Origin of the sequence: Nonomuraea sp. NPDC052129 (assembly GCF_040680095.1) — a bacterium.
GTDB lineage: Bacteria > Actinomycetota > Actinomycetes > Streptosporangiales > Streptosporangiaceae > Nonomuraea.
Genome location: NZ_JBFAVX010000033.1, coordinates 1 through 56,210 on the forward strand (window position 1 = coordinate 1; position 56,210 = coordinate 56,210).

Here is a 56,210-nt window from a genome sequence, read left to right on the forward strand (position 1 = left end):
GCAACGCCGCATCTCTGATCCGAGGGCGGGCGGTGAGGCCCTCAGGGTCGGGACCGGACGTCGTCACTGCCCCTAGCTCCTATCCATGCGTACAGCTTTCCACTTCGCTGATGAGTAAGCTACACACATGTGTAGTAACTGTCCAGCGCAGGGTCGGTCTGACGACCTTCCGTAGTGCGCGGATCATGCCTGCCAGGTCGTCGTCCATCCCATTTCGACCGGAAAGTGATTGCGCAGTCGAGGGCCGATCCTCACCGGCTGGGCGTCGCCGTCCAGATCGGCACCGTCCGGTACAAGGGGCTGTTCCTGGAGGATCCGCTGGCGGTGCCCTGGCCGGTGGTGGTAGGCGAGCGAGGAGGTCCTGCTCGATCTGGCCGGCATGACCAGGGCGCGTCGACCCGGCGAGCACGACGAAGCGCGGCGGAGTATGGTGTCGCGGTCACTCTCCTTCGACGGCTGCATGGCGTCACCACGACCCCGGAGGGCTTGGAGGTGGAGCCCGGCGTGGACGGCTTCGCCTTGCGTGAGCGCCGCACTTTCGAGCCGTCGTGGCCGAGATGGGCACCGATCCGGTCCAGGAGCTCTACGATGAGCTGCTTGGCTCGTCGACCAATCTAGGGGCCGTCGACGTGGCGGAACTGCCGGCCCGCAAGCCCAGTCGGTGGTGCGCAATGAAGCCGGTTCGTTCCAGTTGCAGCCTTTCCGGCATGTCACGATTCGATATCGCGCTCTTGACGTGCGTCGCCTCGCGGGTAACAGTCGAGCGACATCGTTGAACCGGTTCGCTCGATCGCGAAGACCGCAGGCGGACGCTCCCGTGACAGTGCCGGGTCGCGGGATGGCGCCTGCATACAAAAACCCCAGGATAAAGGCGTTCTTCGCCCGGCTATCCGGTCCTCGGCACCGGGAGCTTGCGATGTCATCGTCGAACCGCTTCGACAGCAGGAGGTGGGAATGGCGACGATCGGAGACGTGGCCCGGGAGGCCGGGGTGAGTCGCAGCACGGCGTCTTACGCGCTGTCCGGCAAGCGCCCCATCTCGGAAGCGGTCCGCCGGCGCGTGCTGACGGCGGCCGAGGCGCTCGCGTACACGCCGAACGCGGGCGCTCGCGCGCTGGCCACATCCCAGACCAAGGTCCTCGGTCTGCTCGCGCAGTTTCACGAAGACGAGTTCGCGCCCGCGATGATGCAGTACATCCTGGGCGTCACGGACACCGCCCGCGACCTGGGCTACGACACGCTGCTGGTGACCGAGGCCGACGGTGCGCGGGCGCTGCGGCGCATCACCGGCTCTCGGATGGTGGACGGCGTCGTTCTGATGAACATCGCGCAGGAGGACTCGCGGCTGCCCATCCTGCGTGCGGCGCCGCAGCCGGGCGCCCTGGTCGGCCTGCCGGGCGACTGCTCGGGGCTCGACGTGTTCGACCTCGACTTCGAGGAGGCCGGAAGGGGCATGGTGGATCACCTCCACCGGCTCGGCCACCGCGAGCTCATCCTGATCTCGCAGCCGGAACACGTTGTCGAGCGCGGCGGCGCGTACGTGTGGCGTCTGAGAGACGCCGCGCTGGAACGCGCGCGGCAGCTCGGTGTCACGCTGCACGCGGTGTACGGCGAGTCCCGGCAACCGGCCGTCGGACACCTGCTCAACGCCCTGCTCGACGCGCACCCCTCGGCGACGGGCCTGCTGATCAACAACGAGGCGGCCGCCGCCGCGCTGCCCTCCGTCACCTACGAGCGGGGACTTCGGGTGCCCGAGGACCTGTCGGTCATCGGGCGCTACTCCGCCGAGTTCGCCGCGACCTTCTCCCTGCCCTATTCGTTCATCGAGAGCGCGCCCGACCGGTTGGGCGCCATGGCGGTGCGCCAGCTCGTACGCCGGGTGGAATCGTCGGCGGCCCGAAGCGAGCCGTTTGTCGTGCGCTTCATCTCTCCCGAACTGGTGTCACGGGGAAGCACCGCACCCCCGAAAGCCCCGCCCGCCCGCTGAGCGCGGGCCGCAGCCCTTCACGACTGTCCGGCCGCGCTAAATGTTAGCGCTAACAAAGGAGAGCAACGTGCGCAAACCCTTCTTAGCCGTGATCACAGCGGCCGCGACCCTGACGACCTTCACGCCCCCGGCCGCGGCGGCGGGCGCGATGCTGACCGTCAACGTCGCCCAGCCGTTCCGGCCGGTGACCCACGTCGCCTCGGGCGGCCTGTACGGCCTCGCGGAGAACAGCAGACCGGCCGACTCCACCCTGTTACCGATCAAGGTGAACTCGCTGACCCAGCCCGCGCCCGGCGTGGGCCAGCGTCCCAACGGCCAGCCGCCCGGTGGCGACTCGCTGCTGGTGGCCCCGCAGTCCACCCGGGTCGGCGCGGGTGAGTTCGTCCGGATGCCCGACATCTACCCCGACTTCCCCTATCGGTGGGTGAGCTGGGACGACTGGCTGGCCAAGGTGAACACCATGGTCAACGCCAGGCTCTCGGCCACGGCGGTCACGAACGTGATCGGCTGGGAGCTCTGGAACGAGCCCGACTGGACCTGGAACACCGCCGCCGCGGGCGCCTTCAACGACGGCTGGGTGCGTACGTACCGGGCGGTGCGCGCGCTCGACACGCTGACGCCCGTCGTCGGCCCCAGCACCGCCACGTACAACCGGTCCTGGATGCAGTCGTTCCTGACCCGTGCCAGGGACACCGGCACGCTGCCCGACATCATCTGCTGGCACGAGCTGGTGAACCCCGACCGGATCGCCGCCGACCTCGCCGACTACCGGAACCTCGAGTCCTCGCTGGGCATCAGCCCGCGCCGCGTCTCCATCAACGAGTACGCCGCCACCAGTGAGGTGGACGTACCCGGCCGGATCGCCAGCTACGTGGCCAAGTTCGAGCGCGGCGGCGTGGAGTCCGCGCATCGGGCCTTCTGGTACGAGTACGGCACCATGAACGGCCTGGTCGTCAACAACAACCAGCCCACCGGCACCTGGTGGCTGTACAAGTGGTACGGCGACATGGCCGGCAGCATGGTCGCGACGACGCCGGGCACCCAGACCGGCCTGGACGGATTCGCCTCCTACGACGGCACCCGCAAGATCGTCAACGTGGTGTTCGGCAACGAGTCCGGCACCAACACCGTCAACCTGACCGGCATCGGCGCACTGGGCTCCAGCGTCCGCGTCACGCTGCTGTCCACCCCGTCCAGCGGCCGTTTCACCGCCGTGAGCGCACCCGCCACGATCTCCGCCACCACCCGCACGGTGAGCGGCGGCCAGCTCAGCGTGTCCGTGCCGAACATGGCCGCCACCAGCGCCTACCAGCTCATCGTCGAACCGGTCAGCGGAGTGCCCGCCTACCAGCGGCGATATGAGGCCGAGAACGCCTCGGTGTTCCGCGCCCAGCGGCTGAGCGCGGCCGGCGCGTCGGGCGGCGGCTATGTGGGGCGGATCGACAACTCGGGCACGCCGCGTACCGACAGCTACGTGGACTTCGTGGTGAACGTGCCCGCCGCTCGCGCGTACACGATGACCATCGGCTACGCCAACGGCACCGGCGCCACCGCGACACAGGGCCTGGCGTACAACGGCGGTGCCTGGAGCACGGTCAGTTATCCGCCTACTCCGGCCTGGGGCCAGTTCGGCGCCACGATCAGTACCACTGTCACGCTCGGTGCCGGATACAACGTGATCCGTCTGGCCAAGGGCTCGCCGTACTTCGCGGGCGGCACCGGATACGCCGAACTGGACTACATCGAGCTCACCTGACCGAGCGCCACAGCACGCCCCGGCCGCGGTCCGCCGCGTCGGGGCGGCGCGCGTCCAGGACAGCCTGGCCTGCTCACGGACCGCGGGCCCGGAGTGGTGTGTCATCATCGAGCCGCGGATCCGAGAGGACGCGCCTTCCGCTCCGGCCGCGGGCGCACGGCGAGGGGGCAGCGCATGAACGTACGTCGCCTGACATATTCGACCGCTCTGGTAGCCCCGATCCTGTACGCCGCGGTCAACCTGATCGCGCTCCAGCTGATCGCCCACCCGACGGGAGAGCTCAATCCCTGGTACGGAGAGTCATGGAATGACAGGTTGCTGGAACAGCTGGAGCGGGAGGTCGCGCATGCGCGGAATGTGACGCTCGGCATCACCCTGATCCTGACCGCCGAGGCGATTCTCATCGCCGTGCTCGACCGGCTGAACCATCGATCACCCTCCCGGCCTACCGTGCCGACCGGCGTCTGGTTCATCCTGTACGAACTGACTTTGGTCGTGGGTGTGCTGCTCTCTCCTCTGACCCGGTTTTGGCTGCTCAATGATGACGGCGATCTTGAGATGCTGGCTCCCGGCTGGCATTCTCCCGCGTTGATCGCCGTCCCCGTCCTGGCTCTCATAGGACTGATCGCCTGGCTGTCCGGCCCGCCGGATGCCGTGTCGGGTCCGCGGTCTGGATCAGGTCCCTTCAGCTCGGCAGTGGGCTGAATGGTGGGTTGCGAGGCAGGGTGAGGGTCAGGACGGCTCCGCCGTGGGGCGCGTTGGCCACGGTGAGGGTGCCGCCGTGCAGGCGCGCGTTCTCGGTGGCGATGGCCAGGCCCAGGCCGCTGCCGTCGGTTCGGGTACGGGCGGCGTCGGCTTTGGTGAAGCGGTCGAAGACGTGGGGCAGAAGGTCGGCGGGGATGCCGGGCCCGTCGTCGGAGACGGCGATGGTGATCTGCTCGAAACCGGCCCGCACCTGAATGAGCACCGACACCGCCGCGCCGCCGTGCCCCAGCGCGTTGCCCACGAGGTTGGCGAGGATGACATCGACGCGGCGCGGGTCGAGGCGGACGCGCAGCCCTGGGGGAACATCGGTGTGGACCCGGTCCCGCCAGTGCCGCAACGCGAGCGTCTTGGCGATGAACTCGCCCAGGTCGACCTCGTCGAGGTTCAGTACGGCGGCACCGGCGTCGAAGCGGGATACCTCGATCAGGTCCTCGACCAGGCGGGTGAGCTTGCGCGTCTCGTCGGAAACCAGGTGCAGCGCCTCGGCGGTGAGTGGCGCGAGGCGGCCGGAGTCGGCGTCGGCGTCGAGGACTTCCGTCACGGCGGCCATCGCCGCCAGCGGCGTACGCAACTCGTGGGAGACGTCGGCGGCGAACCGGCGCGCCCGCGCCTCCATGGCGCGCAGCGCGGCCGCGTCGGCCTGGAGCGTGGCCGCCATGGTGTTGAAGGTGCGGCCGAGGTCGGCGAGTTCGTCGTCGCCGGTGACGTTCACGCGGGTGTCCAGACTGCCGCCCGCCATCCGCTCGGCGGCCGTCCGCAGTTGCCGGACCGGTCGCAGCAGTCTGCGCGCGGCCAGCAGCGCGAGGACGATGGAGGCCAGGGCGACGGGCAGGGCTCCGGAGCGGGCGGCCGCCGCCAGGGTGTCCACGTCCTGCTGCTGGGAGGCCAGGGAGAAGGAGGCGAAGACGGTGAGCGGCGGGGGACTGTGCGGGCGGGCGGTGGCGACGACGGGAAGGGCCACGGCCAGCCAGGGCGTCTGGGCGTGGTGGAAGCGCTGGGCCAGCGCGGTGGTCGCCGAGGCCGCCTGGGTACGCAGTTGCGCGGGCAGCGGCGGCGCCGGCGCCCCGGCGGTGATGAGCGGGCCGCCGCGATAGGACAGGGCGGTGCGCCAGCCGCGCGTGCCCGCCGCGCGGTCCAGTTGCAGCGCCAGCGTACGCAGGTCCGCCTCGGCGGGGTCGGCGGGCAGGTCGGGCGCCCGGGCGGTGAGGTGGGCGCGGAGCTCCTGCAGGGCGTCGGCCTGGACGCGCTCCACGATCGCGGTACGGCCCTGGCGGAAAGTGAACGCGGCGGCGGTCAGCGCACTGAGCGCGGAGACCAGCAGGAACACCAGGACCAGCTGGGCTCGCAGACCTCGGGCGAGGGGCGGGCGGATCACAGCGGCGGCCCCGACCAGCAGCCGAGGCCGCGTACGGGGTGGATCACCCGGCAGCCGAAGTCGCGAACGGCGCGGATCACAGCGGCCCGAACCGGTAGCCGAAGCCGCGCACGGTCTGGATGTAGCGGGGGTCGCGCGGATCGTCCTCGATCTTGGCGCGCAACCGCATCACGCACGCGTCGACCAGCCGATAGTCGCCGTGGAAGCTGTGTTCCCACACCAGCTCCAGGAGTTGCTGGCGGCTGAAGGTCTGTTCGGGCGCGGCTGACAGGAACAGCAGCAGCTTCAGCTCTGTCGGCGCCAGCGCGAGTTGCGCGCCGCGCTTGAGCACGCGTAAGGCGACCCGGTCGACGAGCAGGTCGCCGTGGATGGTGCGGGCGGCCCGGCCGGGGGCGGCGGGCTGGGTGGTACGGCGCAGCACTGCGCGCATGCGGGCTTCGATGACCTCGCTACTGGCAGGCTTGATCACGTAGTCGTCGGCGCCGGCTTCCAGACCCACGACGACGTCCACGTCATCGTCGCGCGCGGAAAGGATCACGATGGGCACCTGGCTGAAGGCGCGGATGCGGCGGCATGTCTCCAGGCCGCTCATGCCGGGGAGCATCAGGTCGAGCAGTACGACCTCGGGAGCGCTCGCGATGAGCTCGGCCAGCCCGTCCTCGCCGGTCGCGACCAGCAGGGTTTCGTGGCCTCGGTGGCGCAGGCCGAGGCTCACGCCCCGGCGCACGGCCGGGTCGTCTTCGATCAGCAGTACGCGGGTCACGAAGGGGCTCCCTGTTTGGCCGGGATGGCCGACCCGCTCTCATCGCACCTGACCGGCCACGGGTCGCCCGCCATGCCGGGCTCGAACACCTCGACGACGGGGTCGGCGCCGATGCCTGGGGACGCGGCGGCCGTACACACCAGCTGGCTCACCGCCACCGGCCGCAGGTCGCGCACCAGCCACGGTAAATGCAGCTGCACCCGGCCCTTGGTCGTCCTGGCCCGGATCGGCTGGGTCACCGACGGCAGCCGCGTGATCAGCCCTCGGGCCCGCTCGGCCGCTGTGGGGCCGGCGAGCAGCGCGTCCATGGCCTGTCGCAACCGGTCTCCGTCCGATGCCGGCCGGGAGACCGGCCAGGTGCCCTCGGGCGTGACGAAGTACACCCGCAGCAGGCGGCTGCTGTTCTCCGTCAGGCCACCTTGGGCCGGCTGACCGGCGGGGAGTGCGCCAGTGTCGGTGATCCCGCAGCCCCCCAGCGCCGCCGCCGCGATCAGGCCAGCCGCCACGCGGCACAGCATCCCCGGCAGGCCGGTCGCCACCCGGCACAGCGCCCCCGGCATGACAGCCGTCACGCGGGAGAGCACTCCCGGCATGACAGCCGCCACCCGCCAGAGCACCCCCGGCATGTGTTCGCTCTCGTTCTTCGGCATGGTCTCTCCGGCTACGGCTGGTTCAGCATGCTCACATCGACCGTCCCGGCACCGGGTCGTGGCCGCGGTATCGCCGCCCACAGCCCCACCGCCATCACCCCCACGACGGCCAGCGCCGCCCATCCGCGCCGCCCGGTGGCCCACCGGGCGCGCAGTCGTACCGGATCCTCGACCACGGCCTTCGAGACTAGCGCGGCCAGCAGCGACAGTCCGACCGCGGCGATCGTCCAGCCCCAGCCATCGAGCCCCGCCACCGGCCGGGGCAGCAGCAGATAGACCGGCCAGTGCCACAGGTACAGGCTGTAGGACACCTCGCCCAGCCGCCGCGGTACGGCGCTGCCGACCACCCTGCCCACCAGACCGTCCGGCGTACGGGCCAGGAGCGCGATCAGCACGGCGCTGCCCAGGGAGTGCGCGAACATCCCGCCCTGGAACAGGCCCGGGGCCTCTTCCCCGCCGGTCAGCAGCCATGAGACGGACAGCCCGCACAGCAGCGGGACACAGACCGCGTCCACGGCCAGGCGCGGCAGGCCCGCCACGGCGTCTCGGACGGGCGCCGTGGCGGCGGCCGCGCCGAGCAGGAGAGAGAAGGCCCGGGTGTCGGTGCCCTCGTAGGCGCGGGTGGTGTCCACGGCCGCCCCGAGCTTGATCATGAGCAGGAGCGAGATGAGCGCACCGGCGACCGCTACGAGCGCGACTCGCCGCTGCCCGCCGAGCCCTTTCCCGGCCAATGCCACCATCAGCGGCCAGGCCAAGTAGAACTGCCATTCGACGCCGATGCTCCATAGATGGGCGAACAGGCGGGTGCCGGCGGCATCCCAGTATCCGAGCTGCTCGTGGATATAGTGCCAGTTCACGCTCTGGGCGGCCACCCATGGCGCGTCCTGGAGGGCGAACCTCAGCATGTCCGGCCTGGCGAACGCCCAGGCCAGCGGCAGCGTCACCGTGACCATGACGGTCAGCGCGGGCAGGAGACGGCGGGCCCGGCGCCCCCAGAAGGCCGTCATGTTGAGCCGGCCGCCGCTGCCGAGCTCCTCCAGCAGCAGGCCGGTGATCAGAAAGCCGGACAGGACGAAGAACAGATCGACGCCCAGGAACCCGCCGCGCATCTGCCCGGCGTGAAACAGCAGGACCGCGGCGACAGCGAGCCCGCGCAGCCCGTCAAGCGCGCCGATATGCGCGCGTCGAGGGGCTGAAACCATCAACCCCTCGCCGCGAGGAGCCGGCACCATCAGCCGCAGCCGAGTTTGGCGAAGCGCTCGTCGCCGGCCCACGGCCCAGTGGCCCAGACGCTGGGGGTGGCCGGGGTGAAGCCGGCCAGCTCGCCGAGCCGCTTGGCGAACCAGGTGGCGAAGGCCGCCGACCCCTGCTGGCAGGAGTGGATGCCGTCCTTGGCGCGCTGGGCCTTGCCGGCGGCGTAGTCGCTGCCCCACAGCTCGGCGGCGTCCAAGTAGCGTACGCGAGCGGTCCCGGCGGCCTTGGCGGCCATCGCGGGCGCGCTCTTGATCGCGTTCTCGTGCGGCTTGAAGAATTCGTCGATCTTGAACGGCGGGGCGGACACCAGCACGAGCCGGGCGCCGGCGTCCTCGGCCGTTCGGGCGAGCTTCTGGTAGGCCGACAGCTGCTGGCTGGCGGTGCCCCAGTCGTAGCTGGTGATCTGGTACGCGATCACCGTCGGCCGGAAGGAGGCGAGGTTCGCCTTCAGGGTCTTCCAGGTGTCCTTGGCCCCCATGGCCGTCACCGGATGGTCACCGGCGACGATGTTGCCGCCGCCGTCGGAAGTGGCGTTCTTGAACGCCACACCGCCGGCCTTCAGCGCCGCCTCCAGGGCCGGGGCCTGCGCGCCCGCGATGGAGTCACCCATCCATAAGACCCTGACGCCGGTCGCGGCCTGCCTGGTCTGCTGTCCATCGCTGGTGGAGGCGGTGGAGGCGCCGCAGCCCGCGAGCGTGGCCCCGACGGCGACGGCCACGGCCAGGAACGCTCCGGTACGGCCAGCGGAGAAATAGGGAGTCGCTTGCATGACCATCAGGCAAGCAGACGATTCCGGAGGTCAACCGCGTTGTCATCGTTTCATCACACAACGGGGGACCGGCTGTCACGAAGGCAGGTCGCCTGCGGCGGTTACCGACGATCAGCGGCGTCGCCGGAAGCGGCGCGCGGTCAGCCAGCGGGGAAGTCTGAGATGGAAGCCGGTGGCGTCGAGCACCGCGTCGAGCAGGGCCAGCAGGACGCCTGCTCCGCCCGCCAGTCCGGCGGCGCGGAAGTCCTCGGCTGAGGTGTCACCCGGCCCGGCCGGGCGTGAGTCGATTCGTCCGGTGGGATCCCAGAGGACCGCGATGGTGGTACCCGGCCGCGCCACGGAGGTGCGGGTCGTCATCGAGTCCGGACCGGCCTGGGGGCAGGCCAGGCGGTAGTCGTAGAAGGTCTCGCTGCGCGTGGACGTCCACGTGGTGCCGGGGTCGCCAGGTGAGGTGCCGGGCTGGTAGTGGGTGTCGGTGACGGTGCGCTGTCGCGGGGTCTCCTGTTGTACCAGGCAGTCGCTCACCTGGCCGCGCTGGGCCAGCGCCTGCCGCGCCACGGCCTCGTGGGCCAGGTTCAGGCAGTAGATCAGCGCCATGCCCATCGCGAGGCTCAGTAACACCCGGGTGCATCTGAAGAACGCCAGGCCGATCGGTGCCGCCGCCACGAAGAAACCGATGATCGCCAGGACGACCCCGACCCAGCCTGCTGGGCCGTAGGCGTCGAGATAGCCCCTTCCGAAGGCCAGCGCGATCGCCAGCACGGCCGGCCACACGCGCAGCAGAATGCCCCGCACGTCCGTGGAGCGTGTGTACCTGCCAGGCATCTGATCACCCTCGCCATCGGTGCCCGCGCCCCTCACGACGTAAACGTCATCCCGTCGAGCCGCGACTTCCCGCGGCTTCCCGAGAGGGATGGAGGTCATGGCGGCGTTCTCAGGTCAGCGACCGGCGGCGGAAGCTCACCATCCCGACGGCGGTCAGCGCCACGCAGGAGCCGGTGAGCACGGCGATCGAGATCCACGGCGCGATGTGCGGCACCTGCGGCTCCAGCGCCGCCCGTACTCCCTCGCTCGAGTACGTCATCGGATTGAGCGCCGTCAGGACCTGGAACCAGGGCAGCTTGCCGAGCGAGGGCCACGGGTATTGGGTGCCGCCGGTGAACAGCATCGGTGCGATGATGAGGGCGAACATGATGCCGACCTTGCCGGGCGGCAGCAGCGTACCGATGATCAGTCCGATCGCCCCGGCCGCCCAGCCGCCGAGCAGGACCGACAGCACCAGCAGCGGAAGGCCGTCGACCCGGAACGTCGCGTCCTGGATGATCAGCATGCCGGCGGGCAGCGTGACCGCGGCGGCGAACAGCGCGCGCAGCGCCGCCGCCAGCACCTTCTCCAGGCCGACCAGGGAGATCGAGACCGGCGCCAGCAGGCGGTCCTCGATCTCCTTCGTGTAGCCGAACTCCATCATCAGCGGGAGAGCGACGGCCTGGAGCGCCGCCACGAAGCCGCTCATCGCGACCACGCCGGGAAGCAGCACGTCGTTGTAGGAGGGGTCGACGTAGGCCAGGCGGCCGAGCACGCCGACGAAGATGAAGAGCATGACGAGTGGCTGGAGCACGACCTGGGCGAGCACCGAGATGATGTCGCGCCACGTCACGACGGCATCGCGCCACAGGATCGCGAGGACCACGCGCAACGGGCTGACGCCCCTGCGGACGGCCGTCTGGGCGGACACGCTCATCGCAGGCTCCTCCCCGTGAGGGTGATGAAGACGTCCTCCAGGCTCGGCTCGCCGATCTGGACGTTGGTGATGGGACAGTCGCGCTTGGCCAGCAGTTGCGCCACCGGTCCGAGCACGGCGGCGGGATCGTGGCTCACGTAGAGCCGGAAACGCGTCTCGCTCGTGGCGGGCCCGGCGGCGGCCCCCGCCGGGGGTGGCGGCCCGAAGGGCGGCGGACCGGGCGGCCTGAGGGGCGAAGGTCCGCCTGGACCACCGCGTACGGCGGGTGCGGACTCCACGCGTTCGACACGTTCGACGCCGTCGACACCGGCCAGGACGTCCAGCAACTCCTGGGCACCCGGCGGCTCCTGGGCACCCTGCGACGCTAGGACGTCCGGCAGCTCCCGGGCGGCCGGCCCGGGGACCTGCGCGATGGTGATGTCCAGCATGCTCTTCCCCTCCAGACCGCGCGTGAGCGCGTGGACCGTGCCGAGCGCGAGCAGCTTGCCGTGGTCGATGATGCCGACCCGGTCCGACAGGTCGGCGGCCTCGTCCATGTCGTGCGTGGTCAGGACGACCGTCACCCCCGCGGCGCGCAGCTCGCGGATCCGGTCCCACACGAAGAGCCGCGCCTGCGGGTCGAGCCCGGTTGTCGGCTCGTCGAGGAACAGCACGTGAGGGTCGTGCATCAGGGCTCGGGCGATCAGCAGACGCTGGGCCATGCCGCCCGAATAGGTGTTGACGCTGTCGCGGCCCCGCCCGGTGAGACCGAAGGACTCCATGAGCTCGGTGGCCCGGGCCTTGCGGACCGCTCGCGGTACGCCGTGGTAGGCGGCGTGGAAGACCAGGTTCTGCCAGGCGTTGAGGGAGCGGTCGAGGTTGTTGACCTGGGGCACGACGCCCAGGAGTCGGCGCGCCGCCACGGGGCGGGCCACGACGTCCACGCCCAGGATGGTGGCCGTGCCGCCGGTGGGGATGACACGGGTGGTGAGGATGCCGATCGTGGTGCTCTTGCCCGCGCCGTTGGGGCCTAACAGGCCGAAGATCTCTCCTGCTCGGACCTCGAGGAAGAGCTCGTCGACGGCGTTCGCCGGAGCCCCGGGATATCTCTTGACCAGGGCATCGATGGCGACGGCGGAGTCACCGACCTTCGCCGCTTTCTGTGTCTGCGATCCGGGCACGAGTGGCCTCCCGTTCGTCGAATTCGATCGTGTCGATGAGGAACGCGCGGATGATCGCCTCGTGCTCGGGATCCGTCAGGCTGGGAGTGAGCGGGGGCGCCTCGCTCAGGACGTTCCCTACGCGCTCGGTGATCTTCTTGCCGCGCGGCGTGAGCACCAGCAGGACCTTTCTGCGGTCCACGGTGTCCCGCAGGCGGTCCACGAGGTGATCGCGGGCGAGCGTGTCCACGATCCCGGTCAGTGTGGAGACGTGCACCCGGCAGCGCCGGGCGATCTCGGTGTGGGTGCCCGACCCGCGGCTCAGGGCCAGCAGCACGTTCATCCCCGCGACAGACACGCCGTGCTCCTGGCTCAACAGAGCGTTCCAGCGGCTGTTCAGCACGTTTCCCGCGATCGACACCAGATAGGGGAGCGGCGCCTGCTGGAGGTCGGACTCCGCTGAATGGTCAGACGTCATGTTCGTCAGGATAGCGAATTTGTTTGGAGCCATACATTACGAGCTCGTATATTTTTGCCCCATAGCTTTTGGGGTCGGCCGGGTCATTGGCCGCGACCATCAGGTGGCGTCTTGCCGATCTGCTGGAGGATGGTGTCGTCGGTGATCTTGCTGTCGTGGGCGAGGAGGAAGGCCTTGCTGAGGATGAGAGCCAGGCGGCCGTCCTCCTCGAAGGGCAGGAACAGCTTGGCGTCGCGCTTACGGGCTGTGACGATGCACAGGTAGACGTCGCTGGGGCTCATGAGGATGTTGCCGCTGCCCAGGTGGATCCGGTAGGTGCGCAGGTCGCCGCGGACGACCAGGTAGCGGTCGGTGAGCGTGCAGCGGTCGGCGATCGCCGTACGGGGGAGGATCCGGGCCAGCGCGTCGCGGCGGACCTCGGCCGACGGCGGCAGCGCGCCGAAGGCGGCCTCGCGCACGTACCCACCGAAACGCTCCTCACCCCGGTCGATCCAATCCGGGTCGGCGGCGATTGAGGTGACCGCGATGAACAGGTCCACGTCCCGCATCGCCTCGCTGAACACCAGCGGCGGAACCCGCGCCAGTGGCGTCTCCCGCCAGGCGCGCCCGTCGCGCCGGTCGAAGCGGACCTGATCGGTGGCGGCCAGGGTCACCTCGTGGTCGGCCACCGCGGCGGTCTCGTAGCGGAAGCGGACCCGCCAGGCGCCCTCCGCCAGTTCCTTCTTGGCCACGGCTTCCTGCTCACCGTGGAAGGCGCGCAGCCAGAGCGTCTGCCAGCCGCGCTCCTTGAGCAGCGCGTACAGCCGCGCGTGGTCGACGATGTGGGCGGCGAACCGATGGGAGTAGACCCCGGTGCTCTCCTCGGCGGGGGTGAGCAGGTAGACCTCCCGGAAGGCCTGCTTGTACGGCTGGCGCAGCCGTCGCCCGGTCACCGTCTCCCGCCAGGCCGCCACTTCCGCCAGCGCGGCGCGCGCGGGATGCCACAGCCGGATCTCGGCCCCGGGTGGGGCGTCGCCGGGCAGGAAGGCCGTCCCATCCGCCTCCCAGATCAGCCCGCGCGCCACCACCCCGGTGATCGGATGGTTGAGGTAGTGACGGGCCCAGTCCTCGTGCGACCAGGTCCGGTCGACGGTGAACAGCCCCTCCACGCGGGCGCGCTCGGCGGCCAGCGTCTGGCGGACCTCCTTCTGGACGGCCTTGATGGCCTTGAGCTCCTCAGCATGGGTTTCCCTCACCGCCATAGGAAGGGCACGGACCGCGGTGCCGTCGGCGGTGGTGAAGCCGAGTCGTACGGTGATCGCGTCCCGGACGGTCAGCACCACGGTGTGGTCGCCAAGGCGCCACGACCGGGTCCCGTCGGTGGCGAGTCCGTGGGTCGGCACACCTCGCTCCAGCAGCTGGGCCGGTGTGATCCCGGCGTGTCCGGCGGCCGTGGCGAGCGCGGTGTCGACCTGCTTGCGCAGCGCCCGGTGCTTGATCGAGGTCTGGAGCCGCCAGAGTGGCTGCGGGTCTTCGCCCTCGCCGAGCGCGTTGATCGCGGCACCGGCGATCACCAGATCCTGCGTGAATCGGGCGCGGTCACCACCCAGATGGACGGCCAACCAGGTCAGAGTGGTCGCCAGATCGTCGACCCGGGCCAGCGTCGCCGCCCAGATGGTCCCGCGGGCCACATCCGTGTTCGCCTCGGACACCATCCGCCGGTTGCCGTCGTCGGACACCTCGCGGATGAAGGCCGTCAGCGCGAACCGCACGAACTCACGCGCACCGGTGGGCTCCAGCAGGGTCAGGCAGCGGGCGCGCCACGTCTGGGTGGGCCGCGGCGTATGTACCTCGCACAGATGCTCGACCAGCTTGACCAGGTGGGGTGCGGGCGCGTCCCCAAGATGATCGCGTACGGACGAGGCCCAGGCGTCGGCGCGTACCAGTGCCGACAACGGCAGGGTCGTCAGGTCGCCGGGCAGGGCCAGCGCGATCCGGCGGTGCAGACGTCGTCGCTCGTCGGCAGGCAGCGGGACGTGGGCCATGGCCTCGATCAGCCGGGTGAATGGCTCGCGCAGGTGTTGCCGCTCGGCGATGTCGATTTCCAGCATCAGGTCCACGACTTGGCACACCCAGGTGACGTCCCAGTATTGAAGCTCCCGGCTGCGCACGACCGAGAGCAGCGCGGCCACGCCGGTGGGGGTCCAGTCGTCGGAGCCGGACAGGGCCAGCTCCAGCTCTTCGTAGTATTCGTCCAGCCCGGGTTGAGCCAGGTAGATCACGGCGGCCCGGCGGTCGGCGCCTTCCGTGTGACGCAGCCGTCGCACCCGCTCCTGCCGAACATTCCGGGCCTGGCGCCGCAGTTTCTCGGTACGCCGTTCGTCCCGGTCATCTGGCAAGAGCCAGGAGTATGACCGTCCCTCCAGCTCAAGCTCCTGGACGATCGCCTCCATGATCCAGCTCGCGGACGCGAAGGCGGCCGTGACCGTCTCGTCGACGGTGAGTTCGCGCATGCCTGGATCATGCCGAAGCCGTCCGACAGAATTCGCCGCAGGCCAGTTTGTCGGAGGCGGCTGGTAGTCAAGGGTCATCCCACTACCACAGGAGATCATCGATGGCTCAGGTCACCTTCCGTGATGAGAGCGCGAGTGGCCGGCCGCTGGAGGAGTTCACGCTGCCCGGTCTGCCGGACCGGATCACCGCTCGTGAGCTGCTGCGGCTGCGCGTGCGCGAGGAGGTCGCCCGGTACAACGCGGCGCCCTCGCCCAGGTTCAACGGGCTGGTCAAGCCGGACGACGCCGAGGTCGAGCTGAACGGTTACCGGATGCGCGCGGCGCGGCGGATCGACTGGGAGCGTCAGGCGGACATCGCCGAGCGGGCGTTCGTGCGCAACGGGTTCATCCTGCTGGTCGGTGATCGTCAGATCGAGGATCTGGACGAGTCGATCGACCTGACCGCGGATCCGGTGATCTCGTTCGTCAAGCTTGTCCCGCTGGTCGGAGGCTGAGACGGGTGCGGCGGCGTCCTCCAGAGACCGCCGCTGCTGGTTGGCGGCGCGGCTGTCGTCGCTGGCGCCCGCTCGCGCCGGCGCCTCCTCGGCCGCGCGAGGCCGTCACGGAGAGCGTTTATACAAGTGCGCTGAGTGATATACGGTGGTCGGGTGGCTTCCGAACCCCCCACGGGCGCGTACATCCCGAGCACCTTCGACACCGAGCCGCGCTCCGCGGCCGGTCTGCCGCTGGCGCTGATCCAGCAGTGGCGTGACACCGGTCAAAGCCACGAGGACGCGCGGCGGCTGCTGGGCCGATTCGCGGTCCGCGGTTACAGCGTGGTGTCCGACTCGGCCGGGCTGACGAAGCTCAGCCAGCGGCTGGGTCTGCTGGAGGTGCTGGCGCTCATCGACCGGCCCAAGCGGATCCTGCACGCCCGCACCAGGGCCATCGGCGGCGAGGCGGTGGGTGTGTGGGCGGCGGACAACGCCCAGATGTTCCATCCGGAATCGGCGGACGCGGGGGTGCTGCTGTCGGCCCTGCTGAAGGTCCAGGACGAGATCGAACGCTCTTGCCGCGTACGGATCGGCATCGGTGCGCACTGCGGGAGTTTCTACGGCCTGGCCGGTGGGCTGTACGGCCCGGAGGCGGACGCGATCGAGGACATCGCGGAGAACCACACCGAAGGCGGGGAGCTCGTGGTGACGGGGGCGGTCGTCGACCGGCTGCCGCCCGATCACGCCTTCGTCCTGCGACGCAAGGACGGCCCCGAGAGCCTGGTCGGCGCCGTCTATCAGGTGCTCGACGGCCCCCGTCCGGAGGATGTGCGGCCGGTCACCGAGGATCTGCGTTACCCGATTCCCTACTCCGCGGCCTTCTACGCCGACCTGCTGAGGTTGGAGCGCCGTCCCGAGGACGTCGAGCTGGCCCGGCGGCTGGCCGCCGAGCATCTCCAGGACCGGACTGTGGTCCTGGTCGAGCGGAGCGTCGCCCCGGCCGAGACGCCTGAGCTCGGGCTGCTGAGAGGGCTGGCCCTGTCGGCCGTGCTCAGGGAGACGGGGCTCCGGCTCATGCCCGCGCGGGGCGCCGTGGAGGTCAAGATCGCTGGACCTCTGGCTCTCTACCTGTTCGAGGAGGCCGCGCCGGCCGTACGCTTCGCCCAGGGCTTGCGCGCGGGCCTGGCCGAGTACGAGATCGTCTGCCGGATCGGGGTGGCCGCCGGGCCGGTGCTGGCGGGTGAGACGCCGGGTGGTGGGTGGGATATCGCGGGCGCGCCGGTGAATCTCGCCTCCAAGATGGCGCAGGATCTCGGCGGGCCCGGTCGCGTCTATCTGAGCGAGGCCGTTCATGAGCGGCTGAGCGAGGCCGGGTGCGAGGGGCTGGACGAGGCCGGGTGTGAGCGCGCCCCGCTGGACGGGTTCGCCGCCGTCCAGCGCACGGTCTCCGGAGTCCAGCTGACCTTCTTCGAGGGCTGAATTCGCTTCCGGCCGGCGGCCGCTCTTTCCCAGGGCGAGATCCTTCTTTATCCTCATGCTCAAGAGGGTCTGTGAACGTTCACAGGGGGGTGCTCAAGAGCCTCTGTGAACGTTCACAGAGGAGCCCACCCATTTCTTGAGCAAGGAGATCGGGATGGCCGTCAACCACCTGAACCGCCCCTGGAGGATCGGGGGCACGCTCCTCCTCGCACTGGCGACACTGCTCGCCGTCGCACTCGTGAACCCCGCCCCCGCCTCGGCCGCCACGCTGACCATGCGCGGCGCCGACATCTCGTCGGTCCAGCGGAGCCTGGACCTCGGGGCCAAGTACTACAACGCCGCCGGGACGGCCGCCGACCCGCTGGACATCCTCGCCGGCGTCGGCGTCAACTACGTCCGCTTACGCGTCTGGAACAACCCGGCGAGCGGCTACAACAACAAGGCGAAGGTCCTGGCCTACGCCCGGACGGTCAAGGCCAAGGGCCTCGGCCTGATGATCGACTTCCACTATTCGGACACCTGGGCCGACCCGGGCAAGCAGTTCAAACCGGCGGCGTGGGCGAGTCACGGCATCGGCCAGCTCCAGACGGACGTCTACAACTACACCTACGACGTCTGCAACAGCCTGAAGGCGCAGGGCACCACGCCCGACAGCGTGCAGATCGGCAACGAGATCAACGTCGGGATGCTCTGGAACGACGGCAAGGTGATCAACAACGACTTCACCAATCTGAGCCTGCTGCTCAAGGCCGGGTACAACGCCACCAAGGCGTGCAACGGCGGCACCCAGGTGATCATCCACACCGCCGACGCCGACAGTCTCGCCAACGCCCGCTGGTTCTACGACGGGATCAAGGCCAAGGGCGTGCCGTGGGACATCACCGCCCTGTCCTACTACTGCATGTGGCACGGCCCGCTGTCCACCCTGTCCACGGTGATCAACGACGTGAGGTCCCGGTACGGCAAGCCGGTCATCGTGGCGGAGACCGCCTACCCGTTCACCGCGGCCAACGCCGACAGCGAGGGGAACGTGGTAACCGGCTCGGCGCCGTGCTCGGGCTACCCGGCCACCTGGGCGGGGCAGGCGAACGAGTTCGCCGCGGTCCAGAACACGGCGCGCGGCGCGGGCGCGATCGGCGTCTTCTACTGGGAGCCGACCTGGTACGCCATCTCCGGCAACGGCTGGGACCCGGCCAACATCAACGGCACCGGCGACCAGTGGGACAACATGGCCACCTTCAACTGGACCGGCGGCATCAATCCCAGCATCAGATGGACCCCGTAGGTCGCAGAGCCAAGATCTCCAGGTAGTGCTCGTTGTACATCACGCCGAGGATGTTCCCGAAGGGGTCGACCACGGACGCGGTGACGAATCCCGGCCCCCGCTCGACCGGCTTGTCGTGCACGGTGGCGCCCAGGGACAGCAGCCGCTCGAAGGCGGCCTCGACGTCGTGCACGTGCCAGTAGATCACCGCGCCGCCGGCCTGGTCGGACCGGCTGTGCGGGGCGAATCGGCGGTCGACGATGCCGAGCTCGTGCTGGTAGTCGCCGAGGCGGAACTCGACGTACGCGGGCGGCCCCTCGACCGGACGCGCGAAGTACGGCTCGATGCCGAGCAGTTCGGTGTACCAGTCCCGGGCGGCCGGGACGTCGTCGGCGAAGAAGCTGACGGTGGTGAGTCCACGCAACATGGGGTGTTCCTTACGTTCGGTCGGTGTCTATGGCTATCCTCCAAGCTAAAGTGCTCACCAATTGACCACTTTCTTGGCGAAGATGGGGACATGCGCGCTGACCGGCTCGTCGCGACCCTCCTGCTCATGCAGAGCCGTGGCCGGGTGACCGCCGCCGAGCTGGCCGACGAGCTCGAGGTGTCCGTCGCCACCGCCCGCCGCGATCTGGAGGCGCTGTCCGTCGCGGGCATCCCGGTCTATCCGCAGGCGGGACGCGGCGGCGGCTGGTCGCTCGTCGGCGGCGCCCGTACCGATCTCAGTGGCCTGTCGGCGACCGAGGCGCAGGCGCTGTTCCTGCTGGTCGGACCGGCCGCGGCCGTCTCGGGTGAGGCCAAGGCGGCGCTGCGCAAGCTCGTACGGGCGCTGCCGCAGACCTTCCGGGCCGACGCCGAGGCCGCCGCCGGCGCGACGATGATCGACCCCACCCGGTGGGGCGAGCGTGATCGCCGCCGCCCCGAGCTGATCGACCTGCTGCAGGCCGCCGTGGTCCGGCGCAGGAAGGTCCGCCTGACCTACGCCAGCAGCGCCCGCGAGCGGACCGAACGGCTGATCGACCCGTGGGGCCTGGTCGACAAGGACGACATCTGGTACCTGATCGCCGGGACCGAACGAGGACAGCGAACCTTCCGGGTCGACCGGATCATCGAGGCCGAACCGACCGACCAGCCCGCCGAGCGGCCGGACGACTTCACGCTCGCCGACGCGTGGGAGCAGGTCGTGGGGGAGGTGGAGCGGCGGCGTTCGCGTACGTGGGCGACCGTGATCATCGAGGCCAGATTCGTGCCGGTGCTGCGTACCCACTTCGGACGGCACTGCCACACCGACGGTGAGCTCGGCCACGGCCGGGTCCGGGTCCGCCTCGCCGCGCCGACCCCGCTGGACATCGCCCGGAACCTGGCCGGCTGGGGCGCGATGATCGAGGTGGTCGAGCCGCGGTCGGTCCAGACGGAGCTGGCGCGGATCGGCGCCGAGCTGGCCGGCCAGTACGCCGGCGAACGTTGACCTGGCAGCGATCGGGCCTGAACTTACGTTGTACGATGTGGCGCGGAGGTTGATCTAGGTGGCCACGCGGAATGGACCAAGGACCGAGCCCCGCACCCCGTTGAGCAGAGATCGGGTGCTCCGGGCCGCGGTCAAGGTCGCCGACGAAGGCGGCATCGAGTCGCTCACGATGCGTCGTCTCGCGGAAGAGCTCGGCGCCGAGGCGATGTCGCTCTACTACCACGTGGCCAAGAAGGAAGACGTCCTGGACGGCATCGTCGGCGTCATCGCCGGCGAGATCAACGAGGCGGTCGGCCGGATCGACGTGCCCTCCAAGGGGGCCGCCTGGAAGACAGCCGTGCGGCAGCGGATCCTGACCGCCCGCCAGGTCTTCCTCCGCCACCCCTGGGCGCCGCGCGTCTTCGAGACCCGTACCGACGTGAGCCCGGCCGTCGTACAGTACTTCGATGCCCTGATCGGGCTCATGCGAGACGGTGGCTTCTCCAACGACCTGGCCCATCACGCGCTGCACGCCCTGGGGAGCCGGGCTCTGGGGTTCACCCAGGAGATGTTCGATCCGGGTGACGGGGCCGGTGACGATTCCGCGGCCATGCTCGACGCCATGGCCGAGCAGCTGCCCCACCTCGTCGGCATGCTGCGGGAGATCGCCCACGACGACCCCGACTCCACGCTGGGCTGGTGCGACGACCAGACCGAGTTCGAGTTCGGGCTGGATCTGATCCTCGACGGTCTCGACAGGATGCGCGAGACCGCCTGACCCCCCTCGTGCTCGCCGGTCGCCTCCGGCAGGCCCTTGACCACCTTACGCCGTAAGAGTACCTTACGATGTACGACTTACGTTGTACGAATCGGAGGCACCCGCGATGAAGGCGATCGTCTTACGCACGTACGGCTCACCCGACGACCTGGTCATCACCGAGATCGACAAGCCCGTGCCCGGCGACGACGAGGTACTGGTCCGGGTCCGTGCCACCTCCATACAGCCCTACGACTGGCACCACATGAGAGGTGAGCCGTACATCGCGCGCCTGATGCCCGGCAGCCTCGGGCTGCGCGGGCCGAAGATCCACATCCTGGGCGCCGACCTGGCGGGTCAGGTCGAGGCGGTCGGCAAGGACGTGACGGGGTTCAGCCCCGGCGATGAGGTCTTCGCGCAGTCCAACCAGGGCGGCTTCGCCGAATACGCGTGCGTCCGGGCGAGCGACCTGGTGCCGAAACCGAAGAACCTGTCGTTCGAGCAGGCGGCGGCGGTGCCGATGGCGGCCAACACCGCCCTGATGGGCCTGTGCGACCAGGGCCGCCTCCAGCCTGGGCAGAAGGTCCTCGTCAACGGGGCGTCGGGCGGAGTGGGGACGTTCGCCGTGCAGATCGCCCGAGCGCTCGGCGCGGAGGTCACCGCCGTCTGCGGCGCGCGGAACGTGGACCTGGTCAAGTCGCTCGGCGCCACCGAGGTCATCGACTACACCACGGAGGACTTCACCCGGAACGGACAGCGTTACGACCTGCTGCTGGACATCGCGGGAAGCCAGTCAGGAGCGGCCTGCCGCCGGGCGCTGACCCCCAAGGGCACCTACGTCGCCATCGGCGGACCGCCCGGCCGATGGCTCCAGCCCGCCGGTCACGTGTTCGCGGCACTGGCGCTCGGGCCGTTCGTGTCCCAGACGATCGTCATGACGGACGTGGTCCACTGCCCGCAGAAGCGGCAGAATCTGCTGACGCTGACCCGGCTCATCGAGGACGGCGAGATCACTCCGGTCATCGACCGCGGTTACCCGTTCGAGGAGATCCCGGCGGCCGTCCGCTACCAGGAAGAGGGTCACGTCGTGGGGAAGGTCGTCATCACGGTCTGAACGAAAGGGCCGGGGGTCGCCGACCACGGGCGCGCCGGCGACCCCCGCTGCAAAAGCAGGCCTCAGGCGCTCCGTGCCTTGGCGTACTCCGCGGCGCCGCCCGCGAAGTCGTACACCTCTACCTGCTCGTTCCCGACCACCCAGGCGTCGTGTCCGGGCGGGGCGACGAAGACCTCTCCCGGGCCGATCTCGGCTTCGGCGCCGTCGTCCATCCGGATGCGGAGCCGGCCTCGGACGACGAACCCGTTGTGATGGACCTGGCACGAATCGGTGCCGACGATCGGCTTGATGGACGCCGACCAGCGCCATCCGGGTTCGAACGTGGCCACACCGAAGCTCAGGCCCGTCAGGTTGCACACCTCGAAGTGGCCCATCGGGAAGTCCCGGCGCTCGTCGGGCTTGTCGATGCTCTTGACCTCGATCATGACGTCCCCCTTCGTCACTTTTCAGTCTCCCACCGGGCATTTCTCCGAACAAAGCCGACCAAGGGAACGAGGACGACGTGGGGTTGAGCCGTCCGTGCACCGGGTAGGCGAGCGCCATGGAGATCACCCTGCAGGTCAACGGTTCGCGGCGGACCGTGGAGGTGGACCCGCGCGTCTCGCTGCTGGATCTGCTGCGCGAGCGGCTCGGGCTGACCGGCTCCAAGAAGGGCTGCGATCACGGCCAGTGCGGCGCGTGCACCGTGCTGATCGACGGCCGGCGGGCCAACGCCTGCCTGGCGCTGGCCGTGGCGCAGGACGGATCGGACATCACCACCGTCGAGGGCCTGGCGGACGGCGACCGGCCGCACCCGCTCCAAGCGGCCTTCATCGAGCACGACGCCTTCCAATGCGGCTACTGCACCCCCGGCCAGCTCTGCTCGGCCGCCGGGATGCTGGCCGAGGGCGGTCCGAGCGCCGTCACCGAGGACCTGGCCGCCGACCCGGCGCTGACGGCCGAGGAGATCCGTGAGCGGATGAGCGGCAACCTGTGCCGGTGCGGCGCCTACCCGAACATCGTCTCCGCGATCGCGGAGGTGGCGCGATGAGACCCTTCGAGTACGCGCGAGCCGGCGACCCCGCTGACGCCGTGGCCAGGTTCCGGCCCGGCGCGATGTACCTGGGCGGCGGCACCAACCTCGTCGACCTCATGCGTCTGGGCGTGGCCGAGCCCGAGTTCCTGGTGGACGTGAGCCGGCTGCCGCTCGACCGGATCGAGCCCGACGGCGACGGGCTGCGTGTCGGCGCCGCCGTGCGCAACAGCGACCTCGGCCTCCATCCGCTGGTCCGCGAGCGCTACCCGATGCTGGCGCGGGCGGTGCTGGCCGGGGCGTCCGGGCAGATCCGCAACATGGCGACCGTGGGCGGCAACCTGCTGCAACGCACCCGCTGCCCGTACTTCCAGGACGTCTCCAAGCCGTGCAACAAGCGGCGGCCCGGATCCGGCTGCCCGGCGATCGGCGGCGACCACAGCAACCTCGCCATCCTCGGACATTCCCCCGCGTGCGTGGCCACCCATCCGTCGGACATGGCGGTGGCGCTGGCCGCACTCGACGCCCGCGTGCACGTCACCGGGCCCGGCGGCGACCGGGTGATCCCGATGCCGGGGTTGCACCGGCTGCCCGGGGACGAGCCCGAACGCGATACCGTGCTGGCGCCCGGTGAGCTGGTCACCGCCGTGCGGCTGCCCGCCCCGACGCCGGGCGCCTCCCGTTATCGCAAGGTCCGCGAGCGCGCCTCGTTCGCGTTCGCGCTGGTGTCGATCGCCGCCGTCCTCGACGTCGCGGGGGACGGGACCGTACGCGACTGCCGAATCGCGCTCGGGGGAGTGGCGCATGTGCCGTGGCGGTGCGAGCGCGCCGAGCGGGCGCTGCGCGGCGCCCCGGCGGACGAGGAGAGCTTCACCCGGGCCGCCGAGGCCGAGCTGGAGCGGGCCCGCCCGCTGCCGCGCAACGCGCACAAGGTGCCGCTGGCTCGCAATCTCATCGTCCGCACCCTGCTGGAGCTGGCACCATGACCCGGATCGAGGGGCACGACAAGGTCACCGGCCGCGCGACCTACTCGGCCGAATACCCGATCGAGGGCGTCACCTACGCCTACCCGGTCCAGGCCGGGATCGTCAGAGGCCGCATCACCTCGATCGACGCGGCGGGGGCGCTCGTCCTGCCGGGCGTGCTGGCCGTACTGTCCAGCGAGGACCCGCCCGAGCTGGCTCCCGACGCGGACCCGGAGCTGGCGCTGTTCCAGCGCCGCGAGGTCGCCTACCGGGGGCAGTTCGTCGCCGCCGTCGTCGCCGACACCTACGAGAACGCCCGCGCGGCCGCGCGGGAGGTGCGGGTCACCTATAAGGAGGACCCGCACGACGTACGGCTGCGCGGCGACCATCCCGGGCTCTACCGGCCGGAGAAGGTGAACCCGTTCTACCCGGCCGACACCGAGAAGGGCGACCTGGCGGCCGGGCTGGCCGCGGCGGCCGTCACCGTGGACGTGACGTACACGACTCCGGCCGTGCACAACAACCCGATGGAGCCGCACGCCACGCTCGCCGTCTGGAGCGGTGACGGCGACCTGACCGTCTACGACTCGACGCAGGGCGTGTCCACGGCCCGCGTCATGATCGCCAAGACGCTCGGCCTGCCCGCCGAGCGGGTGCGCGTGGTGTGCCGCCACATCGGCGGCGGCTTCGGGTCCAAGGGCACCATCCGGCCCGGCACCATGCTCGCCGTCCTGGCGGCGCGGGCCGTCGGGCGGCCGGTGAAGGTGGCGCTGACCCGGCAGCAGCTGTTCGACGTCACCGGCTACCGGACGCCGACGATCCAGCGGGTCCGGCTCGGCGCCGACACCGACGGCCGCCTCACCGCCGTCGAGCACGAGGTCGCCGAGCAGAGCTCGACGCTGGTCGAGTTCGCCGAGCAGACCGCCACTCCGGCCCGCACCATGTACGAGACGCCCGCGCTGCGCACGGCCCACCGGCTGGTCCGGCTGGACGTGGCCACCCCGTCGTGGATGCGCGCCCCGGGCGAATGCCCCGGCATGTACGCGCTGGAGTCCGCTATGGATGAGCTGGCCATCGCGACCGGCCTGGACCCCGTCGAGCTGCGCGTGCTCAACGACGCGGAGACCGAGCCGGAGAGCGGCCTGCCGTTCAGCTCCCGCAATCTGGTGGCCTGCCTGCTGGAGGGCGCTCGCCGGTTCGGCTGGGAGGGGCGCGACCCGACGCCGGGCGTCCGCCGCCAGGGGCGCTGGCTGATCGGCACCGGTGTCGCTTCCTCCACCTTCCCGGCCTTTCGGCGTCCGTCCCAGGCCACCGCCACCGTCGAGAACGGCGGCTATGTCGTCCGCGTGGCCGCCGTCGACCTCGGCACCGGCGCCCGCACCGCGCTGACCAAGATCGCCGCGACCGCGCTCGGCGTCCCAGCCGCCCAGGTACGGATCGAGCTGGGCGACAGCGACCTGCCCCCCGCCCCGGTGGCCGGCGGCTCCATGGGCACCGCCTCCTGGGGCTCGGCCGTGGTGGCCGCCTGCGAGGAGGCGCTGCGCGACGGCAAGCACGGCGCCGCCGACACCACCGACGCCATCAAGGCGCAGCAGGGCCTGGCCAGACACGCCTTCGGCGCCCAGTTCGCCCGGGTACGCGTGGACATGGACACCGGCGAGATCCGCGTGTCGCACCTGCTGGGCATCTTCGCCGCCGGGCGGATCATCGACGAGCAGCTGGCAATGTCGCAGTTCGTCGGCGGCATGACGATGGGCGTGGGCATGGCGTTGATGGAGGAGAGCGTCATCGACGACGAGTTCGGCGGGTTCAGCAACCACGACCTGGCTCAATACCACGTGCCGGTGTGCGCGGACATCGAACGGATCGACGCGGCCTGGATCGAGGAGGACGACCGGCACCTCAACCCGATGGGCACCAAGGGCATCGGCGAGATCGGCATCGTCGGCACCGCGGCCGCCATCGGCAACGCGGTCTATCACGCGACCGGCATCCGCGTCCGCGACCTGCCGATCACCCCCGCCCGACTGCTCACTTGAAGCTGGTCCTGCGCGAATAGATCGCACTTTTGCATGAAATTCCCTGATCTAGGTAGATGAAGGCACATGGAACCGGACAGGGAAACTCAGAAGGAGCGGGCCGATCGCAACTTCGTGGAGCTGCTGCAGAGCGCACGGGTGGCGGTGACCGGAGTCCAGGTGCTGTTCGCGTTCCTGCTGACGGTCCCGTTCTCGCAGGGGTTCGACAAGCTGAGCCTGGCCGACCGGCGGCTGTTCTACGTGGCGCTGGTCAGCGCCGCCATCGCGTCGATCTGCTACATCGCCCCGGCCGCCCAGCACCGGGTGCTCTTCCGCCAGGGACTGAAGGAGATGCTGGTCCGCCGTTCCAACTTGTACGGCATCGCCGGGGCGCTGGCCCTGGCCGTCTCGATGACCGCGGCCACCATGCTGGTGGTCGACTACCTGTTCCACAGCACGGTGGCGGTGATCACGGCCGTCGTCGTCGCCGCGCTGGCCGTGTGGACCTGGTTCGTGCAACCGGCGATGGACCGCTCGGCCAAGGGCGACGACGACACGAGCTGACCCCGGTCGCGCACGACCGGGGCCGGGTCAGATCTTCGGGCACATCTTCCCGTCGCGCGGCGGCACCCGGGTGATCAGGTAGCGGTCGACGGAGGTGTTCACGCAGGCCGAGCCGGTGCCGTAGGCGGTGTGGCCGTCGCCGTCGAAGCTCAGCAGCACGCCCGAGGACAGCTGAGAGGCCAGCGCCTTGGCCCACTTGTACGGCGTGGCGGGGTCGCGCAGGGTGCCGACCACCAGGATGGGCGGTGCGCCCTTGGCATGGATGGCCCTGTTGACCGTCTTGCTCCTGACCGGCCAGAAGTCGCACGCACTGGCCACGACCTTGCCGGAGCCGATCGCCTTGGCCTGGCGCACCGCTCGCCGCCAGGTCGGGTGGTCGAGGCAGTCGATGGCCGCGTGCGCCTCCATCATGTTGGCGTAGGTCGCGTCGAGGCCGCGCTCGTTGTACTGGTCGGCGTACTGCAGCAGCAGCGTGCCGTCGCCCTTGAACGCCGTGCCGAGCCCCTGCCGCAGGGCCGGCCACGACCGCTGGTCGTACAGGAGGCTGTAGAGGCCGGTGTACACGATCGCCTGCGTGGCCTGCCTGCCGTCATAGGTGTTGACCAGCGGCGCCTTCTCGGTCCGGTCGTGCAGGGCACGCATCTGCTTGGTGACCGCGGTGACCGTGTGCTTCTTGAAGGGGCAGTCCTTGTGCTTGAAGCAGTCCCGCGCGAAGGACTCGAAGGCCACGCCGAAGCCGTCCTGCTGGCCCGCGCCGAACTCCGTCGCCGTCGTCGTGGGGTCCTCGGCGCCGTCGAGCACCATCGCGCGCACCCTGGCCGGGAACAGGTTCGCGTACGTGGCGCCGAGCAGCGTGCCGTACGAGAAACCGAGGTAGGTCATGCGCGACTCGCCGAGACCGGCGCGCAGCACGTCCATGTCACGCGCGGCGTTCGGCGTGCCCACGAAGGGCAGGAGCGCGCCGGAGTTGGCCTGGCACGCCTGCGCGAGCCGCAACTGCGCGTAGTTGTACATCTTCACCTCGGCCCGCGAGTCCGGGGTGTTGTCGACGGAGTGGTACCAGTCCGCCACCTGGGTGGGCATGCAGCGCACGGGCGTGGAGGCGCCCACGCCGCGCGGATCGAAGCTGACCAGGTCGAAGCGCGAGCGGAGGGCGGCGGTGAACTTCACCTTCGCGGCGCCTCTCAGCAGGTCGACGCCCGACCCGCCGGGGCCGCCGAAGTTGATCACCACGGAGCCCAGGCGCTTGCCGCCCTTCGCCGGCAGTTTGATCACGGCGATCTCGATCCGCTTGCCCGACGGCTTGGTGTAGTCGAGCGGGACCTTGAGCTTCGCGCACTGGAAACCCCCCTTGCAGGGGGTCCAGGCGAGCCGCTGGCCGTAGTAGGCGCTCAGGCCGGGCGGTGTGTCGGCCGTCCGCGCGGGCTGCGCCGTCGCGGGCTCGGCGGTGACCAGACCCGCGGAGAGCAGGCCGATGACTAACGGGGTGATGACCCCGAGAAGGCGTCGCATATCTCTGTCCTCGTCTGGCGGCCGAGTGGATATCGCTTAGTGACTCTCCGATGGTTGGGCGCGGTGGTTGCGAGGCTCTTGAAGGCCGCTGGCCGAGCGCGTGCAAGCGTTATTTGGAAAGTTTCTTTACTAGCGCGGATCACGTCCGTATGGTGAGGCCATGAGCCTGCGCACAGTGCTGATCCTGGTGGCGGCGCTCGTCGCCACGTCGGTCTCCGCCTCCCCGAGCGCGCGCGCCGCCGCGCCCCTGAGCTTCGGCGGGGTGGTCCCCGCGCCGGTCAGCGCGACGCCCGCCGCCGGGGTCACCTACCGGATCACCTCGGCCACCAGCCTCTACAGCGACGTCCCCGCCGTCGGCGAGCAGCTGGCCCGGCAGCTGCGGCGCTCGACCGGCTTCCCCGTGGCGATCGTGGCCGCGCCGCCCGCCGACGGCATCTCGCTGCGGCTGGGCAGCGTGAGCGGCGGTGAGGAGGCCTACCGCCTCGACGTGACCGCCACCGGGATCACCGTGCTGGCCAACGGGGCCGCCGGGCTGTTCAACGGAGTGCAGACGCTGCGGCAGCTGCTGCCGTACGCGGCCGACAGCGCGAGCGTCCAGCCGGGACCGTGGCCCGTGCAGGGCGGGCGGATCACCGACGCGCCGCGCTACGCCTACCGCGGCGCCATGCTCGACGTCGCCCGCCACTTCTTCCCCTTGGCCGCCGTCCAGCGGTACATCGACCAGATCGCCCTCTACAAGATCAACTACCTGCACCTGCACCTGTCCGACGACCAGGGCTGGCGGATCGTCGTCGACTCCTGGCCCCGGCTGGCCACCTACGGCGGCAGCACCGCCGTCGGCGGCGATCCGGGCGGCTACTACACCAAGGCCCAGTACCAGGAGCTCGTGGCCTACGCCGCGGCCCGCAACATCACGGTCGTGCCCGAGATCGACCTGCCCGGCCACACGAACGCCGCCCTGGCCTCCTACGCCGAGCTGAACTGCGACGGCGTCGCGCCGCCCCTGTACACCGGCACCGACGTCGGCTTCAGCTCGCTGTGCACGTCGAAGGAGCTCACCTACACCTTCATCGACCAGGTGCTCGGCGAGCTGGCCGCGCTCACCCCCGGCCCCTACCTGCACCTCGGCGGCGACGAGGCCAGCTCCACCAAGCCGGCCGACTACGCCGCGTTCATGAACCGGGCGCAGGCCATCGCCGCCGCGCACGGCAAGACCGTCATCGGCTGGCACGACATCGTCAAGGCGACGCCGCTGCCCTCCACGGTCGCTCAATACTGGGGCACCACGCCGGACGACAGCGCCGTCGCGAGCGCCGGGCGGAAGGTCATCATGTCCCCGGCCAGCCGCGCCTACCTCGACATGAAGTACAACCGGCGCACCCCGCTCGGCCAGGACTGGGCCGGGCTGATCGAGGTCAAGGACGCCTACGGCTGGAACCCGGGCACCTACCTGACCGGCCTGCCGGCCCAGCAGGTTCTGGGCGTGGAGGCGCCGCTGTGGACCGAGACGATCAGGACGTCGGCCGACATCGAGTACATGGCCTTCCCGCGCCTGCCCGCCGTCGCCGAGCTGGGCTGGTCCCCGTACGCCAAGCACGACTGGACCGCCTTCAAGCAGCGGCTCGGCGCCCAGGGGCCGCGCTGGCGCGTCCAGGGTGTGAACTACTACCACTCCGGGCAGATCACCTGGCCCGCCGGTTCCTGAATCAACTGGTGATCTTGTACGACGTCACCGCCCGGCGGTCTCGTTGAGCTGGTGGGCCCACGGCGGGTTGGCCCCCGCGACCGAGCAGGTCAGCGCCGCCACCCGGGCCGCGAAGGCGGCGGCGTCGGCGGCCGTCTCCAGGTCCAGCCCGTCCAGGCGGCCGCCGAGCAGTCCCCGTACGCCCAGCCGGTGCAGCAGCCCGGCGGTGAAGGAGTCACCGGCGCCCACGGTGTCGACGACCTTGACCCGGGGCGCCCGTACGGTCGTGCGCTCCCCGTCCAGCGACACCAGCGCGCCGTCCGCGCCCCGGGTGATCACGATGAGCTTGGCCCCGGCCGCGTGCCAGGTGTCGCAGGCACGTTCCAATGGCTGATCCGGCATGAGGAAGGACAGGTCGTCGTCGCTGAGCTTGAGGATGTCGGCGACCGCGCACCAGCGCTCCACCGGGTAGGCGTCCCGGCCGGCCAGGCTGGGCCGTACGTTCGGGTCGATCGAGACCGTCGCGTGCGCGCGGGCGTCCGCCGCGAACGACTCCACTGCGGCGCTGCCCGGCCGCCTGACCAGCGCCAGAGACCCTGTGTGCAGGCAGGACCACCCGCTCGGGTCGACGGCGGCCAGCTCTTCGGCCGTCCACTGCCAGTCGGCGGTGCCCACGGCGTGGAAGCTGTAGGCCGCCTGGCCCCGCTCGTCGAGTGAGGCCACCGCCAGCGTGCTCGGCTCGGCGGCCGGTACGCAGGCCGACAGGTCCACCCCGGAGGAGGCGAGGTGCTCGCGGAACAGCTCGCCGAACACATCCGCCGACACGCGCCCCAGGAACCGCGTCGAGGTGCCGAGCCGGGCCAGAGCCACCGCCGTGTTGGCGGGTCCGCCGCCCGGCAGAACCCGGAGCTCCAGCTCGCCGGGGCGCCGGTCGGCGAAGGCGTCCGCGACGCATTCGCCCAGGACAGCGATCATCAGGGCCAACCTTTCAGCCATGTTTGCAGATTTGTTACACCCAGGGGGCATTGACGTTTCTAGAAAGGGAGTCCATCATCGCAGCACGGCGAATGTCAACGTTGACATATGTCAACGATGACATTGAATCATCCCTGATAGGAAGCCACCATGATTGCTAGGCTCTCGGCCGGACTTCTGGCCGCCGCGCTCCTCGTCACCGGCTGTGGCGGCAACGAGCAGAAGGCCTCCACCAGCACCAACAAGGTCGGGCTGATCACGAAGACGGAGACCAACCCGTTCTTCGTCAAGATGAAGGAAGGCGCGCAGCAGGCCGCCAAGACGTCGGGTCTGGAGCTGATGACCGCGGCGGGCAAGTTCGACGGGGACAACGCCTCCCAGCTCACTGCCATTGAGAACATGGTCGCGGCCGGGGTGAAGGGCATCCTCATCACGCCCAACGACACCAAGGCGATCGTGCCCGCGATCAAGAAGGCCAGGGACGCCGGCGTCGTGGTGATCGCGCTGGACACCCCGACGGACCCGCAGGACGCCACAGACGCGCTGTTCGCCACCGACAACCTCAAGGCGGGCGAGCTGATCGGCCAGTACGCCAAGGGCGCCATGGCCGGCAAGACCGCCAAGATCGCCACGCTGGACCTGGCGCCCGGCATCACGGTCGGCCAGCTGCGCCACGACGGCTTCCTGAAGGGCTTCGGCATCGCCAACGGCGACCCGTCCATCGCCTGCTCCCAGGACACCCGCGGTGACCAGTCCAAGGGCCAGGAGGCGATGGAGAACTGCCTGCAGAAGGCGCCCGACATCAACCTCGTCTACACCATCAACGAGCCCGCCGCGCTCGGCGCCTACACCGCGCTCAAGGCCAAGGGCCGCGAGAAGGAGGTGCTGATCGTCTCGGTGGACGGCGGCTGCACCGGCGTCAAGGCCGTGAAGAGCGGGCAGATCGCCGCGACCTCGCAGCAGTACCCGCTGAAGATGGCCGAGGACGGCGTCAAGGCCGTCGCCGATTTCGCCAAGGGCGGGGCCAAGCCCAAGGGCTACATCGACACCGGCGTCACCCTGATCACCGACAAGGCCGTTCCGGGAGTGGAGTCCAAGGACACCACCTTCGGCCTGGCGAACTGCTGGGGCTGACATGGCCGTCATGGAAGCGACGCTGCCGCGCCGCATCATCACCACACCGACGGCGGGACCGCTGGCCGCGCTCGTGCTGGCCTGCGTGTTCTTCGCGGTCAACAGCGACCAGTTCCTCACCGGCGGCAACTTCTCCCTGATCATCCAGCAGGTGATGGTCGTCGGCACGCTCGCCATCGGCCAGACGCTCATCATCCTGACCGCCGGCATCGACCTGTCCAACGGCGCGATCATGGCGTTCGGCGGCATCGTGATGACCAAGCTGGCCGTCGGCAGCGGCCTGCCCCCGCTGCTCGCGGTCGCCGCCGGACTCGCCGTCTGCGCCGCGTTCGGGCTGGCGAACGGGCTGCTGGTGACCCGGATCTCGCTGCCGCCGTTCATCGTCACGCTGGGCATGCTGAACGTGGTGTTCGCGCTGACCCACATCTACTCCGGGGACCAGACGGTCACCGACCTGCCGAACGCGCTGACCTTCCTGGGGCAGACGTTCAGGGTCGGCGGCACGAACGTCACCTACGGGTCGCTGCTCACGATCCTGCTGTTCCTGCTCTTCGCCTACCTGCTGGGGTACACCGCGTGGGGCCGTCACGTGTACGCGCTCGGCAACAGCCAGGAGGTCGCGCGGCTGACCGGCATCCGCACACAGCGGCTGACGATCAGCGTCTACACCGTCGCGGGCCTCGTGTACGGCATCGCCGCCCTGCTGCTCGTCTCCAGGACCGGCGTGGGCGACCCGCAGGCCGGTCAGACGGACAACCTCGACAGCATCACCGCGGTCGTACTCGGCGGGACCAGCCTGTTCGGCGGCCGGGGCCTGGTGCTCGGCACGCTGATCGGCGCCCTCATCGTGGGGGTCTTCCGTAACGGCCTGCAGCTCATGGGCGTACCGTCGATTTACCAGACGCTCATCACCGGCATCCTGGTGATCCTCGCCGTCGCCGTCGACCAGCTCTCCCGCAGGAGGACCCGATGACCCCCGTGCTCCAGGCCCGCGGCCTGGTCAAGCGATACGGCCACGTGGTCGCGCTCGACGGCGCCGACTTCGACCTGATGCCCGGCGAGGTGCTCGCCGTCATCGGCGACAACGGCGCCGGCAAGACCAGCCTGATCAAGGCGCTGACCGGCGCGCTGCAGCCGGACGAGGGCGAGATCCTGCTCGACGGCAAGCCCGTCCGCATCCGCGACCCCCTTGAGGCGCGCCGGCTCGGCATCGAGACCGTCTACCAGGAACTCGCCGTCGCCGCCTCGCTCGACATCTCGACGAACATGTTCCTCGGCCGCGAGCTCCGCAAGCCAGGACCGCTCGGCACGATCTTCCGGATGCTCGACAAGAAGCGGATGCGCGAGGAGTCGGCCAAGCACATGGCCGACCTGAAGATCGGCCTGCGCTCCCTCACCCAGCCCGTCGAGTCGCTGTCCGGCGGCCAGCGGCAGGGCGTGGCCGTGGCCAGGGCCGTGGCCTGGGCCTCCCACGTCGTGGTCATGGACGAGCCGACCGCCGCACTCGGCGTCAAGGAGTCGGGGCAGGTGCTGGACATGATCAAGCGGGTCCGCGACCGCGGCATGCCCGTCGTCCTGATCAGCCACAACATGCCGCACGTCTTCGAGATCGCCGACCGCATCCACGTCCAGCGGCTCGGCCGCCGCGTCGCCCAGATCAAGCCGGGCGACCACAGCATGGCCGAGGTCGTCGCCATCATGACCGGAGCACTCCAGGTGTCGGAGGGCAAGTCGGTCGTGACGGACAAGGACGCGGCGGAGGCGATCGGCCTCTAGCATGGGCGAAATGCGGCGTCCCACCATGACAGACGTGGCCCGTGAGGTGGGCGTCACCGCCAAGACCGTCTCACGGGTGCTCAACGACGACGGACCCGTGGCCATCGAGACGCGCGAACGCGTCATGGCCGCGGTCCGCAAGCTGGGCTACCAGCCCAACCTGATGGCGCGCAACATGCGGGTCGGCGCCAGGGACGCCGCGATCGGGCTGGTCATCCCCGAGATGGGCAACCCGTTCTTCGGCACGGTGGCGGGCGGCATCGAGAACGCCGTCCGGGCCCGCGGCCTGACCCTCATCGTCGGCTCCTCCAGCGAGACCGCCGAACTGGAGCAGTCCCTGATCGCCACCTTCCTGGCCCGGCGGGTCAGCGCCCTCATCGTGGTCCCCTCGGCCGGCAGCGACCACCGCTATCTGCGTACGGAGCGGGTCGCCGGCCTGCCCATCGTCTTCCTCGACCGCCCGGCCGTCGGCCTGACAGCCGACAGCGTGGTCAGCGGCAACCGGGCCGGCGCGCAGGCCGGCATCGAGCATCTGATCGGGTACGGCCACCGCCGGATCGGCTTCATCGGTGACCTGCCCGCCACTCTCTACACCCGCCGTGAACGCTTCCAGGGCTACCGCGACGCTCTGGAGCAGGCGGGCCTGCCGTTCGACCGCACCCTGGTGGAGACGGGCCACGACCAGGAGGCGGCCCGCGCGGCCACCCTGCGCCTGCTCGCCCTCGACCGCCCGCCCACTGCGCTGTTCGCGGCCAACAACCTGGCCTCCATGGGGGCGGTGGTCGCACTGGCCCGGGCGGGGCGGCGGGACGTGGCGCTGGTGGGGTTCGACGACCTGCCGCTGGCGGAGGTCCTGGACCCGCCGCTCACCGTCGTGGCGCAGGATCCGGCGGCCATCGGGGAGGTGGCGGCGAAGCTGGTGCTGTCGCGCCTGGACGGCGACCGCTCCCGCGCCCGGCGACCACTGGTGCCCACCCGGCTGATCGTCCGGGGGTCGGGGGAGTTGCCGGCGCTCTCCTGAGCCGATCCTGTTTCCGTACGGGAAAGGCCCCGCCCATCGGCGAGGCCCTTTCAGGTCAGCGCAGACCCGCGAACAGGTCGTCCTCGTGGTCCGGTGCCGCCGTCACGTGATTGACGATCCGGGTGAACGCCTCGGTGGAGAACGCCATCTGCTGGGCCTCTTCGGGCATCTGGAACAGGAAGATGTTGTCGCCCTGGCTCGCGTGCGCCCGCAGTGCCTTGAGCTTGCGTTCGACGTAGGGGGCGACGTCGACGACGGCGGTCACGAGCTCGTCGGGGGTGCCGAAGTCGTCGGAGGGCTCGAAGTCGCCCAGGTCGATGCCGCTGCTGCGGACGAGCTCGAACATGCGCTTCATCGCCGAGCGGGGGAGGGCCGTGTAGTAAAGCTTGTCGGCGACGCCGGTCGCCTCGACGGCCGCGACCGTGATGCGATGGGCCTGGACGTGGTCGGGGTGGTTGTAGCCGCTGCCGCCGGTCTCGTCATAGGTGACCACGACCTGCGGGCGATATTGCTTTATCAGCTCGCCTAGCCGACCGGCGGCCAGGTCGACGGGCACGTTGGCGAAGGCGTCGGGGTGAGCGTTGGTGTCCCAGCCGTCCATGCCGGAGTCGCGGTAGCCGAGCAGCTCCAGGTGGTCGATGCCCAGGTGCCCCACCGACTCGCGCAGCTCCGCCAGCCGCCGCTCGGCCACCTCTTCGGCGACGTGGCCGGGGTCGCCGGGCTTGACGCCGCCGGGCCCGTCGCCCTGCTCGCCGTTGGTGCAGGTGACCAGGACCGTGCGGATGCCCTCGTCGGCATAACGAGCGAAGACGCCGCCAGTGCTCAGGCATTCGTCGTCGGGGTGGGCGTGCACGGCCATCAGGGTGAGTTGCCGATCCATGATGCAGACCCTACTGGGCGGCACCGACAGTTGCGGCGGGGCGGCCAGCCGTACTTCCGAGGGGCCAGGTCCGGCGGGCCGGGGCGGAGGGGGCCGTCTCAAGGGGTCAGGTGCGGTGGGTCAGTTCGTCGGCTCGGAGGCGGGCCGTCGCGGCCGCCGCGCGGTCGCCGAGCGCCTCGGCGAGGGCGCCCTGCTTGAGCCAGTTGAACGGGCTGCACGGCCGCACGCTGATCCGCTCGCTGACCAGCACCCGCGCCAGATCCCGGCGCCCGCCGCGCAGTGCCGCCTCCAGGAGCGTCTTCTGTACGGCGTCCCGCTGCGCGTGGCTGCCGCCGAACTCGTTGACCCGATGCCTGATCGGATAGAGCAGGTCCACGACCGCGTCGTAGTCGCCCCGGCCGAAGGCGACCAGCGACCGGCAGACCGGCAGGCCGACGCGGGCGGTCATGGCGTGGTTGGTGATGTTCGGGTGGGGTTCGGACAGATAGGTCTCCCGGCTCGCGATGAGCCTCTCGGCCTCCGCGACCCGGCCCGCGCCCACGTACGACATGACAGCGTGCATGTCGTTGAAGGCGTAGAACGGCTCGGCCACCTTGGCGGGCCACGCGTCGGCCAGCGCCCGCCAGCGTTCGTGCTGGCCGGAGCCCTCCAGAAGCAGTCGCCACAGCAGCGCGGCGGCGTCGAGCAGTTCCATCGAGCCCTGACCGCCGGCCAGCGCCGCGTCGTAGATGGCCAGAGCCCGGCCGATGTCGCCGGCCTCCAGCGCGTAGAGGGCGTAGTGCCACCAGGTGTGTACGTTGAAGAACGTGCCGGTCGACCAATCGCCGAGGCGGGCGTCGAGGTAGCGGATGCCGTCGCCGAACCGGCCCTGCATCTCGTAGGTGTGCACGACCGCGTGGATGCCCCAGACGTCGCGGGCGTTCAGCTCGACCGCCCGCAGCCCCACGTCCTCCGACCGGTCGTAGTGCCCGGCCTCCTCCAGCCCGAACGCGTACATCCCGAGCACGTGACCGTAGTGCCGGTCGTCCTCGTGCCAGGCGTTGAGCGCGCCGCCGATCCTGTCGCGCAGCGAGCGGGCGTCGCCGGTGAAGAAGTCGACCTGGTGCCCCGCGGCCAGCGCCAGGGCGTCGCGGGGGTATTGCTCGGTGATCGCGCCGAGGAGCCTGCCGCAGGTCAGGAAGTCGCCGTCGAGCAGCGCCTGGACGGCTTCGACGTGCGCGCGTTCGCGGGGCAGGAGTGCGGCGTCGCTACGGCCGCGCCAGGCGGCGAACCGCTGCCTGGCCGTGCGCGCGTCCTCCACCTCCGTGGTCAGCAGCCCGAGGTAGGCGGTCAGGACCTGGCCCATCGGGAAGTCGGGCGCCTCGGCCAGGGCGGCGGCGGCCTCGACGTCGACCTCCGCGCGGAAGTGCAGCAGCTCGTCGATCGCCCGGTCGTAGTGGCGGGCGGCGGCACCGCCCGCGCCGCTCATCGCCAGCCCGTGCTGGTCGTCGGTCACCCGGCCACTATAAAGGCGGCCGGTCGCAGGAGCCGGGGCGGCGTGCGCCTCCGATCCTGCGTCAGCGGCCTCGTCGGCGCCGATCCGGCGCCGCTCTCAGCGGCCCGTCGAGACCGTCGGCGGCGCCTCCGGATCCGGGCGTGTAAGCCGTTTCGGCGGGGGAAGCGCCTGGTCGTGGAAGCTCCATTACCAATGGCCGCGGACCCCGGTCATCAGCGCGGTTAGAAAAGGTTTTTCGGCCGGTCCGCTAAATGGCCGGCGGGGTCGGGATTCAAGATTGTAACGAGGGCCTGGAGCGATATGTCGGGCAATGGCGGGGGCGTTAGGGTGCAATCCCTGTCTATTTCGTGGTGAGGTGGAGGAGGGCCGGTGGTGTACCGCGCGCGTGGCCGCCATGCGTCATCCGGCCAGGCCAAAGCCGCCTCACCCGCGTCGCCGGAGGGGCCGTGGCTGCCCGCCGGCAGCGCCATCCATCTCGCCGGCCTGAACATCATCGGCGGCCTGCTCTACGTGGGCTCCGAGCTGCCGTCCGCGTCCGGAATGTCGGTGGAGCCGTCGCTGATCGACCCTGAACTGCCGGTGGACATGACGCAGCCGGACTGGGACGGTCAGGGGCTCGACCGCTGGCCCAGCTACGCCGCCCTCCCGCCGCCCTCGCGGGCCGCCTATCTGAGCTGGCTCGCCGACGGGCGATGCTATTCGCGGACGCCTCTCGGCTACGTTTTCCTCTATTTCTACGGCCTCGAACGTCGCGTGCTACACGACCTGCACCTGGACCGCTCCACGGCGCAGGAGGAGTTGCCGGTCATCCACGAGGAGGTGCGCCGCCTGCTCGGCGTCTATTCCCGGCACGACGCCTTCGAGCGGCACGCGGGGCCGTTCGCGGAGCTGCTGGCCGCTCTGTGCGAGCCCGAGGTGACCGGCGCGGCGTTCGCGATGCGGGCCCGGCTGGGGGAGCTGGCCGCGCGGGGCGAACCGGTGCCCGCCGACTGGGCGCTGGCCTGGCTGCGCGGCCACCCGGCCTACCGGCCGGGCGCGCCGGCGACGCGATGCCCGGCGGAGTTCGGGGCGCTGTTCCAGCGGCGGTACGCGGCACGTCACGGCGAAGGGCTCGTCGTCCGGCCCGGATCCAAGGAGTTGGCCTTCGAGTATCGGCCCGCGAGCTCCGGGTTCGCCGGGGCCCCGCCGGTGCTGCCCGGCGTCCCCGATGTGCTGACGCTCGCCGCGCCCACCCGGCAACTGTTCGCGCTGGCCGAGGAGTGCTGCTCCGAGTTGGAGGCGTACAGCCGCTTCCTGGGTCGGCTGCCCGGCGCGAAGCAGAGCGTTCGGGCCCAGGCGCTGCTGCCCGCCGAGCTGCTCGACCTGGGCTCCGGCGGTGCCGGGCGGGCGGTGCGGTGGGCGCTGGGCGCGCTCGCGGGGCAGGAGACCGCGCTCGTGCCCGCCGAGAAGTTCGTCGCCCTGCTGTCCACGCCCGAGCCCGCCAGGAAGGACGTCATCGCGCTGGCCCAGATCCTCGGGCGGGCCGGGGTGGGGATCGAGCCGGACCCGCGTCTGGGCGGTCCGATGCCGGGCGCGGGGGTGATGGCCTTGTTCGCGGCGCCGGACGGGCCGACGGCGGCGGCGTCCGAGGTGTACCGGGCGGCCACCGTACTGCTGCACCTGGCCGCCGTCGCGAGAGCCCCGGGCGAGGACGCGCTGAATCCGCCGGATCACGCGAGGGACCAGGCACGTCAGGCCGCGTACCGTCGGCTGAGCGAGCATCTCGAGCGGGTGCTGAGTCTCACGCCCGGTGAGCGGGCCCGGCTGCGTGCGCATATGGAGTGGGTGCTCGCGGCGGATGTGCCGCTGGCTGGTCTGGCCGCTCGCGTCCAGGAGATCGACCGGTCCGAGCGTGGCTATGTGGCGGAGTTCCTGAGGGACGTGACCGGCGCCAACGGGCACCTCACGCCGGACGAGGCCGAACTGCTCACCAGGATCCACTGGCTGCTGGGGCTGGATCGGGATCCCGAGCCCGCCGGGCGTGCGGGGGGCTCCCCGTACATCGCGGTGCGGCATGCGCCGATCCAGCTGGCGTACTTCCCGCACGCGCCCGCCCAGCAGGTGCCTCCGCCACGCGGCGACATGCCCTATCTGTCCGGCCGCGACATGCCTTACCCGTCCGGGTTCCACATGCCCGTACGGCAGGTCGTTCCGGGAGCGCCCGTCTTCGGGGTGCCCGTCCTCAGCGCCCCGACGGTGTCCAACGGGCGCGCCGTCGCCCGGCTCGTCGAGACGGCCAGGGTGGGGACGCTGCTCGATTCACTGCTCGCCGGTGATGAGCCGCCCCCCACAGCCGCCCCGCCTCCTCCGGTGCCCCCGGTCGCGGGGCTGGACAGCCGCCACTCCGGCCTGGTCCGCGCCCTGGCCGCCGTCGATCAGCCGCAACTCGCCCGGGGTCAGTTCGAGATGCTCGCCGACGCCTGGAAACTGCTGCCGGAGGGCGCGATGGACCGCGTCAACGAGGCCGCCTACGAGAGCGCGGGCGATCCGCTGCTCGACGGAGACGACCCGATCCTGATCGACCGGCTACTGCTGGGGGAGATGCTGAAGTGACCGTTCGGGCCCGCGAACGCGACGCCCTCCTCAAGGCGCTGCGGGCAGGGGTGGTCCCGCTGATCGGGCAGCGCCACATCCAGGCCGGTCGTACCGCCGAGCTGGCGGTTCTGACCGGCGACATCGAACGGGTCGTGGTGGGCGGCTCGGCCGTCCGGCTCGTCATCGGCGAGCACGGGGCGGGCAAGACGTTCCTGCTGCACCTGGCGCGCTCGGTGGCGTTGGACAAGCGGTTGGTCACCCTGCACGCCGACATCACCGCCGACCATCGGCTGCACTCGGAGGAGGGCCAGGCCCGCGCCCTCTACACCGAGCTGGCCCGCAGCATGGCCACCCGCGCCCGACCCACCGGCGGCGCGCTGGCCGCCGTCGTCGAACGTTTCCTGTCCACCGTGCTCGACGAGGCCCGCCAGGCGGGCACCGACCCCGGCGAGGCGATCAGGGAACGCCTGGCCCATCTGGAGGCGCGTCCGGGCGGCCACGACTTCGCCGCGGTCGTCGGGGCGTACTGGCGCGGCCACGACACGGGCGACGAGCACCTCAAGTCGGCCGCGCTGCGCTGGCTGCGCGCGGAGTACCCGACCGCGGCGGAGGCCAGGTCGGCGCTCGGCGTGCGGTCGATCATCGGCGACTCGACCGTGCTCGATCATCTCGCGCTGATGAGCCGGTTCGTCCGGCTGGCCGGGTATGGCGGGGTGCTCGTCTTCCTGGACGAGCTGGTCAACCTGTTCAGGCTCGCCTCTCCGCAGGCCCGCGATGCCAACTACGAGCAGATTTTGAGCATCGTCATCGGGGGAGTGCCGCATCTGGGGTTCGTGTTCGGGGGCACTCCCGAGTTTCTCATGGACGGACACAGCGGGCTTTTCAGCCACGTGCCGCTGCGCCGGCGGCTGGGCGCGCGCGCCTTCACCGAGCCCGGGCTGATGGATCACGCCGGGCCGGTGAATAACGGTGGGCCGGTGCTCCGGCTGGCGGCGCTGACGGCGGAGGAGCTGTACGTGGCGCTGGCCAAGATCCGGTTCGTCTACGCCTCCGGCGAGGACGGGCGGTACCTCGTGGACGACGACGCGCTGGTGGCCTTCATGCACCACTGCTTCGGGCGCGTGGGGGAGTGGTACTACCGGATGCCCCGGGCGACGTTCAAGGCGTTCTGCGATCTGCTGGCCGTACTGGAGCAGGATTCTGGGGCGAGCTGGCGGCGGCTCCTGCCGGGGGTGGACCTGTCGGCCGAGGAGGAGGACGACCGCCCGGTGTGACCACCGCCCGGTGTTGTCGTCGGTGGGTTCTGTCAGGGGGATGGGGCAGACTCGTCGTCCATGACGAGGGATGACGGCGGGGCGGCGCACGATGGCGACGCGGGTGTGCCGGGGTCGCTGGCCAGGGTGCTCGGCGACGTGGCGGCCGAGCGCGCGGCGCAGGACGCCAAGTGGGGCATGCAGGCCGTGCCCGACGGCACTGGGGCCGAGGGCGCGGTGGCCGAGGCCGACCGGGCGCGGCGGGAGACGGAGGAGGCGGCCCGGCGCGGGGAGCTGACCTGGCGGCACATCCTGCGCGAGGAGGTTCTGGAGGCGTTCGCCGAATCGGACCCAGAGGCGCTGCGCACCGAGCTGATCCAGGTGGCCGCGGTCGCCGTCAAATGGGCCCAGGCACTCGACCGCCGCCCCGAGGACACCGGCAAGCCACCGTCAGGCCCCGGCGAGACGGTCCCGAAGGCCGTTGAGGAGGCGGCTGCGAAAACCGTGGAGGCCGCCGGTGAGCCGGCTGCGAAAACCGTTGGGAGCCCGCGTCTGGACGCTGCCGGTGAGGCCGTCGGGGAGCCGCGTCCCGAGCGGTTTCGGGCCATTGTCGACGTGCACGTGATGCTCGTCCGTGACGGCACGGTGCTCCTCGGCAAGCGGGCCGGCACCGGCTACGGCGACGGCCAATGGCACCTGCCCTCGGGGCACCTGGAGCCCGATGAGTCGGTGGTCGGCGCGGCCGTCAGGGAGGCTCGCGAGGAGGTCGGCGTCACCATCCGGCCGGAGGACCTGGAGTTCGTCCACGTCATGCACCGCGCCCCCGACCGTGTCGGTTTGTTCTTCGTCGCCAGGAAGTGGACCGGCGAGCCCTACAACGCCGAGCCGCACAAGTGCTCCGCGCTCGCTTGGCGGCCGCTCGGTCAGCTGCCCGACGACACCATCGGCTACCCGGCCGCGGCCATCGCCAGGGTGCTAGAGGAGGAGCCGTTCGCGCTGTACGGATGGCCTGCGGAGCGTTGACATTACGGATGGTCTGCGGAGCAGCATTTGACATCATTGTGACGCCCCGCAAGGAAAGTGTCACATGTTTCGCAGTTCGTCCCACTGCCGCCGCGCGCCCGCCAGCCAGGTGCCGTGCAGGTCGTTGAAGACGTTGGCCGCGCGCACCCCGATCCAGTTCGGCGGCGACAGCTCCAGGGGCAGGCGCGGGTCGAGCATCGGGAAGCGCCGCCACTCGTGTACGAGCCGCACCTGCGCCAGCAGCACCGGATCGCCCGGCTCGGGCCGCATGCCGGCGAACTCCTGGATGAACTCCTGATAGTGCGCCGCCAGCTCCCCCAGGTGCCAGGCCTGCTCCACCAGCGTCCGTTCGGAGCCGATCCCCGCGTAGGGCCCGTTGAACGAGAACACCGCCACGTCCAGCCCCAGCCCCTCGACCACCTGCTTGGCCTCGGCCTCGCGGGTGGTGTGCGGGCTGACCCACACCCCGGGCACGGGACTGCCGAAGCCCGCCCACGTCAGACCGGTACGCAGCCGGTGGCGTAGCTCGCGCCTGGACTCCGGCACGCTCGCGATCAGCACCACCCAGCGGCCGTCCCACGGCTCGCGGTCGCGGCCGAACGCGTAGATCCGCTCGGCCCCCTCCGTCAGCAGTTCGCGGCCGCGCCGCGTCAGCGACCACCGCACCCGCCGCCCGGACCGCGCCGACACGATCCACCCGTCGGCGGCCATCCGCGCCAGCGCCTGCCTGGCCGACTTCTCCTCCACCCCGAGCCCGCCCATCACGTGCAGCAGCGCCGACGTCCACGCCGGCTCATCGGAGGGCAGCACGTGCTCGCCCAGCACCGTCAGCAGCATCGACCTCGCGCTCGACTGATGGTGGCGGGGCAGCCTGGCCATTTATCCTCCTTTGGAGGCGGGAGTCTGATTCAATGCTACAAGTAGTTGACGATGCATCAATTCTGTATAGAAGATTCTCGTACGGCGTGTCTCCCTCCCTGTAAGGACGACCATGTCATCGGAGTCGTTCAACGCCAGTCTCTATCTCGTGGATCGTCAGGTCGAAGCCGGTCGCGGTGCGCACACCGCGGTCGCGGGCTCGGCCGGCACACTCACATACTCCCAGCTCGCGGCCCGTGTCGGTGAGCTCTCCTCCGGGCTGCGGGTGGTCGGCGTCCGGCCCGAGGAACGCGTGGCGCTCGTCATGTCCGACCGCCCCGAGACGCTCGTCACCATCCTGGCCGTCATGCGTATGGGCGGCGTCGCGGTGCCGCTGTCCACCATGTACAACGGCGTGGAGCTCGGCGCCCTGATCCGCGACTCGCGGGCCCGCGTGGTGGTGGCGACGCCCGAGTACGAGCCGGCGGTCAGGGTGGCGCTGGTCAACGCGCCCGAGGTCGCCCTGCTCGTCCTGACCGGCAACGTGGGCCAGCGGGCGGCCGACGTCGTCCCGGCCTCCGACGCGGACGTCAGCGTCCCGGTGTGCTCGCTGGCGGACGTGGTGGACGCCGGCCGTACGGTGGGCGAGCCGTACCAGACCTGGACGGACTCGCCCGCGCTGTGGCTCTACACCTCGGGCACGACCGGCGCGCCGAAGGCGGCCATGCACCGGCACGGCGCCATCAGGGACGTCTGCGAGACCTACGGCCGGCAGGTCCTGGGCATCACGCCGGAGGACCGGTGCTTCTCGGTCGCCCGGCTGTTCTTCGCCTATGGCATCGGCAACTCGCTGTTCTTCCCGCTGTCGGTGGGCGCGACGACGGTGCTCGATCCCTTCAGGCCCACCCCGCCGGGGGTGGTGGCGCGGGTGGTGGCCGAGCGGCCGACGCTGTTCTTCGCCGGGCCGACGTTCTACGCGGGCCTGCTCGCCTCCGACGCGCCCGACGACACCTTCTCCTCGGTACGGCTGGCGGCCTCGGCGGGAGAGGCGTTGCCGGCGGAGATCTACCGGCGTTTCACCGAGAGGTTCGGCGTCGACATCGTCGACGGCATCGGTTCGACCGAGGCCCTGCACATCTTTATCTCCAACCGTCCGGGCCAGGTCAAGCCAGGCACTTCGGGCACCGTCGTACCCGGATACGAGTGCAAGCTGCTCGACGACTCCGGCAGCCCGGTGGCCGACGGCCAGCCGGGCCACCTGTACGTACGCGGCGACTCCATCGCCACCGGCTACTGGTGCCGGACCGACACCACCCGGCAGGTGTTCCAAGGGGAGTGGTTACGCACCGGCGACACCTACGTACGCGACGCCGACGGCGTCTACCAGTGCCTCGGCCGCTCGAACGACATGATCAAGGCGAGTGGCATCTGGGTGTCGCCGATGGAGGTCGAGTCCCGGCTGCTGCAGCACGAGTCGGTCGGCGAGGCCGCGGTCGTCGCCTTCACCGACGCGAACGGGCTGGAGAAGCCGGTCGCCTGCGTGGTGCCCGCCGCCGGGAAGACGGTGGACGCGGCGGAGCTCATCGCCTTCTGCCGCGACGGGCTGGCCTCCTTCAAACGGCCGCGCGAGGTGCTGGTGCTGGAGGAACTCCCCAAGACCGCCACCGGCAAGATCCAGCGCGTGGTCATCCGGCAGATCGCCGCCGACCGGCTCGGCGAATAGTCAAGCCGGGCACTGTCACCACAGCCCGCGAAGCTCCCTCTTCAGCACCTTGCCGCTGGCGTTCTTGGGCAGCGACTCCACGAACACCACCGTCTTCGGCGTCTTGAAGGCCGCCAGCCGTACCCGCAGGAAGGAGATCAGCTCGTCGGCGGTCAGGCCGGCGCCCTCACGCAGGACGACGGCGGCCGTCACCGCCTCGATCCACCGCGGGTCGGGCACCCCGAACACCGCCGCCTCCGCGACGGCCGGGTGCTGGTAGATCGCCTCCTCGACCTCCCGGCTGGCCACGTTCTCGCCGCCGGACTTGATCATGTCCTTCTTTCGGTCCACGACCGACAGATAGCCGTCGGCGTCCAGTACGCCCAGGTCGCCGCTGTGGAACCAGCCGCCGCGGAACGCCTCGGCGGTCTTGTCCGGGTCGTTCCAGTAGCCGAGCATGGCGTGGGGGCTGCGGTGCACGATCTCGCCGACCACACCGGGCGGCACCGGCTCGTCGTTGTCGTCGACGATCCTGGTCTCGACGTTCAGGGCGGGCCGGCCCGCCGAGCCGAGCCTGGTCAGCTGCTCGTCCGGGCCCAGGATGGTGGCCACGGGCGCCATCTCGGTCTGGCCGTAGAAGTTGAACAGCCGCACCCCCGGCAGCCGCGCGGCGATCTCCTTCAGCACCTCGACCGGCATGATCGACGCGCCGTAGTAGCCCTTGCGCAGCGACGACAGGTCGCGGCGGTCGAAGTCGGGGTGGCGCAGCAGGCCGATCCAGACGGTCGGCGGGCAGAACAGCTTGGTGGCGCCCTCCGCCTCGATCGCCGCCAGGATGGCCGCCGGATCGGCGCCGGGCAGGATCACGTTGGTGGCGCCGAGATAGAGGCCGGGCGTGAGAAAGCAGTGCAGTTGCGCGCAGTGGTAGAGCGGCAGCGCGTGCACCTCCACGTCCGCGGGGCTCATCTCGCCGTCGATCACGCACGAGGTGTACTGGGCGATCAGGCCGCGGCTGGACAGAGTGGCGCCCTTGGGCCTGGACTCGGTGCCGCTGGTGTACATGAGCTGAATCGGGTCGTCGTCGGCGATCTCCACCTGCGGCGCGGCGTCGTCGCCGTGCGCCAGCCAGTCCGTGACCGGCTCCCACCCTTCGGCGTGCCCGATCACCCCGCGCACCGCGACCCTGTCGGAGACGGCCTGCTCGGCCACGGGCAGCAGCGCATCCTCCACCAGCAGGCCCGTCGCCCCCGCGTGCCGCAGGATGTAGGAGACCTCATCGGTGCCCAGCATGAAGTTGATCGGCACGGAGATCACGCCCAGCCGGGCCAGCGCGAAGTACGCCACCACGAAGGCATCGTTGTTATGGCTGAACAGGGCGAACCTGTCACCCTTGCCCACACCCCGGGCGGCCAGCGCGTTGGCCATGCGGTTCACCGCCCGGTCCAGCTCGGCGTAGGTCCACCGCGCCTGGCCGTACACGATCGCGGTCTTGGCGGGGAACCGCGCGGCCGAGCGCCGCAGCAGGTCGCCGAGGGCATGCTGGCGAGTCGTCATGGGTGAATCCTCTCCACCGAACCATGTTCGGTGATCCTAACCCGCAGCGGGAACGCGAAAGCGCCCGCCGCGAAACGCGCCGGGCGCCCTCAGATCACGCGGTCAGTTTCCGCCAGGCTGGACGACGCCGTTGACCTTGAGCGTGTACGGCGCGTACTGGCCGACCTGCTCCGTCGAGTCGTCGTAGGCCACGACCGCGACCACCGTCGGGAACGGCAGCATCGTGGCCAGCTGCAGCCGGTTGAGGCTGACGCTGTTCTTGCCGTTGGACTCCAGCTGCAGCGCCACCGAGTGCTTCTCGTCGAGGCCGATCAGCCGGACGTTCCAGTTCTCGACCGGAGTCGGGAAGACCTCGGTCGGCGAGTCGAACGGGTCGAGCGACGAGCCGTCGCTGACCGCCGTGGCGCCGACCATGATGTCGTCGATCTTCCAGCCGCCCTCGTTGACCCCGCCGTCGCTGACGTAGCGGAAGCCGAGGAGGATCTCCTTGCCGGAGTAGGCCGACAGGCTGTAAGTGTGCGGCTCGAAGCCGGTCGTGGTGCCGTTGACGCCGGGGCCGAGCGGGCCCGTGACCGTCTTGTCACCGGGGATCGAGGTGTAGGTCTTGCCGCCGTCGGTGGAGACGATCACGTAACCGTAGTCGAATCCCTGCTCCGCCCCGTACTTGGCGAGGAAGCGCAGCGTCGGGTCGGCGGCCGGGACGGTCACCTTGGTGACGGCGGCGGCGTTGGTGTTGCTGGCGTTGCCGGAGAACAGCACCGGGTTGCCCGCGCGGTCCGGGTCGTCGGAGACGACGGTCCAGGTCAGCGGCTGGGCGGGCAGGGTCTTGGCGCCCTCGAACGACAGCGAGCGCAGGTCCACCCCGCGCAGGAACTTGCCGTCCGCCTTCTGCAGCGGCACGTAGTCGGCGCCGTTGGGGGCGGCGCCGGCGGTCTTGTAGGTGGCCGGGTTCGCCAGGTTGACGGTGGCGTTCAGGCTGGCGGTCGTCACGCGCTTCTTGGGCACGCCGAGCATGACGCCCTTGGTGCCGCCGACGATCCGGTCCACCAGGGTGGAGGTCTGGAAGTCGTGGATCACCTGGTACATGTTCTTGGCGCCCGCCGCCGCCAGGTTCGCCTTCAGGCTCGCCAGGCCCTGCAGTGTGCCGTCACGGTGCAGCCCCGACATGAACGCCGTGCCGTACCTGTCGTACAGGAACACCATCAACGAGTACGCGTTGCCGTAGTCGGCCAGCACGCCGTTGGCGTTGGCGCCCTCACCCCAGATGTTGAGCGAGTTCTCCGGGCCGCCGCAGTCGCGCGGGTTGGTGTTGTACGGCGTCTGGACGATACCGAAGCCCTGGAAGCAGTAGATGTGGGTGTCGGTGCCGCGCTCGTTGACGGTCGCCTTGGGGTTGGAGTAACCGACCAGCGACATCGCGAAGTCCGACAGGCCCTCGTTCATCCAGGTGGTCTCGAGCGGGTCGGTGTAGTAGTGCGCCAGGTGCTGCCACTCGTGCGCGAACGTGCCCTCGTACTGGCGCGGCCGGGCCGGGCGCGAGGTGCACAGGTCGGCGGTCGGCTCGTCGGGCGGGTTCGCGCCGGTGCGGTGCGCCCAGTCGAAGGCGTCGATCGTCATGACATTGCGGTCCAGCAGCTCGTTGAACTGGCTGGAGAAGAAGCCCGCGATGTACGTCGGAGCGGCGGGGAAGCTGTAGTAGTTGTCGTCCCTGACGTTGTCGACCAGGGTGACGGTCTTGTTGCCGCCGCCGGTGTAGACGCCGCCGTTGCCGTTGGCGTCGGGGCCGAGGACGGCGTTGGTGCCGTCGCGGTCCGGCGGCGTGCTGAAGGTGGCGGTCTCCTTCGGGTACATGTTGGTGTCGAACTGGGTGACCAGGTCCGCCACCTGCGCGTCGGTGACCTGCGTGGAGTTGGCGATCTGCGCCCGGCAGTCGCCGGCGGGGAAGGACAGGTCGTTGGCGACCCAGACCTCGATGTTGTTGCCGACACCGCGCAGCGTGTAGTCCTTGCGGTAGAGCGTGCCGTTGAAGTCGTCCAGCCCGAGCCACTGCCGGACCGTGCCGACCGGCGGCGTGTCGGCGGCGGCCTTCGTCTTGGCCCGCGCCTTGGCCTCGTACTTGGCGGGAACGTCCACGGGCTTGCCGTCGAGCTTGAAGTCCTTGCGGGAGAGCTCTCGGATGTCGCTGGCCGGCGGAGCCTTCGGCTCGGCCTGCGCCGGTACGGCGGACAAAAACGGTAATGCCATGATCAAGGCCGCGATTCCGATGAATCGGGTGCGCCCCATGAAGCCCCCTTGGAGTGGTCAGCGAGGGTGACAAAATGTGACTATCTGACCAAGCGATGGGCGCGCAAGTAAGTCAATTGCCAAAAAGCCTTATCGAATTCGTACTCGCTCGGCTATCCGAGCCAGCCGCCGGTAGGAATCGAGCCTCCGGTCCAGGTCAAAGCTGTTCATGGTCACCAGGACCTCGTCCGCGCCGGTGAGCTCGACCAGCGCGCCGAGTTCGATCTCGACCTCGTGCGCGGTGCCGTGGATCTGCCCCTTGCGGGACTCCTCGAACAGCGCCCGCTCCCGCTCGGTCATCTCCGTCGCCAGCACTCGCTCGGCCGGGGACAGCGGCGGGAAGGCGCCGCTCGTGCGCGAGCGCGCGGTCGCCCACGCCTCCGGCACCTGCAGCAGCTCCGCCTCGCGGGCCGTCTCACCGACCGCGACGTTCGCCGCCACGATGACATTCGGCCTGGCAGCCCAGGCCGAGGGGCGGAACCCGGTGCGGTAGCGCGAGATCGCCTCCCGCAGCCGGGCCCCGCCGCCGCCGATCACCATCGGCAGCCCATGTTCGGCGGCGATGTCCGCCCCTGAGCCCATGGCCAGCACGAACACCTGCGGCCGCAGCCCTTCGGCGGGCAGCGCGTGCACACCGGGATGCCCCCGCTGGTCCCCGGTGAAATAGCCGAGCAGCTCTTCCAGCTGCCCGCCGAACTCGTCGGCGTCCTCCTTGCCATGGCCGAGCGCCCGGCGAATGCCGCCGGTGAAGCCCACCGAGCGGCCGAGCCCCATGTCGACGCGGCCCGGGTTCAGCGCCTCCAGCACGCCGAACTGCTCGGCCACCACCAACGGCCGGTGGTTGGGCAGCATCACGCCACCCGTGCCCACCCTGATCCGGCCGGTGGCCGCGGCGACGGCGGCGGCCAGCACGGTCGGCGCCGAGCCGGCCACCCCTGGCACGCTGTGGTGCTCCGACACCCAGAACCGGTGGTAGCCGAGCTCCTCCGCCTGCCGGGCGAACCTGACGGTGTCGCGCAGCGCCGTCGCCGGGTCGTGCCCCTCGCGGACGAGGGAGCGATCGAGGATCGAAAGCTTCATCACATATGTCGGCAACAGCGCCGGGGCGCGGCTACTTCCGGGCTACTTCTGGTAGAGGCCGACCGACCAGCGGACCGGGCGGTTGGTGGTAGTGCCCAGTAGCTTCCAGGTGACCTTGACGGTGGTCGTCTTGTTCGTGGGATAGCTGAACTCGCTCACCGCCGAGGGGAAGGCGCCACCCTCCCATACGCCGCAGGAGCCGCTGCCCCCCGCCGGGTGGCCGTTCGCCATGAAGCTGAACCACAGGCGACCGGCCAGGTCGCCGGTGCACAGCGTGTCGAAGCCCACCTTGCCCCGCACCTTGAACGTGGCGGAGCCGTCCTTGGGCCAGACGCCGGTCTTCGTCTCCACGAGCCGTGCCTTCCCCGCCTGTTCCGGCAGGGCTTTGAGCGGCGGCGGCTCGGCCGGTCGCACGGGTGGCGTCCACTCGTAGACGGCCAGCGACCAGGCGCCGCGGGTGAATTTCTGCGGCACACACTTGCCGTTTCGTACGAGGCAAGCCCTGCCGCTGGTTGTCGTGTCGAAGGTGAGCGTGAGCTTGCCGTTCGTGGCGGGCGGCAGTTGGAGCGGCTTCAGCTGCATGCGCCTTGAGCACCCGGCGAAGTGGGCCATCAGGGGCGTGTTGCCCACGGATATCCTCGGCGCGCTGCTGTCCGGCCCCGCGCAGACCGCTCCGACGTCGAGCGGCTTACCGGAGACCGGGAACGTCACGGACACCTTGGTCGGCCCCGTCCTTTTGATCGACGTGATGGCGATCCGCCGGTACTTCGTGCCGTCCGAAGCGGTGAACTGCTCCGGCAGCAAGCCCGCCAGTTCCTTGGGGGCGGCGGTGGCCTCGGCGGCGCTCTCGCGCCGCGGCTCCGCCGGTCCGGAGAGGGGCCTGGTGAGAAAGGAGGCGCCCAGCGCGACGGCCGCCGCCACCGCGACCACCCCGCCGCCGCCCAGCACGCGCCTGCGCAGGCGGATCCGCCGGATGCGGGCCGCTATCTCTTCGTGCCGGGCCGGGTTGGCGGGGGAGGGGCCGTCACCGTGCTCGCGCAGGACGTCCCGCAGGTCGTGAACGGTCATCGGTGCAGCTCCTTCACGATCGTTTCGTCCACTCGCAGCTTGGCCAGCGCCTTGGCGCTCTGGCTCTTGACCGTGCCGGGCTCGCAGCCCAGCAGCCGGGCCACCTCCGTCACCGGCAGGTCCTCGTAGAAGCGCAGCACCACCACCGCCCGTTGCCTGGCGGGAAGCCGGCCGACGGCCCGCCACAGCGCGTCGCGGTCGTCGGAGACCGGATCGCTTGCCGGGGTGTCCGGCAGGTCGTCGCTCGGCAGCTCACGTCGCCATCTCCTGCGCCACCACGAGGTGTAGGTGGTCACCAGGACCTTGCGCACGTACGCCTCTGGCTCCTCCACACGAGCCCAGGCGAACCACGCCTTGGCCAGCGACTCCTGGAGCAGGTCTTCCGCGCTCGCCCAGTCGTGGGTCAGCAGGTACGCCGTGCGTAACAGCCGATCCGATCGAGTGACCACGAAGTCCTGATATATCCCCCGGTCCGCCACGTACCGCCTCCTGTCGTTGCCTGTCGACGGTAGGGACGCATCGAGTGCGGACCTAGGTTGCCCCGTCCATCTGGCGGCTGAGAGTGAAGGGGACCAGCTCGCCCAGCCCTCGTACGGACAGGCGTCTGACCGGGCGCAGCTCGAAGGCCCGGTCGCCCTCCAGCTCCTCGGCCATCTCCGGGCCCGCCAGGATCGTGTCCGGATAGGCCAGCGCGGTCAGCCTGCTGGCCAGGTTGACCGGAGTGCCGAACACGTCGCCCATCCGGCCGAGCACCGGCCCCACGGCCAGCCCCACGCGCAGCTGCGGCATGCCCTTGTCCTTGGCGTGGGTCTCGATCAGGCGCAGGCCGATCTCCGCCGCCTCGTGCGCCTTCCCCGACACGAACAGCACCGAGTCGCCCAGCGTCTTGACGATGCGCCCGCCGCCCGAGGTCACCACGTCGGCCGAGCGGCCCTCGAACCTGTCGACCAGCCCGGCCAGCTCCGTCTCGGTGATCTGCCTGCTCAGCCTGGTGAACCCGACCAGGTCGGCGAACCCCACCGTCAGCCGGGCCGCGCTCGTCTCCTGCTCGGCCAGCCGGTGGGCGGAGGCGGCCAGGTTGCGCCGCCACGCGTAGACCAGCAGCCGGGCCAGGTCGGGCATCACCCGATCCGCCCGCCTGCGCCACGCCCGCGGCCGCTCGCTCAGCGGCACGCCCGCCTGGTCGAGCGCGTCGGCGCCCAGTTCGGCCTGCGACTCGGCCAGCCGCGCCGTCGCCCGGCCCAGGGACCTGGCCATCAGGAGTACGTGTTCCTCGTCGTAGACCCCGTCGCTCACCATGCCGAGCAGCGTCCGCAGGGCCGCCACGTCGGAGTCGGTGAACTCGACGGCGTCGTCGGCGACGTTCGCGAAACCCAGGGCGCGCCAGAACCTGCGGGCGCGATAGACCGGGACACCGGCCATGTCGGCGACCTGGTGGCTGGTGTAACGACGGGGCTCGCGAAGGAACGCCTCCGTCAGTCCGTCGGGATCCTCGCGCGCCACGACCGCAACATAACACCTGGCTACTCCAGTAGCGCACGCAGAGCGGGCCGCTCGGCCTCCGGGACATATCCCACCTGGTAGTCGTACATCGTCTCCCGGGAGAGCCGGGCGGCCAGCGGACCGTCACCGGTACGGACGGTACGCACCGGCTCGAACCGTGGAGCACCCATGAAGCCCCCTTGACCCGAGCCGTCGTGGACTGGCAATCTGCGTAGCCTACTGGTCCGACCAGTGCACTAGCCAGGAGGCTGTAAGACATGGGGCGAATCGGGCACCTGGATCGCCGTGGGCGGTCTCCTGCTGGCCACGGCCGCCTGCGGCGGCGGTGGCGGGGCGCAGGGCGGATCCAACGGCGGGCAGGCCGCCTCACTGGCGGCAGCGCATCGCCATCGCCCGGGCGCTCGCGCCCCGGCCCCAGGTGCTGGTCGCCGACGAGCCGGTCAGCGCCCTCGACGTCTCTGCGCGTGGCCAGATCCGCAACCTGTCGGCCGACCTGGTCGACGAGCTCGGCCTCACCCTGGTCTTCGTCTCGCACGACCTGTCCGTGGTACGGAACGTCTGCGAGAGCGTCGCGGTCATGAACGACGGCTCGATCGTGGAGACCGGGCCCGTGGACGAGGTCTGGGCCGCACCGCAGGACGCTTACACGCGGACGCTGCCGCAGGCCGTACCGACATTGGAGGGATTGCTGTGATCGAGGTGGATGAGGTCGGGGTCGTCGAGTTCACCCAGGCGCTGGTCCGCATCCCGAGCACCAACGACCCGGCGCGCGGCCGCGACGAGCGGCCCGCCGCCGAGCTGGTCGCCGCCAAGATGCGCGAGTGGGGATGGGAGCCGGTCGTGGACGAGGCCGCGCCCGGCCGGCCCAACGTCGTGGCCGTGGTCGAGGGCGGCGGGGGTGATGGGCCGACGCTGATGTTCGAGGGACACACCGACGTGGTCACCGAGGGCGACCTGTCGACGTGGACCGTGGACCCGTTCGGCGGGGAGATTCGCGACGGGCGGCTGTGGGGGCGCGGCAGCGCGGACATGAAGTCGGGCCTGGCCGCCACCCTCTACGCCACCCGTGCCCTGCAGCTGGCCGGGCCGTTCCCCGGGCGGATCAAGGTGTGCGCGCTGGCCGACGAGGAGGGCCTGATGCTCGGCGCCCACCACTTCGTCGCCTCCGGCCTGGCCGCCGACGTGGACGGGGCCATCGTGGCCGAACCCGAGGCCGGGGAGATCTGCGCGGTCGCCAAGGGCGCGCTGCGGCTGCGGGTCGACTTCACCGGCAAGATGGCGCACGGCGCGATGCCGCAGCACGGCCGCAACCCCGTCCAGGCGGTCGGGGCGCTGCTGGTGGCGCTGCGCGCGCTGGAGACGGAGCTGCAGGGGCTGCACCCCGCGCACGAGCACCTCGGCGAGGTGTACGTGACGCCGACCGTGGTGCGGGCCGGGACCGAGGAGCAGGTGAACGTCATTCCCGCGACCGCGTCGGTCTTCATCGACGTGCGGACGATCCCCGGCGTGGAGCACAAGCCGGTGGCCGAGCGGGTGGCCGTGCTGGCGGCCTTCGAGGGGATCGCGGCGGAGGTGTCCATCCTGGTGGACCGGCCGCCGGTGGACGTGCCCGTCTCCGACCCCGTGGTGGTCGCTTTGGCCGCAGCGCACCAGCACGTGACGGGCGCCGCGCCCGTTTACGGCGGCGTGCCCGGATCCACGGACGGCACCGTGCTGACGCATTGGGGCGGGATCCCGTCGGTCGTGTACGGGCCGGGCGGCAAGTGGATCGCGCATCAGGCGGACGAGTACGTGGAGGTGGCGGAGATCGTGCGATGCACTCGCGTGTTCGCCGAGGCGGCCCGGCGCTTCCTGACGCGGTTCGCGTCGTGACGGCCGGGTCGGGCCCGATTCGCGTGGCCGCCGGAGCTCAGCCGCGCGTTGTCGTGACGGCCGGGGCGACGAACTCGCTGGTGGACGTCGCCGGGCTGCGGGTCGGGCACGCGCAGCGGGTGGGCGATGGTTACCGCACGGGGACCACCGTCGTGCTCGCGCCGCCCGGCGGCATGGTGGCCGGGGTGGACGTGCGGGGAGCCGCGCCGGGCACCCGGGAGACCGAGCTCCTCGACCCGCGCAACCTGGTGGAGCGGGTGCACGCCATCGTCCTGACGGGCGGCAGCGCGTACGGGCTCAGCGCCGCCTGCGGGGTCATGGACCGGCTGGCGGACGCGGGGATCGGCTTCCCGGTGGAGGGCGGCGTGGTGCCGATCGTGCCCGCCGCCGTCATCTACGACCTGGGCCGTGGCGGCGCGTTCCGAGCCGTACCGGACGGCTCGCTGGGCGCTGAGGCGTACGACGCCGCCGCCCACTCCCACGGCCCGGACCCATGGACGTGCGGGTCGGTCGGGGCGGGCACCGGCGCCGTGGCGGGCGGGCTGGCCGGCGGCATCGGTACGGCCAGTGTCGTCCTGCCCTCCGGGGTCACCGTGGCCGCGATGGCGGTCGTCAACGCCGTCGGGTCCGTGCTGGACCCCGCCGGCGGACGGCTGTCCGGGACCCGCTACGGGCTGCCCGGCGAGTTCGACCACCTCCGCGAGCCCGGTGAGGACGAGGTGGCGGCCTGGCCGGGCGCCACGGTGACGTCGTTCAACACGACGATCGGCGTGGTGGCCACCGATCTGACGCTCACCAAGGCACAGTGCGGCAAACTGGCCGGCGTGGCGCACGACGGGCTGGCCCGGGCGATCAGACCCGCCCACACCATGGTCGACGGCGACACCATCTTCGGCCTCTCCACCTGCGCCCTCCCCTTCCCTTTCCTCGGGACCACGTCACCGGCCAGCCCCGAACTCGGCACTGTGGGTTTCGAGGGCGCTGCCGGCAGCCCACGGGGCGTGGAGGGCGCTGCTGGGAGCAGCCGGGGCCCTGAAGGCGCCGCCGGGCCGGCGCCTGTGGGTGCCGGGAGGAACGCGCCTGGTGCCGCTGGGCTGCATGACGTGCTCGCCGCCGGGGCCGATGTGTTCAGCCGGGCCGTGGCGCACGCCGTGCTCGCCGCCACCGGCCGCGACGGCGCGCCCGCGTATCGAGACGTGTTTCCAAGCGCTTGGGGGAAGTAGCGTGACATTTCAGGACTGGCCGGGGAACTGGTCCAGGGACTGGCCCGGCGGGCTGCCCGTGGGTGACGGGTGGGTCGAGGTCGAGGACACCGCCGACGTGGTCTTCCCGTACGACGGTTCGGTGGTGACGGCCGCCCCCGTCGGCACCGCCGCGCTGGCCCGGCAGGCCGTCGAGGCCGCGCTGGCGGTCGCGCCCGCCATGGCCGCGCTCCCCTCGCACGCCCGCCGCGCCGCGCTCATGGCCGCCCACGACGCCCTGGCCGCACGGCGTACGGAGTTCGAGCGCCTGCTCGTACTCGAGACCGGGAAACCGCTGGTCGACTGCCAGGTCGAGGTGGCGCGGACGCTTGTCACGCTCCTCACCGCAGCCGAGGAGGTGGCCCGGCTGCACGGTGAGACCGTGCCGCTGGACCTGCTGCCGTCGGGGGAGGGGCTGATCGGGTTCTGGACGCGGCGGCCGATCGGGGTGGTGGTCGGGATCACCGGCTTCAACTACCCGCTGCTGCTGGCCGTGCACAAGATCGCCCCGGCGGTGGCGGCGGGTTGTCCGGTGATCGTCAAGCCCGCGCCCGCGACGCCTTTGGCGACGCTCTGGCTCGTCCATCTTCTTCGCGAGTCGGACGCGCTGCCTCCCGCCGGGGTACAGCTCGTCACCGGCGACGTCGAGGTGGGCAAGACGTTGGTCGCGGACCGGCGGATCGGGGCCGTGTCGTTCACCGGCTCGGCGGCGGCCGGGCACGCCATCGCGAAGAGCGCGGCGCCCACCAAGGTACTGCTGGAGCTTGGGTCGAACGCCGCCCTCGTGGTGGCGGCCGACGCCGACCTGGAGGCCGCCGCCGCGGCGGTGGTGCGAGGCGGCTACTACGCCTCCGGGCAGGCGTGCATCTCGGTGCAGCGGGTGCTGGTGGAGGAGCCGGCTCGGGAGGAGTTCCTGTCGCTGCTGGCCGGGCGGATGAAGGACGTGGTCGTGGGTGATCCCCGCGACCCGCGGACCCGGGTGGCGCCGCTGATCGACCCCGCCGCGACCGAGCGGGTGCTCGGCTGGGTCCGCGACTCGGGCGCGACGCTCGTCACCGGCGGCGGGCTCGACGGGCGGGCCATCGCGCCCACCGTGCTCGCCGACGTGCCCGACGGAGCCGCCGCCTGGGACGAGGAGATCTTCGGCCCGGTGGTGTGCGTACGCTCGGTGCCCGGCCTGGACGCCGCGTTCACCGCCGTCAACGCCTCCAGGTACGGCCTGCACGCCGCCGTGTTCACCCGCTCGCTGGCCACGGCCTTCGCCGCGATCGACCGGATCGAGGCGGGTGGGGTGGTGGTCAACGAGGTGCCGGGGTTCCGGGCGGACAACATGCCGTACGGCGGCGTCAAGGACTCGGGCGCCGGGAGGGAGGGGCCCCGCTTCGCCATCGAGGAGCTCACGGTGACCCGGATGGCGATCATTCGCCCCTGAGGGGATGTGGGTCCTCGGCGTCGCGAGGT

General features: G+C 70.7%; 51 protein-coding genes. 27 read left to right on the forward strand and 24 right to left on the reverse strand.

Translation table 11 applies throughout. From position 1 onward, the window contains the following. The first annotated feature begins 174 nt into the window (after positions 1-174). The 4 genes from AB0L53_RS45735 to AB0L53_RS45750 all read left to right on the forward strand — a co-directional run bounded on the left by AB0L53_RS45735 (position 175) and on the right by AB0L53_RS45750 (position 4,447). Positions 175-618 (forward strand): DUF4158 domain-containing protein, encoded by a 444-nt coding sequence (locus AB0L53_RS45735; RefSeq protein ID WP_364008901.1) that lies wholly within the window; start codon positions 175-177, stop codon positions 616-618. Between the two features lie 336 nt (positions 619-954). Next, a complete protein-coding gene (locus AB0L53_RS45740) occupies positions 955-1,986 on the forward strand; it encodes a LacI family DNA-binding transcriptional regulator (protein ID WP_364008903.1) in 1,032 nt (343 codons plus the stop codon). A 67-nt stretch (positions 1,987-2,053) separates the two neighbouring features. Beyond that, positions 2,054-3,742 carry a CBM35 domain-containing protein gene (locus AB0L53_RS45745; RefSeq protein WP_364008906.1) on the forward strand — a complete coding sequence of 563 codons (1,689 nt, stop codon included), beginning with the start codon at positions 2,054-2,056 and terminating at the stop codon, positions 3,740-3,742. Positions 3,743-3,916: 174 nt separating this feature from the next. Next, complete coding sequence (locus AB0L53_RS45750; protein ID WP_364008909.1) at positions 3,917-4,447, forward strand: hypothetical protein; 531 nt, start codon at positions 3,917-3,919, stop codon at positions 4,445-4,447. Here AB0L53_RS45750 and AB0L53_RS45755 read toward each other — a convergent pair. From AB0L53_RS45755 to AB0L53_RS45800, 10 genes are all read right to left on the reverse strand, one after another. Further along, positions 4,428-5,882: a HAMP domain-containing sensor histidine kinase gene (locus AB0L53_RS45755; RefSeq protein WP_364008911.1), complete on the reverse strand. Its 1,455-nt coding sequence runs from the start codon at positions 5,880-5,882 to the stop codon at positions 4,428-4,430. The genes AB0L53_RS45750 and AB0L53_RS45755 overlap by 20 nt on opposite strands. 76 nt (positions 5,883-5,958) lie before the next feature. Beyond that, entirely contained in the window at positions 5,959-6,645 is a 687-nt protein-coding gene (locus AB0L53_RS45760; RefSeq protein WP_364008913.1) for a response regulator transcription factor, read from the reverse strand. Continuing rightward, entirely contained in the window at positions 6,642-7,295 is a 654-nt protein-coding gene (locus tag AB0L53_RS45765; RefSeq protein ID WP_364008916.1) for a GerMN domain-containing protein, read from the reverse strand. Before AB0L53_RS45765 ends, AB0L53_RS45760 begins: the two co-directional genes overlap by 4 nt. Before the next feature lie 11 nt (positions 7,296-7,306). Continuing rightward, a complete protein-coding gene (locus AB0L53_RS45770) occupies positions 7,307-8,527 on the reverse strand; it encodes an acyltransferase (protein WP_364008919.1) in 1,221 nt (406 codons plus the stop codon). Next, positions 8,527-9,318, reverse strand: a complete 792-nt coding sequence (locus AB0L53_RS45775; protein WP_364008922.1) for an SGNH hydrolase domain-containing protein — start codon at positions 9,316-9,318, stop codon at positions 8,527-8,529. The genes AB0L53_RS45770 and AB0L53_RS45775 overlap by 1 nt, the downstream gene beginning before the upstream one ends. A gap of 111 nt (positions 9,319-9,429) precedes the next feature. Further along, entirely contained in the window at positions 9,430-10,113 is a 684-nt protein-coding gene (locus AB0L53_RS45780; protein ID WP_364008925.1) for a hypothetical protein, read from the reverse strand. Between the two features lie 139 nt (positions 10,114-10,252). Continuing rightward, the gene (locus AB0L53_RS45785; protein ID WP_364008928.1) at positions 10,253-11,059 is read right to left on the reverse strand and encodes an ABC transporter permease; all 807 of its coding nucleotides are present in this window, start codon (positions 11,057-11,059) and stop codon (positions 10,253-10,255) included. Further along, positions 11,056-12,219 (reverse strand): ABC transporter ATP-binding protein, encoded by a 1,164-nt coding sequence (locus AB0L53_RS45790; RefSeq protein WP_364008931.1) that lies wholly within the window; start codon positions 12,217-12,219, stop codon positions 11,056-11,058. Before AB0L53_RS45790 ends, AB0L53_RS45785 begins: the two co-directional genes overlap by 4 nt. Continuing rightward, on the reverse strand, positions 12,179-12,676 hold the full coding sequence (locus tag AB0L53_RS45795) for a MarR family transcriptional regulator (RefSeq protein ID WP_364008934.1): 498 nt from the start codon (positions 12,674-12,676) through the stop codon (positions 12,179-12,181). The genes AB0L53_RS45790 and AB0L53_RS45795 overlap by 41 nt, the downstream gene beginning before the upstream one ends. A gap of 83 nt (positions 12,677-12,759) precedes the next feature. Beyond that, positions 12,760-15,168: a DUF4132 domain-containing protein gene (locus AB0L53_RS45800; RefSeq protein WP_364008937.1), complete on the reverse strand. Its 2,409-nt coding sequence runs from the start codon at positions 15,166-15,168 to the stop codon at positions 12,760-12,762. Positions 15,169-15,269: 101 nt separating this feature from the next. On the opposite strand from AB0L53_RS45800, the gene AB0L53_RS45805 reads away from it, so the two are divergent. The 3 genes from AB0L53_RS45805 to AB0L53_RS45815 all read left to right on the forward strand — a co-directional run bounded on the left by AB0L53_RS45805 (position 15,270) and on the right by AB0L53_RS45815 (position 18,405). Beyond that, positions 15,270-15,662: a hypothetical protein gene (locus tag AB0L53_RS45805; protein ID WP_364008940.1), complete on the forward strand. Its 393-nt coding sequence runs from the start codon at positions 15,270-15,272 to the stop codon at positions 15,660-15,662. A gap of 153 nt (positions 15,663-15,815) precedes the next feature. Continuing rightward, positions 15,816-17,120, forward strand: coding sequence for an adenylate/guanylate cyclase domain-containing protein (locus tag AB0L53_RS45810; protein WP_364008943.1), 1,305 nt, complete (start codon positions 15,816-15,818; stop codon positions 17,118-17,120). Between the two features lie 136 nt (positions 17,121-17,256). Then, entirely contained in the window at positions 17,257-18,405 is a 1,149-nt protein-coding gene (locus tag AB0L53_RS45815; protein ID WP_364008946.1) for a glycosyl hydrolase 53 family protein, read from the forward strand. Here AB0L53_RS45815 and AB0L53_RS45820 read toward each other — a convergent pair. Beyond that, positions 18,389-18,811 (reverse strand): VOC family protein, encoded by a 423-nt coding sequence (locus AB0L53_RS45820; RefSeq protein ID WP_364008949.1) that lies wholly within the window; start codon positions 18,809-18,811, stop codon positions 18,389-18,391. The two genes, AB0L53_RS45815 and AB0L53_RS45820, sit on opposite strands and share 17 nt — an antisense overlap. Positions 18,812-18,901: 90 nt before the next feature. Between AB0L53_RS45820 and AB0L53_RS45825 the strand changes: the two genes are divergently transcribed. The 3 genes from AB0L53_RS45825 to AB0L53_RS45835 all read left to right on the forward strand — a co-directional run bounded on the left by AB0L53_RS45825 (position 18,902) and on the right by AB0L53_RS45835 (position 21,702). Beyond that, on the forward strand, positions 18,902-19,852 hold the full coding sequence (locus AB0L53_RS45825; protein WP_364008952.1) for a YafY family protein: 951 nt from the start codon (positions 18,902-18,904) through the stop codon (positions 19,850-19,852). Between the two features lie 115 nt (positions 19,853-19,967). Then, the gene (locus AB0L53_RS45830; protein ID WP_364008954.1) at positions 19,968-20,609 is read left to right on the forward strand and encodes a TetR/AcrR family transcriptional regulator; all 642 of its coding nucleotides are present in this window, start codon (positions 19,968-19,970) and stop codon (positions 20,607-20,609) included. A gap of 106 nt (positions 20,610-20,715) precedes the next feature. Next, positions 20,716-21,702 carry an NAD(P)-dependent alcohol dehydrogenase gene (locus AB0L53_RS45835; protein WP_364008957.1) on the forward strand — a complete coding sequence of 329 codons (987 nt, stop codon included), beginning with the start codon at positions 20,716-20,718 and terminating at the stop codon, positions 21,700-21,702. A 62-nt stretch (positions 21,703-21,764) separates the two neighbouring features. Here AB0L53_RS45835 and AB0L53_RS45840 read toward each other — a convergent pair whose 3' ends face one another. Then, positions 21,765-22,145 carry a cupin domain-containing protein gene (locus AB0L53_RS45840; protein WP_364008960.1) on the reverse strand — a complete coding sequence of 127 codons (381 nt, stop codon included), beginning with the start codon at positions 22,143-22,145 and terminating at the stop codon, positions 21,765-21,767. Positions 22,146-22,243: 98 nt separating this feature from the next. Here AB0L53_RS45840 and AB0L53_RS45845 point away from each other — a divergent pair, with 98 nt between their 5' ends. The 4 genes from AB0L53_RS45845 (at position 22,244) to AB0L53_RS45860 (ending at position 26,261) form a co-directional block, all read left to right on the forward strand. Next, positions 22,244-22,732, forward strand: a complete 489-nt coding sequence (locus AB0L53_RS45845) for a 2Fe-2S iron-sulfur cluster-binding protein (protein ID WP_364008963.1) — start codon at positions 22,244-22,246, stop codon at positions 22,730-22,732. Further along, entirely contained in the window at positions 22,729-23,700 is a 972-nt protein-coding gene (locus AB0L53_RS45850) for a xanthine dehydrogenase family protein subunit M (RefSeq protein ID WP_364008966.1), read from the forward strand. The genes AB0L53_RS45845 and AB0L53_RS45850 overlap by 4 nt, the downstream gene beginning before the upstream one ends. Then, complete coding sequence (locus AB0L53_RS45855; RefSeq protein ID WP_364008969.1) at positions 23,697-25,718, forward strand: xanthine dehydrogenase family protein molybdopterin-binding subunit; 2,022 nt, start codon at positions 23,697-23,699, stop codon at positions 25,716-25,718. Before AB0L53_RS45850 ends, AB0L53_RS45855 begins: the two co-directional genes overlap by 4 nt. Positions 25,719-25,784: 66 nt before the next feature. Further along, positions 25,785-26,261, forward strand: a complete 477-nt coding sequence (locus tag AB0L53_RS45860) for a DUF6328 family protein (protein WP_358542302.1) — start codon at positions 25,785-25,787, stop codon at positions 26,259-26,261. Positions 26,262-26,288: 27 nt separating this feature from the next. Here AB0L53_RS45860 and AB0L53_RS45865 read toward each other — a convergent pair whose 3' ends face one another. Then, on the reverse strand, positions 26,289-27,773 hold the full coding sequence (locus AB0L53_RS45865) for an alpha/beta hydrolase (RefSeq protein ID WP_364008972.1): 1,485 nt from the start codon (positions 27,771-27,773) through the stop codon (positions 26,289-26,291). A gap of 160 nt (positions 27,774-27,933) precedes the next feature. Here AB0L53_RS45865 and AB0L53_RS45870 point away from each other — a divergent pair, with 160 nt between their 5' ends. Next, positions 27,934-29,478 (forward strand): beta-N-acetylhexosaminidase, encoded by a 1,545-nt coding sequence (locus AB0L53_RS45870; RefSeq protein ID WP_364008975.1) that lies wholly within the window; start codon positions 27,934-27,936, stop codon positions 29,476-29,478. 24 nt (positions 29,479-29,502) lie between these two features. On the opposite strand, the gene AB0L53_RS45875 is transcribed toward AB0L53_RS45870, so the two are convergent. Further along, positions 29,503-30,432 (reverse strand): carbohydrate kinase, encoded by a 930-nt coding sequence (locus AB0L53_RS45875; protein WP_364008978.1) that lies wholly within the window; start codon positions 30,430-30,432, stop codon positions 29,503-29,505. A gap of 150 nt (positions 30,433-30,582) precedes the next feature. Here AB0L53_RS45875 and AB0L53_RS45880 point away from each other — a divergent pair, with 150 nt between their 5' ends. Genes AB0L53_RS45880 through AB0L53_RS45895 form a run of 4 tightly spaced genes read left to right on the forward strand, consistent with a single transcriptional unit; the run spans position 30,583 to position 34,363 of the window. Beyond that, complete coding sequence (locus AB0L53_RS45880; RefSeq protein WP_358433357.1) at positions 30,583-31,566, forward strand: sugar ABC transporter substrate-binding protein; 984 nt, start codon at positions 30,583-30,585, stop codon at positions 31,564-31,566. Between the two features lie 10 nt (positions 31,567-31,576). Continuing rightward, positions 31,577-32,539, forward strand: coding sequence for an ABC transporter permease (locus tag AB0L53_RS45885; RefSeq protein ID WP_364008982.1), 963 nt, complete (start codon positions 31,577-31,579; stop codon positions 32,537-32,539). Next, positions 32,536-33,342, forward strand: coding sequence for an ATP-binding cassette domain-containing protein (locus AB0L53_RS45890; RefSeq protein WP_357957305.1), 807 nt, complete (start codon positions 32,536-32,538; stop codon positions 33,340-33,342). Before AB0L53_RS45885 ends, AB0L53_RS45890 begins: the two co-directional genes overlap by 4 nt. 10 nt (positions 33,343-33,352) lie before the next feature. Beyond that, positions 33,353-34,363, forward strand: coding sequence for a LacI family DNA-binding transcriptional regulator (locus AB0L53_RS45895; protein WP_364008985.1), 1,011 nt, complete (start codon positions 33,353-33,355; stop codon positions 34,361-34,363). Between the two features lie 55 nt (positions 34,364-34,418). Here AB0L53_RS45895 and AB0L53_RS45900 read toward each other — a convergent pair whose 3' ends face one another. Continuing rightward, positions 34,419-35,243, reverse strand: a complete 825-nt coding sequence (locus AB0L53_RS45900) for a PIG-L family deacetylase (RefSeq protein ID WP_364008987.1) — start codon at positions 35,241-35,243, stop codon at positions 34,419-34,421. Between the two features lie 106 nt (positions 35,244-35,349). Then, entirely contained in the window at positions 35,350-36,738 is a 1,389-nt protein-coding gene (locus AB0L53_RS45905) for a tetratricopeptide repeat protein (protein ID WP_364008990.1), read from the reverse strand. A gap of 369 nt (positions 36,739-37,107) precedes the next feature. Between AB0L53_RS45905 and AB0L53_RS45910 the strand changes: the two genes are divergently transcribed. The 3 genes from AB0L53_RS45910 to AB0L53_RS45920 are packed head-to-tail and all read left to right on the forward strand — an operon-like array spanning position 37,108 to position 41,588. After that, complete coding sequence (locus AB0L53_RS45910) at positions 37,108-39,330, forward strand: TerB N-terminal domain-containing protein (RefSeq protein WP_364008993.1); 2,223 nt, start codon at positions 37,108-37,110, stop codon at positions 39,328-39,330. After that, positions 39,327-40,586 carry an ATP-binding protein gene (locus tag AB0L53_RS45915; protein WP_364008996.1) on the forward strand — a complete coding sequence of 420 codons (1,260 nt, stop codon included), beginning with the start codon at positions 39,327-39,329 and terminating at the stop codon, positions 40,584-40,586. Before AB0L53_RS45910 ends, AB0L53_RS45915 begins: the two co-directional genes overlap by 4 nt. A 60-nt stretch (positions 40,587-40,646) precedes the next feature. Beyond that, positions 40,647-41,588 carry an NUDIX domain-containing protein gene (locus AB0L53_RS45920; RefSeq protein ID WP_364008999.1) on the forward strand — a complete coding sequence of 314 codons (942 nt, stop codon included), beginning with the start codon at positions 40,647-40,649 and terminating at the stop codon, positions 41,586-41,588. Positions 41,589-41,648: 60 nt separating this feature from the next. On the opposite strand, the gene AB0L53_RS45925 is transcribed toward AB0L53_RS45920, so the two are convergent. Beyond that, positions 41,649-42,467, reverse strand: coding sequence for a PaaX family transcriptional regulator C-terminal domain-containing protein (locus AB0L53_RS45925; RefSeq protein WP_364009002.1), 819 nt, complete (start codon positions 42,465-42,467; stop codon positions 41,649-41,651). Positions 42,468-42,579: 112 nt separating this feature from the next. On the opposite strand from AB0L53_RS45925, the gene AB0L53_RS45930 reads away from it, so the two are divergent. Continuing rightward, the gene (locus tag AB0L53_RS45930) at positions 42,580-44,169 is read left to right on the forward strand and encodes a benzoate-CoA ligase family protein (RefSeq protein WP_364009005.1); all 1,590 of its coding nucleotides are present in this window, start codon (positions 42,580-42,582) and stop codon (positions 44,167-44,169) included. Between the two features lie 15 nt (positions 44,170-44,184). Here the strand turns inward: AB0L53_RS45930 and AB0L53_RS45935 are convergent, their stop codons facing one another. The 7 genes from AB0L53_RS45935 to AB0L53_RS45965 form a co-directional block, all read right to left on the reverse strand. Beyond that, positions 44,185-45,702, reverse strand: a complete 1,518-nt coding sequence (locus AB0L53_RS45935) for an acyl-CoA synthetase (protein WP_364009008.1) — start codon at positions 45,700-45,702, stop codon at positions 44,185-44,187. Between the two features lie 102 nt (positions 45,703-45,804). Continuing rightward, positions 45,805-47,985, reverse strand: a complete 2,181-nt coding sequence (locus AB0L53_RS45940) for a choice-of-anchor J domain-containing protein (protein ID WP_364009011.1) — start codon at positions 47,983-47,985, stop codon at positions 45,805-45,807. A gap of 90 nt (positions 47,986-48,075) precedes the next feature. Next, positions 48,076-49,065 (reverse strand): LLM class flavin-dependent oxidoreductase, encoded by a 990-nt coding sequence (locus AB0L53_RS45945; RefSeq protein ID WP_364009014.1) that lies wholly within the window; start codon positions 49,063-49,065, stop codon positions 48,076-48,078. A 42-nt stretch (positions 49,066-49,107) separates the two neighbouring features. Further along, on the reverse strand, positions 49,108-50,133 hold the full coding sequence (locus tag AB0L53_RS45950) for a hypothetical protein (protein ID WP_364009016.1): 1,026 nt from the start codon (positions 50,131-50,133) through the stop codon (positions 49,108-49,110). Then, positions 50,130-50,612, reverse strand: coding sequence for a SigE family RNA polymerase sigma factor (locus tag AB0L53_RS45955; protein WP_364009019.1), 483 nt, complete (start codon positions 50,610-50,612; stop codon positions 50,130-50,132). Before AB0L53_RS45955 ends, AB0L53_RS45950 begins: the two co-directional genes overlap by 4 nt. A gap of 52 nt (positions 50,613-50,664) precedes the next feature. Continuing rightward, entirely contained in the window at positions 50,665-51,636 is a 972-nt protein-coding gene (locus tag AB0L53_RS45960) for an adenylate/guanylate cyclase domain-containing protein (protein ID WP_364009022.1), read from the reverse strand. A 20-nt stretch (positions 51,637-51,656) separates the two neighbouring features. Beyond that, positions 51,657-51,806: a hypothetical protein gene (locus tag AB0L53_RS45965; protein ID WP_364009025.1), complete on the reverse strand. Its 150-nt coding sequence runs from the start codon at positions 51,804-51,806 to the stop codon at positions 51,657-51,659. A 155-nt stretch (positions 51,807-51,961) separates the two neighbouring features. On the opposite strand from AB0L53_RS45965, the gene AB0L53_RS45970 reads away from it, so the two are divergent. Genes AB0L53_RS45970 through AB0L53_RS45985 form a run of 4 tightly spaced genes read left to right on the forward strand, consistent with a single transcriptional unit; the run spans position 51,962 to position 56,181 of the window. Beyond that, a complete protein-coding gene (locus AB0L53_RS45970) occupies positions 51,962-52,330 on the forward strand; it encodes an ABC transporter ATP-binding protein (RefSeq protein WP_364009028.1) in 369 nt (122 codons plus the stop codon). Beyond that, a complete protein-coding gene (locus AB0L53_RS45975; RefSeq protein ID WP_364009031.1) occupies positions 52,327-53,508 on the forward strand; it encodes a M20 family metallopeptidase in 1,182 nt (393 codons plus the stop codon). Before AB0L53_RS45970 ends, AB0L53_RS45975 begins: the two co-directional genes overlap by 4 nt. Continuing rightward, positions 53,451-54,731, forward strand: a complete 1,281-nt coding sequence (locus tag AB0L53_RS45980) for a P1 family peptidase (RefSeq protein ID WP_364009034.1) — start codon at positions 53,451-53,453, stop codon at positions 54,729-54,731. Before AB0L53_RS45975 ends, AB0L53_RS45980 begins: the two co-directional genes overlap by 58 nt. A 1-nt stretch (position 54,732) precedes the next feature. Next, entirely contained in the window at positions 54,733-56,181 is a 1,449-nt protein-coding gene (locus tag AB0L53_RS45985) for an aldehyde dehydrogenase family protein (RefSeq protein WP_364009037.1), read from the forward strand. Positions 56,182-56,210 lie beyond the last annotated feature (29 nt).

What these genes read in the sequence shown, in the direction of transcription:
- AB0L53_RS45795 (WP_364008934.1), bottom strand. Translation starts at nt 12,676, where the DNA reads ATGACGTCTGACCATTCAGCGGAGTCCGACCTCCAGCAGGCGCCGCTC.
- AB0L53_RS45805 (WP_364008940.1), top strand. Translation starts at nt 15,270, where the DNA reads ATGGCTCAGGTCACCTTCCGTGATGAGAGCGCGAGTGGCCGGCCGCTG.
- AB0L53_RS45845 (WP_364008963.1), top strand. Translation starts at nt 22,244, where the DNA reads ATGGAGATCACCCTGCAGGTCAACGGTTCGCGGCGGACCGTGGAGGTG.
- AB0L53_RS45860 (WP_358542302.1), top strand. Translation starts at nt 25,785, where the DNA reads ATGGAACCGGACAGGGAAACTCAGAAGGAGCGGGCCGATCGCAACTTC.
- AB0L53_RS45775 (WP_364008922.1), bottom strand. Translation starts at nt 9,318, where the DNA reads ATGCAAGCGACTCCCTATTTCTCCGCTGGCCGTACCGGAGCGTTCCTG.
- AB0L53_RS45875 (WP_364008978.1), bottom strand. Translation starts at nt 30,432, where the DNA reads ATGATCGCTGTCCTGGGCGAATGCGTCGCGGACGCCTTCGCCGACCGG.
- AB0L53_RS45835 (WP_364008957.1), top strand. Translation starts at nt 20,716, where the DNA reads ATGAAGGCGATCGTCTTACGCACGTACGGCTCACCCGACGACCTGGTC.
- AB0L53_RS45885 (WP_364008982.1), top strand. Translation starts at nt 31,577, where the DNA reads ATGGAAGCGACGCTGCCGCGCCGCATCATCACCACACCGACGGCGGGA.
- AB0L53_RS45945 (WP_364009014.1), bottom strand. Translation starts at nt 49,065, where the DNA reads ATGAAGCTTTCGATCCTCGATCGCTCCCTCGTCCGCGAGGGGCACGAC.
- AB0L53_RS45850 (WP_364008966.1), top strand. Translation starts at nt 22,729, where the DNA reads ATGAGACCCTTCGAGTACGCGCGAGCCGGCGACCCCGCTGACGCCGTG.
- AB0L53_RS45855 (WP_364008969.1), top strand. Translation starts at nt 23,697, where the DNA reads ATGACCCGGATCGAGGGGCACGACAAGGTCACCGGCCGCGCGACCTAC.
- AB0L53_RS45940 (WP_364009011.1), bottom strand. Translation starts at nt 47,985, where the DNA reads ATGGGGCGCACCCGATTCATCGGAATCGCGGCCTTGATCATGGCATTA.
- AB0L53_RS45870 (WP_364008975.1), top strand. Translation starts at nt 27,934, where the DNA reads ATGAGCCTGCGCACAGTGCTGATCCTGGTGGCGGCGCTCGTCGCCACG.
- AB0L53_RS45865 (WP_364008972.1), bottom strand. Translation starts at nt 27,773, where the DNA reads ATGCGACGCCTTCTCGGGGTCATCACCCCGTTAGTCATCGGCCTGCTC.
- AB0L53_RS45950 (WP_364009016.1), bottom strand. Translation starts at nt 50,133, where the DNA reads ATGACCGTTCACGACCTGCGGGACGTCCTGCGCGAGCACGGTGACGGC.
- AB0L53_RS45920 (WP_364008999.1), top strand. Translation starts at nt 40,647, where the DNA reads ATGACGAGGGATGACGGCGGGGCGGCGCACGATGGCGACGCGGGTGTG.
- AB0L53_RS45895 (WP_364008985.1), top strand. Translation starts at nt 33,353, where the DNA reads ATGCGGCGTCCCACCATGACAGACGTGGCCCGTGAGGTGGGCGTCACC.
- AB0L53_RS45800 (WP_364008937.1), bottom strand. Translation starts at nt 15,168, where the DNA reads ATGCGCGAACTCACCGTCGACGAGACGGTCACGGCCGCCTTCGCGTCC.
- AB0L53_RS45765 (WP_364008916.1), bottom strand. Translation starts at nt 7,295, where the DNA reads ATGCCGAAGAACGAGAGCGAACACATGCCGGGGGTGCTCTGGCGGGTG.
- AB0L53_RS45890 (WP_357957305.1), top strand. Translation starts at nt 32,536, where the DNA reads ATGACCCCCGTGCTCCAGGCCCGCGGCCTGGTCAAGCGATACGGCCAC.
- AB0L53_RS45740 (WP_364008903.1), top strand. Translation starts at nt 955, where the DNA reads ATGGCGACGATCGGAGACGTGGCCCGGGAGGCCGGGGTGAGTCGCAGC.
- AB0L53_RS45820 (WP_364008949.1), bottom strand. Translation starts at nt 18,811, where the DNA reads ATGTTGCGTGGACTCACCACCGTCAGCTTCTTCGCCGACGACGTCCCG.
- AB0L53_RS45785 (WP_364008928.1), bottom strand. Translation starts at nt 11,059, where the DNA reads ATGAGCGTGTCCGCCCAGACGGCCGTCCGCAGGGGCGTCAGCCCGTTG.
- AB0L53_RS45770 (WP_364008919.1), bottom strand. Translation starts at nt 8,527, where the DNA reads ATGGTGCCGGCTCCTCGCGGCGAGGGGTTGATGGTTTCAGCCCCTCGA.
- AB0L53_RS45825 (WP_364008952.1), top strand. Translation starts at nt 18,902, where the DNA reads ATGCGCGCTGACCGGCTCGTCGCGACCCTCCTGCTCATGCAGAGCCGT.
- AB0L53_RS45880 (WP_358433357.1), top strand. Translation starts at nt 30,583, where the DNA reads ATGATTGCTAGGCTCTCGGCCGGACTTCTGGCCGCCGCGCTCCTCGTC.
- AB0L53_RS45935 (WP_364009008.1), bottom strand. Translation starts at nt 45,702, where the DNA reads ATGACGACTCGCCAGCATGCCCTCGGCGACCTGCTGCGGCGCTCGGCC.
- AB0L53_RS45900 (WP_364008987.1), bottom strand. Translation starts at nt 35,243, where the DNA reads ATGGATCGGCAACTCACCCTGATGGCCGTGCACGCCCACCCCGACGAC.
- AB0L53_RS45965 (WP_364009025.1), bottom strand. Translation starts at nt 51,806, where the DNA reads ATGGGTGCTCCACGGTTCGAGCCGGTGCGTACCGTCCGTACCGGTGAC.
- AB0L53_RS45930 (WP_364009005.1), top strand. Translation starts at nt 42,580, where the DNA reads ATGTCATCGGAGTCGTTCAACGCCAGTCTCTATCTCGTGGATCGTCAG.
- AB0L53_RS45925 (WP_364009002.1), bottom strand. Translation starts at nt 42,467, where the DNA reads ATGGCCAGGCTGCCCCGCCACCATCAGTCGAGCGCGAGGTCGATGCTG.
- AB0L53_RS45980 (WP_364009034.1), top strand. Translation starts at nt 53,451, where the DNA reads ATGCACTCGCGTGTTCGCCGAGGCGGCCCGGCGCTTCCTGACGCGGTT.
- AB0L53_RS45750 (WP_364008909.1), top strand. Translation starts at nt 3,917, where the DNA reads ATGAACGTACGTCGCCTGACATATTCGACCGCTCTGGTAGCCCCGATC.